37 protein-coding genes and 1 pseudogene (1 of these 38 running past the window's edge) are annotated in these 57,671 nt (G+C 30.7%); 31 read left to right on the top strand and 7 right to left on the bottom strand.

Going from position 1 to position 57,671, the window contains the following annotated elements; genetic code table 11:
* On the bottom strand, positions 1 to 1,108 hold the 5' portion of the coding sequence (locus tag Q0075_RS08610) for a sodium:solute symporter (RefSeq protein ID WP_297869170.1). 389 nt of this gene lie to the left of the window's left edge; the window shows 1,108 of its 1,497 coding nt (coding positions 1-1,108); its start codon is at positions 1,106 to 1,108; its stop codon lies beyond the left edge, outside the window.
* A 140-nt stretch (positions 1,109 to 1,248) separates the two neighbouring features.
* On the opposite strand from Q0075_RS08610, the gene recR reads away from it, so the two are divergent.
* Positions 1,249 to 1,869: a recombination mediator RecR gene (gene recR / locus Q0075_RS08605; protein WP_297869169.1), complete on the top strand. Its 621-nt coding sequence runs from the start codon at positions 1,249 to 1,251 to the stop codon at positions 1,867 to 1,869.
* A 78-nt stretch (positions 1,870 to 1,947) separates the two neighbouring features.
* Positions 1,948 to 3,333, top strand: a complete 1,386-nt coding sequence (locus Q0075_RS08600) for a UDP-glucose 6-dehydrogenase (RefSeq protein ID WP_297869168.1) — start codon at positions 1,948 to 1,950, stop codon at positions 3,331 to 3,333.
* Between the two features lie 4 nt (positions 3,334 to 3,337).
* Here Q0075_RS08600 and Q0075_RS08595 read toward each other — a convergent pair whose 3' ends face one another.
* The 5 genes and pseudogenes from Q0075_RS08595 to Q0075_RS08575 all read right to left on the bottom strand — a co-directional run bounded on the left by Q0075_RS08595 (position 3,338) and on the right by Q0075_RS08575 (position 15,454).
* Positions 3,338 to 4,333 carry a PorP/SprF family type IX secretion system membrane protein gene (locus Q0075_RS08595; protein ID WP_297869167.1) on the bottom strand — a complete coding sequence of 332 codons (996 nt, stop codon included), beginning with the start codon at positions 4,331 to 4,333 and terminating at the stop codon, positions 3,338 to 3,340.
* Between the two features lie 8 nt (positions 4,334 to 4,341).
* On the bottom strand, positions 4,342 to 11,421 hold the full coding sequence (locus tag Q0075_RS08590) for a PKD domain-containing protein (RefSeq protein ID WP_297869166.1): 7,080 nt from the start codon (positions 11,419 to 11,421) through the stop codon (positions 4,342 to 4,344).
* 136 nt (positions 11,422 to 11,557) lie between these two features.
* Entirely contained in the window at positions 11,558 to 11,776 is a 219-nt protein-coding gene (locus tag Q0075_RS08585; protein WP_297869165.1) for a hypothetical protein, read from the bottom strand.
* A 10-nt stretch (positions 11,777 to 11,786) separates the two neighbouring features.
* Positions 11,787 to 14,549, bottom strand: coding sequence for a T9SS type A sorting domain-containing protein (locus Q0075_RS08580; RefSeq protein WP_297869164.1), 2,763 nt, complete (start codon positions 14,547 to 14,549; stop codon positions 11,787 to 11,789).
* 121 nt (positions 14,550 to 14,670) lie between these two features.
* Positions 14,671 to 15,454: pseudogene (locus Q0075_RS08575) on the bottom strand (IS982 family transposase).
* A 286-nt stretch (positions 15,455 to 15,740) separates the two neighbouring features.
* Between Q0075_RS08575 and Q0075_RS08570 the strand changes: the two are divergent.
* The 6 genes from Q0075_RS08570 to glmS all read left to right on the top strand — a co-directional run bounded on the left by Q0075_RS08570 (position 15,741) and on the right by glmS (position 26,429).
* Positions 15,741 to 16,343 carry a hypothetical protein gene (locus Q0075_RS08570; protein WP_297869163.1) on the top strand — a complete coding sequence of 201 codons (603 nt, stop codon included), beginning with the start codon at positions 15,741 to 15,743 and terminating at the stop codon, positions 16,341 to 16,343.
* A 144-nt stretch (positions 16,344 to 16,487) separates the two neighbouring features.
* The gene (locus Q0075_RS08565) at positions 16,488 to 17,918 is read left to right on the top strand and encodes an OmpA family protein (RefSeq protein WP_297869162.1); all 1,431 of its coding nucleotides are present in this window, start codon (positions 16,488 to 16,490) and stop codon (positions 17,916 to 17,918) included.
* Between the two features lie 193 nt (positions 17,919 to 18,111).
* A complete protein-coding gene (locus tag Q0075_RS08560) occupies positions 18,112 to 19,290 on the top strand; it encodes a tetratricopeptide repeat protein (RefSeq protein ID WP_297869161.1) in 1,179 nt (392 codons plus the stop codon).
* Positions 19,291 to 19,355: 65 nt separating this feature from the next.
* Positions 19,356 to 19,943 carry a helix-turn-helix transcriptional regulator gene (locus Q0075_RS08555; RefSeq protein ID WP_297869160.1) on the top strand — a complete coding sequence of 196 codons (588 nt, stop codon included), beginning with the start codon at positions 19,356 to 19,358 and terminating at the stop codon, positions 19,941 to 19,943.
* Between the two features lie 67 nt (positions 19,944 to 20,010).
* Entirely contained in the window at positions 20,011 to 24,435 is a 4,425-nt protein-coding gene (locus tag Q0075_RS08550) for a T9SS type A sorting domain-containing protein (RefSeq protein WP_297869159.1), read from the top strand.
* Between the two features lie 146 nt (positions 24,436 to 24,581).
* Positions 24,582 to 26,429 carry a glutamine--fructose-6-phosphate transaminase (isomerizing) gene (gene glmS, locus Q0075_RS08545; RefSeq protein WP_297869158.1) on the top strand — a complete coding sequence of 616 codons (1,848 nt, stop codon included), beginning with the start codon at positions 24,582 to 24,584 and terminating at the stop codon, positions 26,427 to 26,429.
* 230 nt (positions 26,430 to 26,659) lie between these two features.
* Here glmS and Q0075_RS08540 read toward each other — a convergent pair whose 3' ends face one another.
* Positions 26,660 to 28,549, bottom strand: coding sequence for a nucleoside-diphosphate sugar epimerase/dehydratase (locus Q0075_RS08540; RefSeq protein ID WP_297869157.1), 1,890 nt, complete (start codon positions 28,547 to 28,549; stop codon positions 26,660 to 26,662).
* Between the two features lie 494 nt (positions 28,550 to 29,043).
* Here Q0075_RS08540 and Q0075_RS08535 point away from each other — a divergent pair, with 494 nt between their 5' ends.
* The 23 genes from Q0075_RS08535 to Q0075_RS08425 form a co-directional block, all read left to right on the top strand.
* Positions 29,044 to 30,012, top strand: coding sequence for an SDR family oxidoreductase (locus tag Q0075_RS08535; protein WP_297869156.1), 969 nt, complete (start codon positions 29,044 to 29,046; stop codon positions 30,010 to 30,012).
* A 149-nt stretch (positions 30,013 to 30,161) separates the two neighbouring features.
* Positions 30,162 to 30,668 carry an ArsR family transcriptional regulator gene (locus Q0075_RS08530; RefSeq protein ID WP_297869155.1) on the top strand — a complete coding sequence of 169 codons (507 nt, stop codon included), beginning with the start codon at positions 30,162 to 30,164 and terminating at the stop codon, positions 30,666 to 30,668.
* 227 nt (positions 30,669 to 30,895) lie between these two features.
* Positions 30,896 to 32,170 carry a nucleotide sugar dehydrogenase gene (locus Q0075_RS08525; RefSeq protein WP_297869154.1) on the top strand — a complete coding sequence of 425 codons (1,275 nt, stop codon included), beginning with the start codon at positions 30,896 to 30,898 and terminating at the stop codon, positions 32,168 to 32,170.
* 30 nt (positions 32,171 to 32,200) lie between these two features.
* The gene (locus tag Q0075_RS08520) at positions 32,201 to 33,469 is read left to right on the top strand and encodes an oligosaccharide flippase family protein (protein WP_297869153.1); all 1,269 of its coding nucleotides are present in this window, start codon (positions 32,201 to 32,203) and stop codon (positions 33,467 to 33,469) included.
* A gap of 2 nt (positions 33,470 to 33,471) precedes the next feature.
* Positions 33,472 to 34,017 carry an acyltransferase gene (locus tag Q0075_RS08515; RefSeq protein ID WP_297869152.1) on the top strand — a complete coding sequence of 182 codons (546 nt, stop codon included), beginning with the start codon at positions 33,472 to 33,474 and terminating at the stop codon, positions 34,015 to 34,017.
* On the top strand, positions 34,014 to 34,706 hold the full coding sequence (locus tag Q0075_RS08510; protein WP_297869151.1) for a hypothetical protein: 693 nt from the start codon (positions 34,014 to 34,016) through the stop codon (positions 34,704 to 34,706). Before Q0075_RS08515 ends, Q0075_RS08510 begins: the two co-directional genes overlap by 4 nt.
* On the top strand, positions 34,685 to 35,719 hold the full coding sequence (locus Q0075_RS08505) for an N-acetylneuraminate synthase family protein (protein WP_297869150.1): 1,035 nt from the start codon (positions 34,685 to 34,687) through the stop codon (positions 35,717 to 35,719). The genes Q0075_RS08510 and Q0075_RS08505 overlap by 22 nt, the downstream gene beginning before the upstream one ends.
* A gap of 7 nt (positions 35,720 to 35,726) precedes the next feature.
* The gene (locus tag Q0075_RS08500) at positions 35,727 to 37,112 is read left to right on the top strand and encodes a glycosyltransferase (protein WP_297869149.1); all 1,386 of its coding nucleotides are present in this window, start codon (positions 35,727 to 35,729) and stop codon (positions 37,110 to 37,112) included.
* Positions 37,113 to 37,123: 11 nt separating this feature from the next.
* Positions 37,124 to 38,131, top strand: coding sequence for a hypothetical protein (locus Q0075_RS08495; RefSeq protein ID WP_297869148.1), 1,008 nt, complete (start codon positions 37,124 to 37,126; stop codon positions 38,129 to 38,131).
* Positions 38,132 to 38,135: 4 nt separating this feature from the next.
* Entirely contained in the window at positions 38,136 to 39,314 is a 1,179-nt protein-coding gene (locus Q0075_RS08490) for an O-antigen ligase family protein (RefSeq protein ID WP_297869147.1), read from the top strand.
* Between the two features lie 3 nt (positions 39,315 to 39,317).
* Positions 39,318 to 40,445 (top strand): glycosyltransferase family 4 protein, encoded by a 1,128-nt coding sequence (locus Q0075_RS08485; protein WP_297869146.1) that lies wholly within the window; start codon positions 39,318 to 39,320, stop codon positions 40,443 to 40,445.
* 56 nt (positions 40,446 to 40,501) lie between these two features.
* Entirely contained in the window at positions 40,502 to 41,944 is a 1,443-nt protein-coding gene (locus tag Q0075_RS08480) for an MBOAT family O-acyltransferase (protein ID WP_297869145.1), read from the top strand.
* 3 nt (positions 41,945 to 41,947) lie between these two features.
* Positions 41,948 to 42,862 (top strand): hypothetical protein, encoded by a 915-nt coding sequence (locus Q0075_RS08475; protein WP_297869144.1) that lies wholly within the window; start codon positions 41,948 to 41,950, stop codon positions 42,860 to 42,862.
* A gap of 35 nt (positions 42,863 to 42,897) precedes the next feature.
* The gene (locus Q0075_RS08470; protein WP_297869143.1) at positions 42,898 to 43,752 is read left to right on the top strand and encodes a ChbG/HpnK family deacetylase; all 855 of its coding nucleotides are present in this window, start codon (positions 42,898 to 42,900) and stop codon (positions 43,750 to 43,752) included.
* Entirely contained in the window at positions 43,749 to 44,609 is an 861-nt protein-coding gene (locus Q0075_RS08465) for a ChbG/HpnK family deacetylase (protein ID WP_297869142.1), read from the top strand. Before Q0075_RS08470 ends, Q0075_RS08465 begins: the two co-directional genes overlap by 4 nt.
* Positions 44,609 to 45,742, top strand: a complete 1,134-nt coding sequence (locus Q0075_RS08460) for a glycosyltransferase family 4 protein (protein ID WP_297869141.1) — start codon at positions 44,609 to 44,611, stop codon at positions 45,740 to 45,742. Before Q0075_RS08465 ends, Q0075_RS08460 begins: the two co-directional genes overlap by 1 nt.
* A complete protein-coding gene (locus Q0075_RS08455; protein WP_297869140.1) occupies positions 45,743 to 46,945 on the top strand; it encodes a glycosyltransferase family 4 protein in 1,203 nt (400 codons plus the stop codon).
* A gap of 6 nt (positions 46,946 to 46,951) precedes the next feature.
* A complete protein-coding gene (locus Q0075_RS08450; RefSeq protein ID WP_297869139.1) occupies positions 46,952 to 47,977 on the top strand; it encodes a sugar-transfer associated ATP-grasp domain-containing protein in 1,026 nt (341 codons plus the stop codon).
* Between the two features lie 16 nt (positions 47,978 to 47,993).
* Positions 47,994 to 48,599, top strand: a complete 606-nt coding sequence (locus tag Q0075_RS08445) for a sugar transferase (protein ID WP_297869138.1) — start codon at positions 47,994 to 47,996, stop codon at positions 48,597 to 48,599.
* A gap of 4 nt (positions 48,600 to 48,603) precedes the next feature.
* Entirely contained in the window at positions 48,604 to 49,245 is a 642-nt protein-coding gene (locus tag Q0075_RS08440; protein WP_297869137.1) for an acetyltransferase, read from the top strand.
* Between the two features lie 17 nt (positions 49,246 to 49,262).
* The gene (locus tag Q0075_RS08435; RefSeq protein WP_297869136.1) at positions 49,263 to 49,952 is read left to right on the top strand and encodes a copper homeostasis protein CutC; all 690 of its coding nucleotides are present in this window, start codon (positions 49,263 to 49,265) and stop codon (positions 49,950 to 49,952) included.
* Between the two features lie 250 nt (positions 49,953 to 50,202).
* A complete protein-coding gene (locus tag Q0075_RS08430; RefSeq protein WP_297869135.1) occupies positions 50,203 to 50,736 on the top strand; it encodes a YdcF family protein in 534 nt (177 codons plus the stop codon).
* A 321-nt stretch (positions 50,737 to 51,057) separates the two neighbouring features.
* A partial coding sequence (locus tag Q0075_RS08425) for a YDG domain-containing protein (RefSeq protein ID WP_297869134.1) occupies positions 51,058 to 57,671 on the top strand: 6,614 nt, incomplete at its 3' end.

Raw genomic sequence — 57,671 nt, 5'->3', positions numbered from 1 at the left:
CTGCTTTATCCATTCCTAAAAAATCTACACAAAAAGAAGTGGTTAAAGCAGTCAAAGCAGAATCCGTTGTAGCAAAAGTTGCGGCTGTTAATCCTAGTAAGAAAACAACTGCCGGAATAATATTCAAATGATTAAAAGCAATTTCTGGGAACAATAAATCGGTTCGTTTTACACCATCAACCATAGGAACTGAAATGCCATTTTTCTCTGCATATAAATAAAGTAAAGCGCCAACGCTCAAGAAGAAAATATTGATAATTACAAAAATTCCAGTGAAAGTGAACATGTTTTTTTGGGCTTCACCAATGTTAGCACAACTTAAGTTCTTTTGCATCAAATCTTGGTCTAATCCAACCATAGCGATGGTTACGAAGATACCGCCTAAAATTTGTTTCCAAACATAATTACCCTTTAAATAATCTTCATAGAAAAAGACTTTAGAATAATTACTGTTTTTAACGGTTTCAAAAGCATCAACAAATCCTAAATCTAAACTATTACAAATAAAAATAATCGTCAAAAATACGGATGAAACTAAGAAAAACGTTTGTAAAGTATCGGTAATAATGATGGTTTTCAAGCCGCCACGATAGGTGTAGGCAAAAATCAACGCTAATGAAATTAAAACCGTAACCGCAAACGGAACTCCAAAATCATCAAAAACAAAACGTTGTAAAACAATCACCACTAAATACAAGCGAAATGCCGAACCAATAGTTCTACTAATCAAGAAAATAGTCGCGGCAGTTTTGTAACTTACTACACCTAATCGCTGTTCGATATAACTATAAATCGAAGTCAAGTTCATTCGATAATAAAGTGGAAGTAAAACGGTGGCAATGATGAGAAAACCTATAGCATTTCCTAATACAAACTGAAAATATTTAAATTGCAAATCAGGATTCCCAACTTCACCAGGAACAGAAATAAAAGTCACGCCAGAAAGCGCAGTGCCAATCATCCCGAAAGCAACCAAATACCATTTTGCATTTTTATTCGCCTTAAAAAAAGCATCGTTACTACTATCTTTTTTACTAACAAAATTTGAAATTAAAATCAGAATTCCGAAGTAGATAATGATAATGGTTAAAATAGTTCCTGAAGTCATATATTGGTTTTTGAATGTGCTAAAATAGCAAAAAGATAGAAGTTTGTTGAAATAAGCTTAAAGAAAATTCATTTGTAATTATTTTCGGAAAACTCCCAACTTCCAACTTACATCTCCCAACTTTTTTTTACTTTTGCTAAATGGAATTACCATCAAAATTATTGGAAAACGCGGTTAATGAAATGGCTCAATTACCAGGAATTGGTAAAAGAACGGCATTGCGTTTGGTTTTACATTTATTAAAACAACCTTCTGAGCAAACTGAAGTTTTATCTTCAGCTTTAACTGTCATGCGAAATGATATTCAATACTGCAAAGAATGTCATACCATTTCGGATGCTGATATTTGTGGGATTTGCTCTAATCCTTCTCGTGATAAATCGATAATTTGTGTGGTGGAAGATGTTCGAGATGTGATGGCATTGGAAAATACAGGAATGTTTAAAGGAGTTTATCATGTTTTAGGCGGGAAAATTTCTCCAATTGAAGGTGTTGGGCCAAGTCAATTAAAGATTTCTTCGTTAGTTGATAAAGTAAAACAAGGAAATGTTGCTGAAATTATTTTTGCATTAAGTTCAACAATGGAAGGGGATACGACTAATTTTTATATTTACAAACAAATTAAGGATTTGGATATTAAAATTTCAACTATTGCTAGGGGAATTGCTGTGGGAGATGAATTAGAATATGCTGATGAAGTAACACTTGGTAGAAGTTTATTACATAGAATACCTTTTGAAAAAGCTATTAAACAACTTTAAACAAAATTAAAATAAAAAAAGTAGTAATTTTACTTTTGAAAATATAAGCTAATAACATTAAAAAATCAAACTAAAGAGATGGTTAAAAATATTTGTTGTATTGGAGCGGGTTATGTGGGTGGACCTACAATGGCAATAATAGCTCAAAGATGTCCACATATTAAAGTGACAGTTGTGGATTTGAACGAAAAAAGAATTGCGGCTTGGAATGATCCAGATGTAAACAAAATACCCATTTATGAGCCTGGACTTAGTGATGTTGTAGCAGAGGCGAGAGGAAGAAACTTATTTTTTTCTACCGATGTTGATGCTGCAATTGATGCTGCTGATATGATATTTATATCTGTTAATACGCCTACAAAAACATATGGAGTAGGAAAGGGTATGGCAGCCGATTTAAAATATATTGAATTATGTGCTCGTCAAATTGCTCGTGTAGCTAAAAATGATAAAATTGTGGTAGAAAAATCTACCTTGCCAGTTCGTACAGCTAGTGCCATAAAAAACATATTAGATCATACGGGTAACGGAGTTAATTTCCAAATTTTGTCAAATCCAGAGTTTTTGGCAGAGGGAACAGCTGTAGAAGATTTATTAGCTCCTGATCGCGTTTTAATTGGTGGAGACACTACTCCTGAAGGACAAAAAGCTATAGATCTTTTGGTAGAAGTTTATGCAAATTGGGTTCCAAAAGAGAATATATTAACTACAAATGTTTGGTCTTCTGAATTGTCAAAATTAACGGCTAATGCTTTTTTAGCGCAACGTGTTTCTTCTATAAATGCATTAAGTGAATTATGTGAAAAAACGGGTGCTGATGTAAATGAAGTGGCAAGAGCTATCGGTATGGATAGTAGAATTGGGCCTAAATTTCTAAAATCATCAGTAGGTTTTGGAGGGTCTTGTTTTCAAAAAGATATTTTAAATTTAGTTTATATTGCTAAGTCTTATGGATTAAATGAAGTAGCGGATTATTGGGAACAGGTCATTATTATGAATGATCATCAAAAAAGACGTTTTGCTAAAAATATCGTTAAAACGTTGTATAACACTGTTTCAGGGAAAAAGATAGCGTTTTTAGGATGGGCTTTTAAGAAAGATACAAACGATACCCGTGAATCTGCAGCAATCTATGTTGCTGATGATTTGTTAAATGAGCAAGCCTCTATTCATGTTTATGATCCAAAAGTAGATGCAGTTCAAATTCAATCTGATTTGAATTATTTGGAGACTCGTTCTGAAGCTGCCAATTTACAGGGTGTTCATGTGTATGATAATCCTTATGATGCTTGTAAAGATGCTCACGCAATTGCTGTGTTAACAGAATGGGATGAGTTTAAAGAATATGATTGGCAAAAAATTTATGATGCCATGTTAAAACCTGCCTTTGTTTTTGATGGAAGAAACATCTTAGATGCAAAAAAAATGAATGCAATAGGTTTTCATTATAATAAAATTGGTTAATACTTTAGTATCCAGGACAGCCAAAACAATTTCTAGCATCAACATCAAATTGATATACTAATCCTAGTTCGAAAACACCTCCAGTATTACCTATCTTGGAGGTGTTTGCGTCATAGGAAAATCCGAATTTAAAATTCTCATATTTTAATCCACTAAACAAGTTTACCGAAGTTAAGGTGTGACTATTGTCTGCTTTTTTCATTGGATTTAATGCCGTTGTAACTCCTATGGTAAAATGATTAAAGATGAAGGAGCCTCCTACATCTAATCGATTGTATTGTCCTTGTTTCATGAAGTTGGCGGTAACCATCATTCTAGTTTCTAATGGTAAAAAAGTAGTTATTACTTGGCCAAAATCAAATTCATATCCACCCGAAATATTGTAAAACATTTCTAAAGGAATATTTCCCTCTTCTGCCATAGCAATATTAGGTTTGTTGAGGTGTTTTACAGCTGTCCCAATCCACATATTGTCTTTATAGAATAATAAACCTGTTGAAATATCAATAAAATGAATTCTATTGTTTAGTTGTAATGGATCAATACTTATTGGATTTATGGTTTCTGAACTGATGTTAATTTGGTCTCTTAATAATAAATTTTGAAAGCCAAAGCTTTTGCTTCCATAGCCAACTTCAATTCCGGGTCTAAAATACCATTCGTAATTTAAATCTATTCGATAAGCATAATTAATATTTGCTTGTAAAAAATTATACCCTGTGAAGTTTTCACGGTGATTAAGAAAAGTTACACCAATGCCACTATTGCTGTTTTCTAACCATGTGCTTGCATAAGCGTAGTTAGTATCCATTTTATATTGTAAGCTGGTCCATTGTGTGCGGTGCATAACACCAGCACTCGTTGTTTCTAAAAATCCTGTAAAACCGGGATTGATAGATTCTGGTACTAAAAAATATTGGGTGAAAATAGGATCTTGAGCTTTTATAGATGTACTTAATAATCCTATGAATATACTGTATATTACTGCTTTTAATTTCATAGTTTTGATTATTTAAGTAAGACAAAAGCTCCATTTTGTTCGATTTTTTTACCAAAAAACGTACTTGCGCTTAATTTGTAATAATAATTTCCGTTTTCTGCAGGGATATTGTTTATGGTTCCGTTCCATCCCGCTAAATTGTCACCTTCTTCAAAGAAAATCAAATTTCCCCAACTGTCATAAATACTTAATTGTAACGATTTCAAACCTTCGAATGCTGGTGCAAAATTATCATTAATAGTGTCGTTGTTAGCTGTAAATCCATTGGGTACAATCAATTTATATCCTTTTGTTATGTTTAAATTTAATGTAAACGTACTAACGCAACCCAATTCGTAGGTTACTGTAAGAGTTACATCATAATTTCCCTCTGTCATATAAATATGTGTTGGGTTTTCTTCATTTGAAAAAGTACCATCACCAAAATTCCAAATGTAACTTATAGGAGTTCCAGTGGATAAATTTGTAAATTGTATAGGGTCTTCGATAGCATAATAACCTAGAGCTGTATATCCAAAAGCATTTTGTGTGAATAATGAAGTTCCTATTTCAGGATTTGAAATGGTATAGCTTGCCGAGTTTGAACACGAATATCCATCAATCACAGTTACCGAAATTAATCCATTCTGAGTTGTTGTCATGAATTGGTTAAACTGTCCAGATGGAGTTCCGTTGCTCCAATTTATTTGATATGGAGGTACACCTCCACTTACAATTGCTTCAAAATCATTGTAGACTTCTCCATTATCACAATTTACTCTTTGTACTCGTGTTAAATTTACTAAAAGTGGTTGCGGTCTAAATACATTGTATTGTCCTACAACACTACAGCCTCGTGAGTCTGTTACTATGACAGAATAATTTCCACTAGTTATGTTAATAAGATCTTCTGTTGTTGCTCCGTTAGACCAATTAAAGCGATAAGGAGGTGTTCCACCTGAAGGTATTAAATTAATACTTCCGGAGTTGCTTGATGAGCAATTTAAATCATTTTGAACTATGCCATCTATTATTAGGATTTGTGGTGCGGTAATTGCAAATGTTCTTTGTATTGTACATCCCATTCCATCTGTTATAATAGCGGTATAAATACCTTCAGATAAATTATTTCTAACTAATCCTGCGGTGCTTCCATCATTCCAAGTTACTGTAATAGGTGCTTGACCCCCAATTAATCCTAAATCTATACTTCCATTGGTTTGTCCAAAACAACTAATTTGATTCACAACAGGTTGTAACATAAACACAGGGAGGTCGTTGATAATTGTTTGTACAATTTTAACACACCCTTTAGCATCTGTAACTATTGCTGTATAAGTTCCTGCTCCTAAGTTATTTAATTGAGTACCTGTTGCAAAGTTACTCCAATTGATATTATAAGGAGGTGTTCCCCCGATAATTGATAGTGTTATACTGGCATCATTTGAACCAAAACAACTTATCTGAGTAGCAGTTGTAGTTGCTATTAATTCAGTAGGTTCAGAAATGACTAAATTAGAAATGGTTTTAGTATTTCCATTAGCATCAATGATTTGAATATCATAAATTCCTGCACTTAACCCATTAAAAGTAGGAGTTGAACTGTACGAATTTGTAATGGTTTGAATTACGTTTCCATTGTTATTGACTATAAATGTATAAGGAGGTACAGATTCTTGTGTAATTGAAATTCCTAAAGTGCCTGTTGCAGTTCCAAAGCAATCTACATTTGTTAGTGCACTATTGTTATTAATTGCCAGTAATTCATCTGGTTGGTTTAAACTAAAGTTTAAAATTATGGGTGGACATATGCCATCATTAATTGTAACCATATAGTCTCCTGCAATTAAATTATATGCATCTTCAGTAACAGCTACATAGCCATTAGGTCCCGTCCAATTGTAATTATAACTACCGGAACCTCCAAATATCTCTAATTCAATAAATCCATTGTTGCCACCAAATCCACTAATATTATATCCATTATAATTTGAAATAGTACTAGAAGCCGAGAACGATGGATTTACTGTTATCTCATAAGTACTTATAGGACCTGTACAAGAAGATCCTAAATTATCAAATATAGCATATGATTCATACGTTATGGTTAATGGTAAATTTGTATTATTTTGTAAAGTTTGACTTGGGATATTTCCAGTACCATTACTTATTGCCCCTGAAATGCCAGCTGGAATTGTTGTATTCCAAATATAAGTATAATTACCTGGAATTGTTGAATACAATTCTATAGGCGATGAAGTACTGCCATTACATAACGTTTGATTAGGGATGTTAAATAATACATCTGGTTTTGGTAATACCAAGAAATTAAGTGTGAAATCATTTCCTATACAGCCATTAGTCTCTGGTGTTACTATATACGTTATGGTTTGAGGTGTTGCTGTTGTGTTTGTCAATGTTTGATTTATTTCACTACCCGAACCATTACTTGCGCCTAAAATATTTGAATTTGGTGTAATTATCCAGTTATAATTTGTATTGGATGGTACAATAATAGTAGCATTAGGAACACCATTAGTGGGTGAAAAAATATATGTTTGTTCACTACATAGTAAAATATCTTCGTTGATTAAATTTGGTTTTGGATTAACTGTTACAGAGTAGAAATAAGCTAATCCTTGACACGCATTTAAATCATTAGTGCTTGCATAAGCTTCATAAGTAACAGTAATAGGAACGTTTGTTAAATTTATTAAATTCTGTATTGGGATACTATCTGTACCTGATGTTATTACCCCTTCAATACCTGCAGGTTGTGTTGTAGTCCAAGAAAAATTTATATTTGCTGCAGAGCTTGATAAAATTACTTCAGCTGTGTTTTCTTGTGAGCAAATGGTTTGATTAGGTAGGGAAAATAAGATTTCAGGACTTGGGTTAACAGTAATAGTAAATTGAATGTTGTTTCCTATGCAACTTATGCCGTTATAAGTGAAAGTTGGTGTGACTGTTATTGTTGCTGTAATTGGGTTTTGAGTTGGATTTAAGGCTGTAAAAGCATTTATATCTCCAGTTCCACTTGTAGCTAGGCCAATAGATGGTGTATTGTTTGTCCATTCATATGTAGTAATTCCTTGTGTAATTAATGTTGAAAAAATAATGGCATTGGTGTTGGTACCATTGCACACTACTTGGTCTATTGGTTGATTTACTTGTGCTAATGGATTAACAGTAATAGTAAAAGTTTCACTATTTCCACTGCAAGTGATACCGTTATTAGTGAAATATGGAGTTACAGTAATTGTTGCTGTAATAGGCGCTGTTGTGGTATTAATGGCTATAAAACTTGGTATGTTACCATTTCCACTTGATGGTAAACCAATATTTGAATTGTTATTTGTCCATTGATAAGTTGTAATCCCCATCAAATTATTTGTTGTAAATTGAATTGGAGTAGTTGACGAATTTTGGCAAACTATATTATTTGTAATTGGGTTTACTTGAGCAGTAGGATTTATTGTGATTCTAATTTCTTCAGTGATTCCATTACAATTTATTCCGTTATAGGTAAAGGTTGGTGTTACGCTAATAGTTGCAGTTATGGGACTATTCGTGTTATTAATTGCGACAAAACTATCAATATTTCCAATTCCATTCGCACTTAAACCAATGTTTGGATTGTCATTTGTCCAGTTAAATATTGTATTTCCAATACTTGTATTTGTTGAAAATTGAATTGTACTTGTATTATCACCATTACAAAGTGTTTGATCGCTAATAGGATTAATTTGAATGGTTGGGTTAACTGTAATCGTAAATGTTTCACTACTGCCATTACATGAAATTCCATTGTTTGTAAATATTGGCGTAACAGTAATATTCGCTATAAGTGGGCCAATTGTATTGTTTGAAGTAGTAAAATTGATGTCTCCAGTTCCAGATGTGGCAAGTCCTATAGTTGGGTTATCATTTGTCCATTCATAACTATTTGTTCCACCTATATTAGATGAAGCAAATGTGATCGTATTAATTACTTCGTTATTACAGTAGGTTTTATTTTGTGTTGGATTTACTTGTGCCGTTGGGTTTACAGTAATTGTGAATTCCATTGTATTCCCTCTACAACTTATGCCGTTATTTGTGTAAGTTGGTGTTACACTAATTATGCTAACTATTGGACTGTTTGATGTATTAGTTGCATTAAATGAAGTAATATTACCTGTTCCATTTGAAGGTAACCCTATAGCTGTATTATCATTTGTCCACTCATAAGTTGTGTTGCCATCTAAATTAGATGTTGTAAATTCAATGAGTGTAGTGATGTCTCCATTGCAATACGTTTTATTGCTTACTAAGTTTACTTGTGGTCTTGGATTTACTGAAATGCTAAATGTTATTGGGTTTCCATTACAAAAAGAAGTTCTAACATTGTTAAAGGGAGTAACTGTAATGGTGCTTGAAATAGTACTATTTGTTGTATTTGAAGCTACAAAGCTAATATCTCCAGTTCCATTAGTAGGTAAGCCAATATTAGTATTAGAGTTTGTCCATGTGAAAACATTGGCATTATTTCCTGTAAAGTTAATAGGCATTATTGCAGTGTTGTCACAACTAAAAATATCCGCTACATTATTAACAGATGGTATTGGAATAACTTCGATAGTTGTGCTCTCAGATACAGCATCACAAGGGCCTAGTGGGTCATTAGTCGTTAGTGTTAATACTATGTTTCCTAAGTATCCTGGCGGTGGTGTGTATGTGCTATTGATACTATTACTGTTAGAAAAAACTCCTCCAACCGAATCATTCCATGTTATTGAAGTTGCAGCTCCTCCAAAATTTCCGTTTAGTTGGATGCTGGAGTTTTCACATATCGGATCGTAATTTCCAGTGTTAACTGTTGCGTCAGAATTGAATGTAGTACTAAATGTTTCTGAAACTATTGTACATGGTGCTGTTGGAGCATCTGATGTAAGGGTAAATGTAATGGTTCCGATAAAGTCTAAAGGTGGTACATAAGTTGGATTTAATTCATTTGCATTTGGTACAAATGTACCCCCCATTATAGAAGATGTCCATGTACCTGTTGTGCTTCCACCCGATATAGTTCCGTTCAATTGAATACTTGTATTTACACAAGTTGCAGATACACCATTTGCTACAACTGTTACTTTTGGAACCACTGTAATACTACTATTATAACTATTGCTGCCACACTCATTTGATATGGTTAAAGTATAATTGTATACTCCAGGAGTGTTAAAAGTCATTACAGGTGCAGCAGCGTTATTACTTGAAATTGTAGTTGGTGTGTTTAACCCAAAGTCCCATGTATAACTTACAGGATTTGTTGCATAACAATTAAATACTGTTGGATTTAATGTGATAGTTTCACCCTGACATATTGTTTCAGGCGTAAGAGATGTTATTGGTTTGCCAGCTATTGTAATTATTTCGGTTTTTGTATTTTGGGCACACAATGCTCCAGCCGTTGGAATGGCTAAAGAAGATGTTAAAGCTATTTCATAAATTCCGGGTGTATTTATCATTATTTCAGGTGTGGCTGATGTAGCATTTCCGCTTGTAAATGACCAGCCACTTGCATTATAATTTGGGCAATTATCTGGATTGCTTGGTGTGATAGTCCAATTATAATTAATTGAGTTACCACATCCTGGTGTACTTGAAGTATTTATCGCCGTTAGGGTTGCAGGAGCGCAATTTACGTTGTTAGAAAAGCTAAAATCTGAAATAACTCTTGGTGTAACACATATGGTTTGTGTTGTTGTGCTAATTCCACAAGAATTTGAACCTGTATAAAAATTAATAGTGTAATTGCCTGGTAATAAAAATGTTACGTTTAATACATTAGAGGCTGTTGGTAACCAAGCACCAGGATTATTGGGTTGGTTGTTGTTATAACCAAAATTATTCGAACAACTAATATAGGGATTTGCAATTAAAATCCCTCCGGTACTCGTAGCGATTATTCCTGCTGGACCTGAAATTGTCCAATATTTCCTATAGGTTTGTGTACATGTATATGTTGGAGGACCTCCAATATTGTATCCTCCTTCTGTTGTATCACGTATTGCTACCGTTGTTCCTTCACAAACAATGTTTTCACTTGGAGTTCTTGTAAAATTTGCTACTGGTGCTGATTGGATGTTTATTGGACCTACAGCATTAGTACTATTACCACATGGATTGTTTACTGTTATAGAAGCTTGGTAGGAATTTGGGTACACTGTACTATTGATGTTTGAAGTAGTTCCGCATGAACTATCTAAAAATTGATGTGTAATTGTTGCTGGTGGTGGGTGATTAAAAATTACAGGTGGTGTTCCGTCATTTACTTGAAATGTATAAGTAGTACCGGGAGTATTTTGTGCTCCAATTAACAGGTCATAGGTAACACTTCCGGGGTTGCATAGCGTTGGAATTCCCACAGCACTTATGGTTGCGGTTGGTATAGCGCCAATATATAAATTATAAATTCGTGTACTACTACAAGCATTTGATAGTACAACGGTATACGTTAATGTATAGTAACCTGCTGACGCGTAAAAATGAAACGTTTCCCCAAGATTTGTTCCTGTGTAAGTATCTGTGGTTCCATCTCCCCAGTCAAAAATATGTTGAGTACTGGAATTGGTTTGTGTCGATTGGCTGGTAAATGAAAACAAACCACCTGCAATGGTAGCATCATTGCTGCAATAGGTAAAATAATTTTGACTATTATATACGGCTGCCGCCCAAAAATTTCCATCTACTAAGGCAATGGAGGGAGCACTGGGTTGGTTATTAGTAACTACTACCGTAATACTGTAGCTATATGTATTATCTAGCGTTAAAGAGGCGGTGTAGGTTCCAGGTGTGTTGTAGGTTACCGCATGAGGACCTGCTGTGGTTGCTATGGTTGTTGAACCTCCGGTAAACTGCCAGTTATAGCTTGTGCTGGATAGTGTTCCTATTGAGCTATCTGTAAATACTACTGCTTGAGTTTTACATATAGTTACGGTACCACTTACAGTTGCAGGATTGGTGGTAAACTGTGCGTTTAAGATATTTCCGAAAGTTACTTCGGAATAGAATACAATGAAAAGAAAAATAATCAATGTACTTTGAAGTGTTTTAGTAGCTTTTATCATAGCAGTTTGTTTTAAGTAAACATTTGGGGTGTTTGCAAGGCATACCTATAAAATTAGGCACAACAATAAATTGCTCTATAAAAATAAAAAAAAAAAACGCTGTAATGCAAATTACAGCGTTTTTTTTAAGTTGAATTTAATTTTGTTTTAGTTGTCTTTCTTTTTTATTAACAAAATAAATTGTTGTCAATATTCCAGTAAATAACAAAGGAATAATCAAATCATCAATAGGCGCACCAGGTGCATCTGCTGCATCACCACCACCTTCATCACCAAAACCAGGATCAAATTCATCTTGTGCAAAAGACGATACAGAAAATAAAAATAATATCGTAAAAAAAATATTCTTCAGCATATATGTTTAATTAGTTTATTAATATTGATTTTGAAAATTTTAAATTTTGGTTAACATCATATATGTTAATGTAGTAAACTCCTTGATTTAATTTGTTTTCGAATTTAATTTTACCAGTATTATCGTTCATAATTAATGAATTATTTTGGATTAATTGCCCTAAGCAATTAAATATTTTGTATTCAAATTGCTCATTATTATCATTTTGAAAAGATACAAAAATACCATTTTCTGAAGTTGTAGGATTTGGATACATTTTAACTCCTGATACATTAAAATCTTCGTTACTTAGAGCAGATGCTTGAAAAACAATTTTAAAACGATTACCTGTACTTAGAGCTTCACTTGTAACCTGAAAAGGATATTCATAGATAGTACCATCTAAATTAATTTCTGATAAGGTTCCTAAATATAGGTCTTGTAAAAAAGCTTGTCCAGAAAATGTAAAATTTTCAGTATAAAGTTTTAATTTATAATTTGAATTAACGGTTGTATTTGTTATTCTAATAGTTAAAAAGTCATTATTTTGAATAGGAGCCCTATGTTCTGATGATAATGATTTTAAATCCGTGTAAAATGCAATAGTCTCTGATGGATTAGATAATTTTGTTACATCATCAATGTCGTATATATTATTGCCACCTTGATAAAAACCAGCGACAACAGCATCTTTTTTATTCCAAATATTATCTTCTTCTTTGTGAAGCGAAATTCTTATACGTTCCGATGAAATTGTAGAAGCTACTCTATTGATAACATTGTTTGTATTAATAGTAGTTTTATGAGTTTCTTTTATTGTCAAAGTTGAAGTTGAAGTATCTGCTTTTATAAAAAAAGCTTCACCTGATTGTAAGATAGTTGAAGGATAACGTGTAGAGCCTGTATCACTATATCCATTTACACTATCCCAAGTAACATAAGCTCCATATGAACCTAAAGTAGGATCTATATACCATATTTTTTTACCAATACCACTATTTGAAGCATCGTTTAATATTGATGCAAAATCTATCGGGCTTGCATACGGGTTTCCAACTAAATAATAGGTATTAGGTGATACATTCGAATACACAACATTCCCTGTAATTAGAGCGCCAGATGCTTTTAAGGTTGTTGTAATTTGTGGATTAATTGGGTTTACATTTCCATTGCCATCAGTAGCATTGCCAAATGGATGGGTAGCAAAAATCAGAAATCCATTGTTAATAGAACCACCAAATAAAGGCTCATTAAATGTATTTGTAACGTTTGACCAAGTTCCAGTAGTGTTATTAAATTTTCTTAAACTATGGCTTGAATTATTTATTAATTGCAAGCCATTTGAAGCTAGGTTTCCTGAAGGACCCCAAATGTCAGTTCCATATCCTGTTATTGAAACTCCATTATTTTGCCAATTAAAATAAACTGAATTATTACTACTTCCTTTAACTGGAGCAGTAAGTAATCGCCATTTTCTACCTGCATTTGGTAAATAACGTTCAATATTTACATTGCCAGTTATAGTTGGATTTAGCGTTAATGGAGCAACCCTTGCGGTATTAGCAATACTTGAAACTAATGTAATGATGCCTCCAGTATTGAATGAAACTGCTGCAGTAACATCAAACAATGTTTTAACTCTTACGTCTCCTGTGCCAGTAATTGAACCTGCTGTAGTTACAACTAATTGATTTGGGTAAATTGTTTTGTTTATTTCTACACCATTTGTAGAACTCAACGTTAATTTTTCTAATTTTGAAACATCTTCAATTAATTCTAAACCTGTATTTATTCGAGCAGTATGTTGTGAATAGACTAAATTATATGTTGCTCCGTCAACAATTGATGGCGAACTATTAACTGTTCCACCACTTCTTGTGATTGTAGATCCAGTACTTAACGTGTAATCTCCTAGCAAGTTTCCTTTTATCAAAAATAAATTTCCATTAGTATTAATGTTAAAACCAGAGCTTATAACATCATAGTTTGAATTTATTTTTAAATCTCTATAGGTTGTATTGTAAATTTCTAATCCATTTCCATTTGGACTATATTCAACGGTACATCCTGTAAAAACTGGTACAAGTTGTGTTAATTGAGTTCCGCCAAGCATATTAAAAATGAATGGATTTGAATTGGTAAGTTTTAGAGTGCCTGTTCTTGTAGCAATGTTACTAGTATATTGCGTGCTGGTTCCATTACTTTCTTGGGTCATAATTAGTTGACCATTAATTGTTATTGTTCCTGAGTCATGCCTTAAAGTGGCTCTATTATTTAGACCTCCTTGGATATTTGAATATAAATTAACATCTCCATTTACTTCTAGAATTAAATTTGTTCTGCAAGCTAAAGTTGTTGTTCTACTTACACCAACAGGTGTCATATCATTTCCTACATTAATGGATCCAACTTGAATAGAACCAGGGCCATTCAAAACAGATGTATGACTATTAGAAGAATTCGGTTCTACAGTAAAATCGTTTGTAATGGTTAAAATTCTACCACTATTAATTGTCAATACAGCTGAATTAGTATTTAAAGAAGATGTATTGGAAGTTAATCCAACTGTGTTATTAGCTAAGGGTTCGGATTTTAATGAATTACAAAATGAATTTACAGAAACAGTAATTGAGTGTGCTCTTATTATCACATCATCATCTGCATCTGGAATACCATCCGCATCTGTCCCTGTATATGTCCATGTGCTCGCTGTATTCCATTGACCAGTGGCTTGACTCGTAAACACAGCTTGTGAAAATAATGAATAGCTATTAAGCAGTATTACTGCTGTCATAATTTTGTAAAATAACTTCATAAAGTTTTTTATTATTAAATATCTTTGCAAAGTTAAAAAAAAAAAATTTATTTTAAAAAATATTGTTGAATAAGATTTAATATTAACCCGTTGGGTGAAATTAAATTAATTGATTTTTTATTTTGTTTATTGGTCTATTAAAAATAAATTTATTGATATATTGAATTAGAGTTAATGCTGTTTTTTGGCTAGAATTCGAGTTTTAAAACCTTCAAAAGTTTTAGCATAATTTCTTCTAATTAAAATTGGTCACATAATTGAGAGAACAATGTCTCTATTCTTTTTCTGGATTTTCTGAAAACATACGGTTGTGGTTTATAATTCACCTTATTCATTCTTTTTGGTGTTTCCAATTTAATATTTACAGATTGAAATAAATCTAGCTGAATACTTTCAGATAAATAACCTCTGTCTCCAAGCTGCACACAATCAGATATTTGTTGCTTTATGTTTTTCAAGAAATGAACATCATGAACTTCTGCTTTTGTAATGTCTAACGAATGAAAAACACCAGAAACATAACAAACACCATGAAGTTTATATCCGAAGAACCAATTGTTTTGAGAAGTACAAAAACCTTTGGAAGGTGCTGTTTCAAAATCGTCTTTACAGATTTTTATCCTGTTATGTCTTGAAAATTTACAAATCTCTAAAGGCATGCTGTCCACAACAAAATAGTCTTCAAATTCCAAAAATTTACATGCTAGTTTAGTTCGAACTTCTTCAGAAAACAAAAACATCTTTTTACGTCTTTTGTTAAATTGACTACGCTCAATTAAATTAGGAATTTCACCTGGAAGTAGCTGTTTGAAAAGTGAATTTTCACTATCAATTGGCATAAATTCTGCTGTTAAACTCAAGGCAACTACTTCTAAATCAGACATTTTTTACTTTCTGCCAATTCCTGATTTAAAATCTAACTCAAAATTCAAAGAACTTATAACTTCTAAAACTCTTAAATAATTTTAACTATATTTGTCATAAATGTTGGTTATTTTTTGACTTCAAGATACTGAAAATCAGTATATTGAAAAAAAATTTATCCAATTTATTTCACTTCAAATAATTACACCCAACGGGTTATACATATTTTTCTTGTAAATTTTTGTGTTTAATGTAATTGGTAATTAAAATTAGTTTAACTTTGTTGTAATAACACATTAATTAAATATGAATTTTACTAAATTTACACTTGTAATTTTTATTTTATGTGTCAATGTAGTTAAATCGCAAGATTTTGTTGCTGACACTACTGCATTGCCTTTTTTACAAAAAGCCGAGTTTTCTGTATTAGGGTTGGGGGCTAATTATGAAATTCCTGTTTCTAACGTATTGTCTTTGGATTCGGGGCTCGGCTTTTCTTCTGGTGGGCAAGTAATCAATAATACAATGAAGTTTAAAAAAAGTTTTCTGAATCCGGCTTTTTATTTTAAAACGGAGTTGAAATATTATTACAATCGCTATGTTCGAGCGGCAAAAAAATTACCCACACGTAATGGAGAGGGTAGTTATTTTGCACTTCAAAATAAATTTCTCACACAACGTTTGTTTGACCATAAAACTCCTCTAAGTAATATGATGTTATATGAAGTGCATTGGGGGATCCAACGTAATTTATACCCCAACTTTTTATTTAATGCTCATGTAGGATTAGGGCATGCATCTGATTTTACAACGAAAGGTGCTTCTTTTTATTCAGCTATTGGTCTTAAAGTATCCTATGTTTTTTCAACTAAGAAAATTACGAGAGATTCTTTTGAGAGGTTTTGGTGATGGGTGATGGGTGATGGGTGATAGGTGATGGGTGATGGGTGATGGGTTAAGAAAAAGTTCTTTTTTGTTTAATTTTATATAAGTTGTTAACTATATAAAAAAAAATATTAATTTTGCTAACTATAAAAAAATAATATCATTCTTATGAATTTATTAAAAAAGTATTTTGTTTTTTCATCTCTTCTTGTATTTTCGCTTGGTATAGCACAGGAACAAAAAGATTCAGAAACTAGACCTGAAAAAAAAGAAGCTGTTGAAACAACTGATTCTGAAAAAAGAGATTCTGTTTACATTCCAAATAAGGTAATTAACAAGACAGTTTCTGATACGGTGCATCCTAAAGATCGTGAAAAAAACTACAATCGTTGGTCAGTCAACTTGAATGTGGGTACTAATATAGGTATTCGTCCTTTTACGGATGGCTATTACGCTACTACTCCTAATTATTTTACCAAACCGGAGTTCAATCATTTTGATTTGAATGTTCGTAGAATGTTCAATACCAAGTTTGGGGTAATGTGGGATTTTGGTTATGATAATTTTACTGCTGATTCGGGTAGTCCTGATTTTAGTAACAATATGTATCGTACCAGTTTTCAAGGGGTGATGAATATTCATCGTGCCTTTAATTGGGAAGAATTTACGGAAACTTTTGGTTTGCAAATACATTTAGGTCCCGGTTTTTCGTTTTTAGAAGGTCCAGGTACTTCTACTTTTAACAATTATGATAATATATTCAGTTTTTTGGCGGGAGCTACAGCACTGATTAAAGTTTCCGATCGTTTAGCTTTTAATTTAGATTATACGATGACAACTAATTATACGCATCATTTGGCTTTAGATGGTATGTCGCAAGTAGATCCAAGTTTAAGTAGAACCGGTTTGGTACATTCAACAACTTTAGGGTTGACTTTGTATTTAGGGAAAAAAGAACGTCATGCAGACTGGTATTGGGAAAATTTAAATGTGAAAGACGAATATAAAGATTTATTGGCTCGTGTTGAAGAATTAGAAATTATGATGAACGATACGGATAAAGATGGAGTTCCTGATTATTTAGACGTTGAAAATAATACTATTGGTGGTGTGGCTGTAGATACTAAAGGTAGAGCTGTAGATATCAATAATAATGGTGTTCCAGATGAACTTGAGACTTATATCAATAATAAATATGGTGATTTACAAACTACTATTAATAACTTAGCAACTGGAGAGTATTCTAGTGCTCAAATGAAACAAATGATTAATGGTCAGTATGTAAATGTGTTCTTTGATTTTGATGATACTACCATTACTACAGGAACTATATCTGCTATTAATTTTTTAATTAAATATTTGAATGCTAATCCTGATGCTAAAGCTGAAGTTATTGGATATGCAGATGAAATGGGGGATGCAAATTATAATTTAGCTCTTTCAAGAAAAAGAGCACAGCGTGTTATGGAGATGTTGGTTCGTTCTGGAATTGATCCTAATCGTTTGAAATTAGTGGTTAAAGGCGAAGATAATTCAGTGCCTAAGAACTCTAAGTTAGCGAGACAGCTTGTTAGAAGAGTTGCCTTTAAAGTAGATTAATCTTTTTAGATTTATATTAAAATAACTTTTAATTATCAAACACCTGCAAAATGTTTTGCGGGTGTTTTTTTGTTTATGTTAGTCAACTCTAATTGTCTTTTATTCATTAATTAATTTAATTGGATATTTATGGGTAATTTAAAAAAAGAGGTCATTTTTTAATATCTTTGATTTTAAATCAAAAGTTATTGCTATGTATAATAAGTGGTTAAGTATTTGTGTATCTTTCTTTTTTGTTTCAATTTCTTTGGCACAAAGTAATTCGAGATATAAGAAACTTTATGATGAGTTTGTAAAAGTCCAATTTTCTCAGCCTGAATTGTCTAGGCAATATTTGGATTCAATTTTAGTATTATCTAAAATGCCTGATAGTCTAGTTTCAAAGGCTTATAATAATTATGGTATTTATTATGCAGTTACTGGTAATTATAGAAAGGCTATTTGGTATTTTAATAAATCTTATACATTCGATAAAAAAATTTCAAAGAGAACTAGAGCTAATATTTTAAGTAATATAGCGAATACTCAAAAAATGGCTGGAGATTTCAATTATGCTATAACCAATTATACAAAGGCAAAAAAAATCTATGAGTCAATGGAGGATAAAAAAAACATTTTTAAAGTAGAAAGTGAAATCAGCTCTGTTTATTATAGTATGTCAGATTATAGTATGGCATTGGATATTTCTTCTGATTTGATTCAAAAATTAGAGAAATTTAAAGATGAAAAATTGATTAGTATTCAGAAGCTTAGACATGCAAATATATTATTCAATATAGCTGATTTTGATGATGCTATTAAGTATTATAAGATGACTTTGCCTTATTTTAGTAAGGATATTGAAAATAACATTCAAAACAAGTATGTTGCTTTGATGAATATCGGAGAATGTTATAGTGAGTTAAATAATAGTAATGCATTAAGATATTTTAATGAAGCCCTTTCTGGTTTTAAAAAAGTTTCAGATAAGAGAAACGAAAATTTATGTTTGAGTAGAATAGGTAAATTTTACTACAAAAGAAATGAATTAAACAAATCCTTACCTTTTTTAAAGCAATCTTTTGAATTTATGTATGATAAAATGCCTTATTTATCAACAGAAATTTTTGTTTTTTATTTGAAAAATTTGATTGATTTAAATATGTATAATGAGATTGATAAAATTTTAGAATTAGATCAAGAAAGGATAATAGAGGGAGCAAATTTACAAGAAAAAATATTTTATTATAAAACGTTAGCAATTGTCAAAAATAAACAAGGAAATAGTGCTGAGGAATATAAAATTTTAAAAAAATTAGAGGAATTATATGATGAAAGAGAAGACAAAACACTTTTGAAAAACTACAAAAAAAGCTTAATCAATATAATATAAAAAATGAGATTCAAAAAAATAAAAATTTAGAACTGAAATTGACCAATGCTAATCTTCAAAAATGGATGACTGTTTTAATCATTATTTTTTTAATTGTCGTGTCGTATTACATTGTTGATAAATATAAAAAGAAGAGTAAAATTCAACAGCTTAAATTAATTCAACTGGAGCAGGAGAAAGAATGGCATCAAAATACAAAGAAGCTTCTTGAAGAAAAATTGAAAATAGAATCAGAATTAGTTGAAATGAAAGAGCGAGAGTTGACAGCGCTACAGCTTAAAAAATTTCAAATTAAATCACGATTAGTCGATTTTTTTAAATCAAATCAATTAATTCAAGATAATAAACTAATAGACAAAATCATAAAAAATGTTGACAGCTATTTTGATAATGAAGATTATTGGAATGAATTCCAGATTAAGTTTACTAATATGCATCCTAATTTTATAAAAGTTGTTAAACAAGATTATCCTAATTTGACCAAGAAAGATATCGATTTTTTAATTTTAATTAAGCTTAATCTAAGTAATAAAGAAATAGCAAGTCTTATTAGTATATCCTATGAGAGTGTATTGAGTAAAAAATATTTATTGAGAAAGAAAATGAACATGTGTACTGATAATGAGTTAGTTGTGTATTTAGAGGGGATTTAAAATCTATATTTTTTCTATATGCTTATGTGTTTTTTTAATTCTAAATTTGTGCAAAAACATATCTTTTATGAAAAAATATTTTTACTTATCAATCATGTTATTGTTTGCACTTGTAACACAATCTCAAACATCTACATTTTACAACTTTAACACGGCTGGAGATTTATCCAATTATTTTACTAGAGGAAATACGGGAAATACACAAGTCAGCCAGTCAACAAATACAGGTATTTCAGGTTCTGGCGCTGTATTTATAGGGAATGCTTCAGCAAATGAAGTTTACACAACAAAACAAGGGTATTCCAATGGTGGAGTAGGTTCTGTATATGAATTTAGTAGTTTTGTAAAGAGTGAGTTTAATTCTGGTTATAGTGCCATTGGTTTTACTTCTGTGCCAAATCAGGTTCATAGTAATAGTGGTAATCCTGCTATTTGTCTTGGTGTTTCAGTTCACGGAGGAGGTTTTATCTTTTACAATAATTCCTCTCAGAATTTTGGAAGTTGGCAATCAGGTGGAGTTGTCAATACTTCGATATCTGATTTATTAAATAATGGTTCCCCTGATAAGTGGTATAAAATTGTACTTAAGATTACTGCTCAAGCTAATAATAATTATCATTTAAGACTTGAAGTTTGGCCCTCAAGTTCAAACGGTACTTTATTGTATTCTTCACCATCTGCCGTTCAAGAAAGAGTTTATCAGAATAATAATATTGGTAATTCAACAGTTCTTTACTCATATTTCGGTTTTGGAGGATATAGGGTATCAAATTTTGATAATTATGCTATGAATTTACAGGGTTCAACAGTAATTAATCAAGGAGCCCCTGTCGTAGTTAATGGTACTGCTGTTTTAAGTCCGATTTTAAATAATTCAATTGATATTCAAGGTAATGTTACTGATGATAGAGATTTTTCTGTTTCTGAAAAAGGATTTGTTTGGAATACTTCAGGAACGCCTACAATAGATGATAATAAGAAGTCTTATGGAAGTGGAGAAGGTTCATTTAATGGAACTATAAATAATTTATCTCCTGGCACCTATTATTTGAGAGCATATGCCATAAACTCAAATGGTGTTAGTTATGGTACTGTGCGTACCGTTGTGGTACCTGTTCAAGCAGGTCAAATCACTACAAATATTTCAAATTTGCAGTTTGATTTGTGTCCAACGGGAGCATTCTTGATAAAACCGTTTACCGTTTCTGCGTCAAATGTTGGTTCTAACATTACTTTAGGCTCAGTAACTGGCTTTTCTTATTCGCAAGATAATGTAAATTTTTATTCTACATTAACTATTAATACCATATCAGGTCAATTAAATACCACTACTATATATGTTAAATTTACCAACAACGCAAATTCTTCTAGTAGCGGTATTTTGACGGTGAGTGCTACAAACGCTCTTGGACGATCTATTTCACTTTCTGGAAATATTTTATCCAATAGTATCATTACTCAACCAAATAATATCAACTGGTCTGTGTGCAAGGGTAGTGCTCCAGAAACAATTTCTGTAGTTGCATCTGGTACAGGTTTAACATATCAATGGTACAAAATTGATAGTAGTGCGGGTACGGGTTGGGAACTTTCAAATGCAGGAGCAGTACCTATTTCAGGTGCCATCAGTAGTTCTTATGAAGTTCCAACAAATAGTATAGGTTACAGAGAATTTTTTGTAAGAATTACTAATAGTGCAGGTTGTTCACTTGATAGTCAGAGAACATCTTCGCAAGTTATTGCGCCATTATCAGACACTGTTGGAGCTATTTCTGGATCATCATCTTTGTCTTCCTCTGCTACAACAGCTACTTATACTATTCCAGCGGTGAGTGGTGCTACGAGTTATGTTTGGAATTTACCTTCAGGTATGACAATTACTGCAACGACAGGTAATACGGTTCAGGTGAGTATTAGTTCAACGTTTTCTAGGGGTAATATCACGGTTAAAGCGATTAATTCATGTTCAGAGTCAAGTGTAAGAAGTTTGTCAGTAACAAGGCAAACTAGTCCATTAAGTATAACTGGAGCATCTACTATTTGTATAGCTAATGGTTCTGTAACAGGATTGTATAGTGTTCCTTCAGTTGAAGGAGCTACTTCCTATGTTTGGACTGTTCCAAGTGGTTCAACGATTTCATCTGGTATCAACACTAACACTATATCTGTTACTTATAATTCATCATTTACTCGTGGTACTATTCGTGTATCTGCTACAGGAGCTAATGGTGTTATATCATCAGGTAGTTTGACAGTTAGCGGTATCGCTATGCCTGGTGCAATTGTTGGAACAACACAAATTTGCTCTGGAGGAACTTTTGATTATAGTATTACAGCTGTTGATGGTGCTACAAGTTATGAATGGATTTTACCATCAGGTATGACCATACAAGGTGCTGCTACAGGAACCAGTATTACCGTATCCGCTTCAAGCAGCGTAAGTGGTACACTATCGGTTCGTGCTCTTTCACCATGTGGATCGAGTCAACCAAGAACATTATCTATATCAGGAGTTCCTACCCCTGGATATATTTATGGAGAGCGTATTATTTGTGGTGCTACATCAAATTCAGTTGATGTAAATGGTAATGTAACAACAACGCCACAGAATGGTATTTATACTTATAATATTTTACCTGTAACAGGAGCAGACAGTTATACTTGGTCGCTTCCAACAGGAGTAACCTTAGTATCAGGACAAGGCACTCGAAGTATTCAAGTATCTTTTGCTTCAGGTTTTGTATCAGGTAGTATTACAGTAGTTGCTAATTCCGCAAGTTGTGGTACTAGTCCTTCAAGAGCGGTAGCTGTTTCTTCGGCAATTGCATCTATAGGAGGTCCAACAAATATTTGTGGTTTAACAACAGCAACTTATAGTGTATCGGCAGGAGTTGGAAGTAATTATGTTTGGACATTACCTGAGGGTATGAGCATATCGAGTGGAGCAGGAACAAATAGTATTACTGTTTCTATAAATCATCCGATTAATTTTTCAAATAATAACAATACGGTATCTTTATCTTTTACAACGCCATGTGGTGGTTCAAAAGAAGTTAGCTTAACGGTGGATTGTCCAGATTATTCTAATTTGACGAATTGTGGAAGTACAGTAGCGTTTAATGAGCGTGTTTATACCCGTTCAGTGTCAGGCGCAACCATGTATGCATTTGATATTTACGATAGTACCGGTAGTACTTTATTAACTACTTATGAGACACGAGGAAACTTTTTCCAATTTGTTCAAGCATTGCCATCTTTTGAATTTGGAGTTACTTATAATGTGAAAGTTAGAATAAAGAAAAATGGAGTTTATGGTATTGCAGGTTCAGCGTGTTCGATAACATTGACTACTCCAGTTACAGCTATCCAAACTTCACAATGTAATCAAACGGTTACAACAGAAGATCGTGTTTTTGCAACTTCTGTATGGAATGGTGTAACGTATGCATTTGACATTTACGATAGTGAGGGTAACCTTATAACGACATTAGAGAAGACTTCAAACTTCTTTAGAATGCGAGAGTTTGCATCAGTTTATGGCATGACGTATCAAGTAGGAGTACGAGTAAAACGCGGTAATGGTTCTTATGGAGAGCAAGGTTCGAGATGTAATGTAACTATTGCAATTCCAACGACTTCATTGGTGGCAACGCAGTGTGGAGTAACAATTAACATTGCGGATCGTATTTATGCGAGATCTGTTGCTAATGCAACGATGTATGCATTTAGAATTTATGATGCAAATGGTGCTTTTATTACCGAGTTAGAGCGTCCGTTTAGTTTCTTTAGAATAACGGATATTGCTTATACAATAGGCACTAGTTATAAAGTAGGTGTTAAGGTGAAACAAGGAGAAGGTTCTTATGGATTAGAAGGTGCTTTGTGTATCATTACATTAAGTGGTCCACCAACAACAGCAATCGAAAGCACACAATGTGGAACTAGTATTTTATATACTGATGCTATATATGCTACTGCAGTAACGAATGCTACGGGTTATAAATTTAATGTATACGATGTAACAGGAACAACGTTAGTTGCTTCAATTGAGAGTGCTACGAATTCGTTTAGTTTTTCACAATTGACGGGATATATATATGATACAACTCATCAAGTTAGAGTACAAGTGATAAGAGGAACTGAATATGGAGCAGAAGGAGCACCATGTACAATAACGTTAATCAAAGAAAAGCCAACACAGCCAACACGAGTTGTATCAAATAATGGAGTGACAAAAACAAGTATTATATCGGAATTCAAGGCGTATCCAAATCCATTTACTACCACATTTAGTATTACACCAATAGAAGGAGAAACGGCAACGTTATTCTATCAAGTGTATGATGTAACCGGAAAAATGATTGAAAGTAGCGCAATAGCAGCAAATGAAATCGCCCAACACACGATAGGAGATAACTATTCAGTGGGTATGTATTTGGTAATTGTTCGTCAAGGGGCTAACACACAGACGTTTAAAATGATTAAACAATAGCATAGTAGATTAAAGTTTATAGTTGATTAAGGAAAAACCGTTTCAAAGCAATTTGAGGCGGTTTTTTTGTTAATTTTATTATAAAAGTTGTAAGTTTGTTTTATTATAGGTAGTTAAAAAAATAAATAAAATTATATTATTAATTTATGTGTGGAATTGTAGGATATATAGGCAAAAGAGATGCTTATTCTGTAATTATTAAAGGATTACACCGTTTAGAGTATAGAGGTTATGATAGTGCAGGTATCGTCTTATATGATGGTAACGAATTAAAATTATCTAAAACTAAAGGTAAGGTATCTGATTTAGAAGCAAAAGCGCAAGAAGAAAATACAACAATTGGTAAAATAGGTATGGGGCATACGCGTTGGGCTACTCATGGTGTGCCTAATGATGTTAATTCGCATCCTCATTTTTCAAACTCTGGAAAATTAGTAATTATTCATAATGGAATTATTGAAAATTATGAACCTTTAAAACAAGAATTAATCAAAAGAGGCTATACTTTTAAATCGGATACAGATACAGAAGTATTGGTTAATTTGATTGAGGAAGTTAAGAAGAATGAAAATTGTAAGTTAGGTCATGCGGTTCAAATTGCATTAAACCAAGTTATTGGAGCTTATGCAATTGCAGTAATCGACGTTGAAAAACCAGATGAAATAATTGTGGCTCGTTTGGGAAGTCCATTAGCAATTGGAATTGGCGAAGATGAATTTTTCATTGCTTCTGATGCAACACCTTTTATCGAGTATACGTCAAATGCTATTTATTTAGAAGACGAAGAAATGGCAATTGTGCGTTTACACAAACCATTAAAAGTTAGAAAAATTAAAGACGATTCTTTGGTTGACCCTTATATTCAAGAGCTCCAATTAAATTTAGAGCAAATTGAAAAAGGAGGTTACGATCATTTTATGATGAAGGAAATCTATGAACAACCAAGTGTAATTAAAGATACTTATAGAGGAAGACTTTTGGCTAATAAAGGTATTGTACAAATGTCGGGTGTAGAAGATAATTTGGAAAAATTCTTAAGTGCAAAACGAATTCTAATAGTAGCTTGTGGAACTTCATGGCATGCAGGTTTAGTTGCCGAATATATTATAGAAGAATTTTCAAGAATTCCTGTTGAGGTGGAATATGCATCTGAATTCCGTTACAGAAATCCTATTATTAATAAAGATGATGTGGTAATTGCAATTTCTCAATCTGGTGAAACTGCTGATACTCTTGCCGCTATTAAGTTGGCTAAAGAAAATGGAGCATTTGTGTTTGGAGTTTGTAATGTAGTAGGTTCATCGATTTCTCGTGAAACGCATGCGGGTGCTTATACACACGCGGGTCCAGAAATTGGAGTGGCATCAACAAAAGCATTTACTACGCAAATTACAATTCTTACTTTGTTAGCACTTCGTTTGGCTAAAGCTAAAGGTACTTTAAGTAATTCTGATTACCAACGTTATTTGCTTGAATTAGAGTTGATACCTGAAAAAGTTGAAGAAGCATTATTAACAAATGATATTGCTAAAAAAATTGCCGAAATTTATAAAGACGCATCGAATTGCTTATATTTAGGTAGAGGATATAATTTCCCAGTAGCTTTAGAAGGAGCTTTGAAATTAAAAGAGATTTCTTATATTCACGCAGAAGGTTATCCAGCGGCAGAAATGAAGCACGGGCCTATTGCTTTGATTGATGAGCACATGCCGGTTATTGTTATTGCACCAAATAAAGGTCATTATGATAAAGTGGTAAGTAACATTCAAGAAATTAAATCAAGAAGTGGAAAAATTATTGCAGTGGTAACTAAAGGAGATACACAAGTTAAGGCTTTAGCAGATCATGTTATTGAAATTCCAGAAACTAACGAACCATTTACACCATTATTAACTACAATTCCGTTACAATTATTATCGTATCATATTGCAGTTTTAAGAGGTTGTAATGTAGATCAGCCTAGGAATTTAGCAAAATCTGTAACCGTAGAGTAATTTTCAATAATTAGTCAAAAAAATCTAAAAAATAAAAAAGATTTAGTTTTATAATAAATAAAGTAAATTAATTACTAGTTTAGTATTCAACGAATTATAGTAAGATTTAATGAATCATTCAAAATAGATATTTATAAATTAAAATAAATTATACTATAGTAATAATGTAACTAAAAATTGCATCTTATTTTTTATAGGTTGAAAAGTTAATTTAAATTAAAACATTTTTTCTATTCAATCGAATGTTCAGGTTGGTATTCAGGGACAAGATTTTTAATAATAGTAATGGTTTCTTTTCTTGTTATTTTTTGAAAATCTTCAAGAGCATTTATAATGTCATCATTTGAAAACTTTCTCTCTTCTGTTTCTTTTGCAATTACGATTTTAGGATGATATGTTGGAAGAGTTTCCGAACATTCTGTAAGAACTTCTTCATATAATTTTTCACCTGGACGTAAACCTGTAAATTTTATTTCAATGTCTTTTCCAGGAATTTTTCCTGCAAGTCGTATCATTTTTTCTGCTAAATCAACAATTTTAATGGATTTTCCCATGTCAAACACATAGATGTTTCCACCACTACCCATAGCTCCTGCTTCAATCACTAATTTACATGCTTCGGGAATTGTCATAAAAAATCGATTTACTTCAGGATGGGTAACTGTAATTGGGCCACCTTTTGCAATTTGTTCTTTGAACAGATGTACCACAGACCCATTTGAACCTAAAACATTTCCAAAACGTGTAATCATTATTTCCATCTTTTTTTCATTTTGAGTAAGAAATAAATTTTGAGCCAACATTTCTGCAATACGTTTACTTGAACCCATAATATTAGTTGGATTTACTGCTTTATCAGTCGAAACGAAAATAAATTTTTTTGCACCATGAGTTAGGGCTAATTCTAAGCAGTTTAGGGTTCCATATACGTTAACTTTGATGGCTTGTTTGTAGTTTTTTTCAAGAACAGGCACGTGTTTGTATGCGGCAGCATGGAAAACAATATCAGGTTTGTAAGTTTCAAATACATGTCCGATTTCCTTCTTATTGGTCACATCTACCAATTCAAAGCAAGAATTACAATTGGATAGATGTTTGTCAAAATGTAATTGTATATCGTGTAGCGGTGTTTCTCCTTGGTCTAAAATTATTATTTTTTTGGGTTGAAATGCGGCTAATTGTTTAGCCAGTTCAGATCCAATTGAACCCGCTCCACCAGTTACCAAAATCGTTTTATTTTGGAATTGTTCAATTACTTTTGGATTGTCAATATCTATTTTTTTTCTGAATAACAATTCCTCCAAGTTGTATTCTTTGAGATTTGTTTTTTGTGAGGCATTGGTTTTTTGTAATAACTCAGGTTTGTATACTTTAATATTGTTTTGAATGCAATCTTCTAGTAGTTTTTTTTCATCATTTTCCTCTAGGTACTCTTTTGGTAATATAAGGTTTTTAATTTTTTTGTACCTCAAAAGCGTTACAATATTAGGTGATATTGCTTGTACGGGTATTCCCGAAACTTTTTTACCTTGTAAAGAGTTGTTTTGATCAAAAAAACAAATCAAATTGTATTTACTCGAAATGGAATTTAATGGTTCGATTAAAGCGATGTTTTGACTGTTCACCCCAACAATTGCAATGTTTTCTTTTTCAGATTCAGGGAACTCGTCTTTGTGAATGTAATAAAAAAACGTTTTCACAATAAGTCTGAAACCGATTAATGCAAAAAAACCAAAAAAAGTTGCATTTATTAAAATGGAATAAATAAAAATATTTTTCTCATAAAAATTTCTGCTAATTTCATTTATAGTAACCAAAATTAAAGTTGATAAAAATACAGCTTTAAATATCTTAATAATATCTCTTAAAGAAGAGTATCTCAAAATTCCTTTGTACGTTTTAAAAATAATAAAAGAAAGAAGATAAACAGCTAGTAAAATAGTATACCTTTCAAATGGAGGTATATCTGTTTGCAAGTTAACACCTAAATTTTTGTAAACGATATAACTTAAAGTTGCTATGATACTAATGATAATGAAGTCAAAAAGTAAAATTAACCATGCTGGTAAAATATTGATAGACTTAAAAAAATGTAAAGAGAATAGTATTTTTTTCTTCATCGATTATTTATAATTTGGTATTTACAAATATAATTAGATAGTTGTTAAAATCAAATGGAATAATTGTAATATTTTTATTGTATAAAAATTTATTTTTTAAATCATACCTAAAAAATATATGTATTTTAATGAATTGATTTTTTTAAATAGCTTAATTTTTTTAATACAATTTGTAAATATACATTAATTTCTTATTATATTGCGACAACTTAATACTAAAATTTAACTTAAAAAAAAATTGGATTAAAATAAAATTTCCTTGAAATTAAATATTGATGAAAATATGACAAAAGTTTCAGTTTTTTTTAATCGCACAATAAAAAGAAAATTTCATAAATATCTATATTTGATATATTTTTTTCTAAAAAAAATACTGACTTTGGATTTATATAAATATACCAATGGCATAAATTATATTTTTTTTGTAAATTTTCATATGGATATTAGAGTTAAGTGTTTACTAGTTATTAATCTAAAGTATATATATAAACAAAATGAGTAAAATATTAATTACAGGTGGAGCAGGTTTTATTGGTTCCAATTTATGTGAGTATTTTTTAAAGAAAGAACATCAAGTACTATGTTTGGATAATTTTGCGACTGGACATAGACATAACATAGCCCCTTTTTTAGACCATCCCGATTTTCAATTGATTGAAGGAGACATAAGAGATTTAGAGGTTTGTCAGAAAGCAGTAGAGGGAGTTGATTATGTTTTGCATCAAGCAGCCTTAGGTTCTGTACCCCGTTCCATTAAAGACCCAATAACGTCTAATGAGGTTAATGTTTCTGGTTTTTTAAATATGCTAGTAGCATCAAGAGATGCAGGGGTTAAACGATTTATTTACGCTGCAAGTTCTTCTACTTATGGCGATTCTGAAAGTTTACCTAAAGTTGAAGACAAAATTGGTAAGCCACTTTCTCCATATGCAATAACTAAATATGTAAATGAACTTTATGCGGAAATTTTTAGTAAAACTTATGGGTTGGAAACTATAGGACTAAGGTATTTTAATGTATTTGGAAGAAGACAAGACCCTAATGGAGCATACGCGGCAGTTATACCTTTATTTGTGAAGCAATTGATGAAAAAAGAGTCTCCCGTTATAAATGGTACGGGTGATTATTCAAGAGATTTTACTTATGTTGACAATGTGGTTCAAATGAATGAAAGAGCTATGTTGACCGCAAATCCAGCAGCTATTAATACTGTTTACAATACCGCTGTTGGAGATCGAACTACTTTAAATGATTTAGTTAAGTATTTAAAAGAGTATTTAAGTGCATACGATGCCGAGATTGCAGGAGTTGAAGTGGTTCATGGACCTAATCGTTTAGGGGATATCCCACACTCTTTGGCATCAGTAGAAAAAGCTAAAGCGTTATTGGGTTATAAGCCTACACATACTATAGATCAAGGGTTGAAAGAGGCTGTGGCTTGGTATTGGGAAAACCTGAAATAAAAGAATGGTAAATGATTTTACTAAAAAAGGAGAACGGTAACATGTTGTTTGTCAGTCTCCTTTTTTGGTTGAAGTAAACGATGTAAAAAGAAGCGTAAAAATTTGCTCATTAAAAACAAATGAGTACTTTTGTTGTTCATTAAATAAATATGTTGGATAGTATTATTACATCAAAAACGCGTTTACGGTTGTTAGTTAAGTTTTTTATAAACGCTGCTAATACAGGTTATTTGAGAGGTTTGGCGCAAGAAATGAATGAAAATACCAATGCCATTCGTAAAGAACTAAATAATTTAAGTGAGGCAGGTTATATTTTGAGAGAAGAGACAGATAATAAAGTAATGTACTATGCTAACACTGCTCATCCATTATTTGCTACTTTACAACAATTAATTCAAAAATATATTGGTATTGATTATATAACAACACAAATACTAGAAAGAATGGGAGAGATTTCAAGAATCTTTCTTGTTGGTGATTATGCAAAAGGAATAGATTCTGGTATTATTGAGGTTGTGATTGAAGGAGAGGTGGTTAATCAAGATTATATTGATCGATTAGTTCCTAAAATTAAAAAGGAAATAAAAAAAGAAGTTATTGTTCAAAGTACAATAGATTTTAAAGGTGAAGGTCTTTTGATTTTTGAAAATAAGTAAAAGTAATATATTTTTTGTGTTTTAATACAAAGATAAAATCCACTAACTAATTATTAATTTTTTGTTAATATGAGTTAATTAAAGCAATAACATTGAATAGCATAAAAGTCTACCTTTATTTTAAAGTATTGAGGTAGCAAATTATTTAATATATTCTAGCATATCTTTGATACTTAGGAATATAGTAATCAATTAAAAGTGTAATTATTTAAAGATATAAAATAAAAATGAACAAAATTGCCATTATAGGATTGGGCTACGTTGGTCTTCCGTTAGCTAGATTATTTGCAACTAAATATCCAGTAGTTGGATTTGATATTAATTCCAGTCGAATTGAAGAATTAAATAACGGGAATGATTCCACTTTAGAGGTATCAGAAGAATTGCTAAAATCGGTGTTAAAAAAACAAAATAATGAACACATAGGATTGTTTAATTCAAGAGATATACTTGATATTCAAGATGCAAATTATTTTATAATTACAGTTCCTACACCTGTTGATAAAAATAATCGTCCCGATTTAACTCCTCTTTACAGAGCTAGTGAAACAGTGGGTAAAGTGTTAAAAAAAGGAGATATTGTAATTTATGAATCTACAGTTTACCCAGGAGTAACTGAAGAAGAATGCGTTCCTGTTTTAGAAAAAGTCTCTGGATTAAAATTTAATGTTGATTTTTTTGCGGGTTATTCGCCCGAAAGAATAAATCCAGGTGATAAAGAGCATACCGTGGAAAAGATATTAAAAGTAACAGCTGGTTCAACCCCAGAAATTGGTCAAAAAGTAAACGAATTATATAAGTCTGTAATTACAGCAGGAACACATCTTGCTCCAACTATTAAGGTTGCTGAAGCAGCTAAAGTAATAGAGAATTCTCAAAGAGATATCAACATTGCCTTTGTTAATGAATTGGCAAAAATTTTTAATTTATTAAACATTGATACCCATGCAGTATTAGAGGCGGCAGGAACCAAATGGAACTTTTTACCATTCAAGCCAGGATTAGTTGGTGGACATTGTATAGGTGTAGATCCTTATTATTTGGCACAGAGAGCACAGGAAGTAGGGTATCATCCGGAGATTATATTAGCAGGAAGAAGGCTAAATGATAGTATGGGGGAATATGTTGCTTCTCAAGTTGTAAAGTTGATGATTAAGAAAGGAATAACTGTTAATGGGGCTCAACTTTTGATGTTAGGAATTACATTTAAGGAAAATTGTCCAGATGTTCGTAATACAAAAATTGTTGATGTTATTCGTGCATTAGAGGAATATGGCATAATTGTTTCGATCTATGATCCATGGGCAAATCCTGAAGAAGTAAAACATGAATATGGTTTAAACATGGATAAAGAATTGACAAGTGAAAAATATGAAGCAATAGTTTTAGGAGTGGCTCATAATGAATTTTTAAAAATGAATTTTGAAAATTTGAAAAAAGATAATGCTATAATTTATGATGTCAAAGGAATTTTAAATAATTGCTCAGATGGCAGATTATAATAGGTGTTAATCTCATTAGATAAAAAAATTTTGAAAAAATACTTAAATAAAATATCCAAAAGCGCTGGAGTTTTGTACGTGTCTTCAGGATTGTTTAAAACATTTTCAGTAACTATTTCTGGAATAATTATTTTACGATGGTTGGATCCCATTGATTTAGGTCAATGGCAATCTTTTTTGGTTTTTGTTGGCTATTTACAAATTTTCACCTTAGGGACTACTAGTGGTTTAAATCGTGAAATTGCCTTTTTGATAGGTCAAGATAAGAGAGAGGAGGCTCTTAAAAAATTAAAAACAGTCGGATATTATACAACTGCTCTTAGTTTGGGTTTAATGGTTTTAATTTTATTAATGGGTATTTTTTTTGCTTTTTTTGAAGTTTTTACTTTTGAGTATGCTTTAATGTTTGTGTTAGCATTTTCAACTAGTTCTTTAGGGATTCAAACTTCTTTTTTGGGGGCAACATATAGATCTTCTAGTGCATTTGTTTATTTAGGTAAGGTTCAATTTTTCACAAGTTTTTTATATTTTCTATTATTACCTTTGGTTTATTATTATGATTTGTGGGGTTATATAATTTATCAAGTAGTTGTTGCATTAATGTTATATATAGGTTATTATGTTTTTAGGCCCTATAAAGTTAAATATGAATTTAAATTAGTAGATTTTAAAGAAATGGTTGGTATTGGTATGCCTATGTATATTTGGAATTATCTGGCATCTGTGAGTAGAAGTATTCCTAGATTAATTTTGGTTGCCTTTAGTGGGCCATTAATGGTTGGGCTTTATTCTCCTGCTGGAAGTATTAATAATGCTTTTTTGGCGCTTCCACTTTATATAAATCGGTATCTATTTCCTCAAATGTCACACATTTATGGTAAAACTGGCGATAAATCAAAAGTTTATGATTTTACAATGTCAGCTATTTGGAAATTATTTATATTGATGTCAATAATGGCTACTCTAATTGCACTAACAATTCCATATATTGTTGAACAATATTTTGAAAAGTATACAATGGGAATAATAGCAGTACAAATAACTGTTTTTTCAGGTGTTTTCTTCTGTTTAAACACCATGATGCATAGTGCTTTAAATAGCTTAAAAAGTTTTAAAGTATTTCGAGTTATAATTACTATGAGGTTCATATTTATTCTTGCTTTTTCTGGAATTGGTTATTTGTTATTTAATTCTTGGTTAAATGCAGTATCGTTTGGGGCATTAATGTCTGAGATGTTTAATTTTTTCAATTATTGGAGATTTTTGTATACTACATCAAAAAAAATAAAAGATATCTAAATATGAAATCACAATTACGCAAACACCTCCATTTTAGTATTTTTAATTATTTTAGAATGATTAAAAATAGATTTTTTTTAGGGAAATTGGGTAAAATGGTTTTTATTGATAAACATGTAGAGTTTATGAGATTCCCTAAGAACATTTACATTGATGATGAAGTAATTATAAAAGAAGGAGCTCGAATTTGTTCATGCAATGCGGAAGCTACTGTTGTTGTGGGAAAAAGAACAACTATAGGTTATCATACTTTTATTTTTGCTTCCAAAAAAATTGAGATTGGTGATGATTGTCTTATTGCCCCTTTTGTTTATATTGTTGATAGCAATCATCAAATTAAAAAAGGTATCAATATCAATACTCAAACAAATATTACAGATGAAATTAAAATTGGTAATGATGTTTGGATAGCCAGTAATGTTACAATTTTAAAAGGGGTTACAATCTCTAATGGTGCTGTAATTGCGGCTAATTCTGTAGTTAATTGTAATGTTCCAGAAAATGAAATTTGGGGAGGTTCTCCAGCAAAAAAAATTGGTGAAAGATGAAGATTGGTGTTGTAGTTTTGTCTAGATTTTCATCTAATCGTTTACCAGGTAAAGCCTTGATGGTGATAAGTGGAAAACCAATACTTCAATATATTATTGAAAGAATTTCTCAAGTTGTTGATATAGAAAAAATAGTTATAGCAACTTCTTTAGAAAATAGTGATGATAAAATCGAGCAATTTGCTCAAAACATAGGAATAGATTGTTTTCGGGGATCTTTAGATAATGTCGCAGAGCGTTTTTTTCAAGCAGGAAAGAATAAAAATTGGGATTACATTGTTAGAATTAATGGTGACAATATCTTTTTAGACATAAATATATTAAAGGATATGATAACAATAGCCAAAACTGGAAAATATGATTTTATTACTAATGTAAAAGATAGGACTTTTCCTAAAGGTATGAGTATTGAAATTCTTAAACTATCCTACTTTGAATCTTTATTACAACAAATAAATAAGGAAGATAAATATAGAGAACATGTAACTTTATATGCCTATGATTATCCATCAGAAAATAATTTCTACTATTCAAATTCATTACTACCTGAAGCGTCAGGTATACAGATGGCTTTAGATACTGCAGAAGATTTTGAAAGAACAGAAAAAATAATACAACATTTTAATGGAGACCATTTTAATTATAATTTATATGAGATATACAATATATGGAAAGAGATACAAAAATAAATAGTCCCTTTCATGGGAAATTTGGCCCACTTTTAATTGCAGAAATTGGTGGTAATCATGAAGGTGATTTTGAATATGCTAAGAAACTTTCTCAACTTGCTATTGATACTAACGTTGATTATGTTAAGTTTCAAATATACACTGGAGATACACTAGTATCTCAATTGGAAAGTCCAGATAGGAATAAGCATTTTAAAAAATTCGAGCTTACGAAGGATAATCATATATATTTAGCCGAAATGGTTAAAGAAGCTGGTATATTATACACTTCTTCGGTTTGGGATATTGATGCAATGACTTGGCTAGATAAATATATTAGTTTGTATAAAATTGGCAGTGGAGATTTAACGGCTTATTCTTTATTAAAAAAAACTGCCGAGAAAGGAAAACCTATTATAGTTTCAACAGGTCTTTCTTCAGAAGATGAAGTTTTAAAAACAATAGAATATATTCAATCAATAAATTCAGATTATAAGTCATCAGAAATGTTGGCAGTTTTGCAATGTACTAGTATGTATCCAATACCAAGCGCAGATGCAAATTTAAATGTAATGAAAAGGTTAAAAGAATTAACTAATCTAACAATTGGTTATTCTGATCATACAGAAGGAAGTAAAGCGTTAAATTATGCAGTTGCTATTGGGGCAGAAATTCTTGAATTTCATTTCACAGATTCTAGAGAAGGAAAGCAATTTAGAGATCATAAAGTTTCATTAACCCCTAGTGAAATAACTGAATTAATTCAAGAAATTCAACTTATTAACGAACTAAAAGGAAATAGTGTTAAGAAACCTGTAACAATAGAAATAGAAAATGGTCATGTTGAATCATTTAGAAGAGCAGTTTATCCTTCAAAAGACATTAAAGCAGGAGAAGTCTTGACAGAAAATAATCTAACAGTTTTGCGCCCAAATCATGGAATTGACGCAAGAGATTTTGATAAATTGATAGGAAAAATAATAAAAAAAGATGTCATTAAACATCAAAAATTAGATTGGAATTTAATAGAATAATTTGCAAATGAATCGTAATCCTTTATTAACCGTTTATATTACAAACTATAATTATGGGAAGTATATAAAACAATCTATAGAAAGTGTTTTGGTGCAAACATTTCAAGACTTTGAACTTTTTATAATCGATGATGGCTCAGTAGATGATAGTAAAGAAATTATTGAACAATATAGGGATAATCCTAAGATAAATATAATTTATCAACAAAACAAAGGATTAAACGTGACCAATAATATTGCGATGAGGGCTTCTGTTGCTAAATATATTATGCGATTAGATGCAGATGATTTTTTAACACCAGATGCATTAGAGATTATGGTTTCTACATTGGAAAATGATACAGATTTAGGATTAGTTTTTCCTGACTATTACTACACCAATGATGATGGTATTATCACAGGAGAAGAGATAAGACATGATTTTGATAAGGATGTTTCTCTTTTTGATCAACCTGCTCACGGAGCATGTACAATGATACGTCTAGAAAATTTGAGAATGTTAGGAGGTTATAATGAGAGCTTTACTTGTCAAGATGGATATGATTTATGGATCAAATTTATTATGCATTACAAAGTCACTAATATTAATAAACCTCTTTTTTATTATAGAAGACACGGAAATAATCTTACAGGTAATGAAGAAAGAATTTTATCCACAAGAAAAAAAATTAAAGAGACTTATGTTGAATCTTTTAAGTTAATCACTCCTAAAACAGTGGCAATAATTCCAGTGAGAAATACATTTATTAATAAGATTAATTGGCCATTGTACAAAAATTCTAACCATAATACTATTTTGGAATTGGCTTTAGAAAAATTAGAAAATTCGAAAAAAATCGATTGGATTGTTGTTACATCTTCTGATAAAGAAATATTAGATTTTATTGAAAGTAAGAAAACAAATTTTTCAAAATTGCTAATAATTAAAAGACCTTTTCAGTTATCAAAATCAGGTGAAACTTTAAATAGCACTTTTAATTTTATTTTAGATACTCTTTTTCAAAAACAAATTTATCCAGAAGCTATACTATCTTTTTCTTTAGATTATCCATTTGTTACAACAGATATAGTTGATGATGCTATTAACACGTTAGCCATTTTTAAGGCAGATTCTTTAATTAGTGTTAGATTAGATAATAAAATGTATTTTCAGCATACAGGTCATGGTTTAATACCTATTTTAGAGCAAGACAAATTTACAAGGCTTGAAAGAGAAGCTATATATAAGGGTCAAGGAGGAATTATGTTGTCAAAAGTCGATAATTTCAAAAATAGCGGTAAAATGCTATCGGGAAAAGTAGGTCATATTGTCGTTGATGAAAAAGTTTCTTTTGGTGTTTTTTCAACATGGGATTTTTCTGTTTTTGAAATTATATCTAATAATTTTAATTAATAATAATTTTAATGAGTAAAAGGAATAAAAATTATTTTTTTGTTGTAACGGGATTACAAGTTATTAATTGTGTAGAGTATATTAAGAATTATCAATTAGATAAAGGTTATAATGTATTGTTTGTATGTAACAAAAAAATAAATTCAAGATTAGAAGTATTGTCTTTGATTAAAAACCATTACTTTGATGAAGTTATATTTATGCCTCCAACTTTTTTATTAAATAAAAAAATTGCAAGATATAATTTTGTATTAATAAATCTTATCAGTTTTTTCAAGATATTTTTGTTTAAATTTAATGAAGGGCATTTGGTTGGAAATGATTTAAATGCATTTTACAGATATGCTTGCAAAAAATCTAAAAATGTTACAATTTCATTTATTGATGACGGTTCAGGATCGGTAAATTATAAAGCAGAAAATCCTTTTAAATATTTTAAGAATTATAAAAACAAATTATTATACAAATTTTTAAGAATTAATAATTATGATATATTATTTGATCAGTATTTCACTTCTTATGGTTCTTTTTTTTTACAGAAATTTAAATATAAAATAGTTAATAATAATTTTAATTACCTAAAAAACATATCGTTTTCAAATATAAACGATTACATTATATTTATAGGAGATCCACATGTTGAAAGAGGGTATATATCTGAGGATAATTATTTAGATATCTTAGTTAAAATTAGAGATATGTTTCAAAAAGAAATTATTTATGTACCTAGAATTTTTGAATCAACAAAAAAACTAAAAAAAATAGAGCAAATTATGAGCGTGCAACGAAATGATTTTCCAATAGAAATATATTTATCTTCATTGGAAAAGTTGCCAAATCGAATAATTACTTTCCATTCTTCTGCCTTATTTAATGTTAGAAACTTATTTGGCGAAAATATTGACTATCATTATATAAAACTTCCAAATTATACCAATGAAGTCCATATGAAAAATTTGCAAAAAATATGGAATGATTTATCAAGTTTTTCTAAGGAAATAGTATTATGTCAAAAATAAAAATATGATTTTTTTAAAAAAAATAAATGATTTCTGTTTGTACTTATTAGTACTTTCTGTTGTTTTTGAATTTTGGAATCCTTTTGATTTAAAAGGAGTACTTTCTATAACAATGGTTGTTTTTTTTATTTATATAATTTCCACTTTACCATTTCTTAATAAACGTTTATCTTTTTTTTACCTGGGGCCTTATATTAAACCTATTTTATTATTTCTACTGATAGAAGCAATATCATCATTTTTAAATATTACCTATATAGAAGAATTAAATGATCTTTTTACTACAAGAATTTTAAAATTTTTATTTTTATTGTTAATTTTAGGAAATCACTTGATATCAAACCCAACAATTCTATTGTATGTTTTAAAAATATATACGTTTGGTATTTTTTTATTAAGTGTTTTATTTCTGTTTGGAATAGGTGTAGATATTGATTTTACAGAAGGTGAGAGTAGGCTTATAATTTTTGGTGAAAATCCAAATAATATAGGTATTAAGGCTGTTATAGGAGCTTTAATTTTGCTTTCATTTATTTTGGAACAAAAATTTAATATAATTTATAAAATTTTTATGGGACTCATGTTAGTTCCTATATTTCCTTTAATTTCAGCAACTGCTTCAAGAGGTGCAGTTTTTACATTTTTCATTGGAGCAGCAGTTATGATTTTGCTTTTAAAGAAAAATTTTAAAGTTAAATTTTTAATAATAATTTTAGCTTCTATTGTAGGAGTATTATTATTTAATTATTTTTTAAGTAATGAGATTTTTTATACTAGATTTATGCAATTTGTAGATGAAGGGAAAACAGGAAGAAATGATATATGGGAAATTGCATTTGGTTTTTTTGTTGATAATCCATTTTTAGGAGTAGGGAGGTCTGGTTTTAAACCTATGATGAAAGAAACTTTTGGTGGGGCAATGGGAGCTCATAATGCTTTTCTTGAAATATTAGCTACAACGGGCTTAATTGGTTTTATCGTATTTATGATTTTTTATTTTAGACTTTTAATCCTTGCACATAATAATTTCAAAAGGACAAAAACAGTGTTAATTTTTTTGCTTTTTTCTGCAATAACGCTCCATATATTTAAAGCGGGGGGAGCTATTTCTAGTTTGTTTGTTTGGTTTGTTTTTGCAATTTTAATAGGTTCAACAAGAATGAATAATCATGTAATAAATTAAGTTATGAAAATATTAATAATATCAGATAATTACCCATCGGAACAACATCCTACTAATGGAGTTTTTGTATACAATTTAGTGCAACAATTTGCAAAACTAGGGCATGAAGTAATTGTTATTGCGCCTTTTCAATTAGTGCCAAGAAAAATAAAATTTAAAAAAGTAGTATATGGTAATGAATTAGCAAAGGTTTACCGTCCATTATTTACTTCTTTATCCACTAAACAAATAGGAAGTTTTAATACCTATACAATTGCTCGTAAAATACAAGTAAATGCAATACAACGTATTATAAAGAAAAATAAAATTGAGTTTGATGTAGTGTATTGTCATTTTATAAAAAATGCATTATTAGGTGTAGAAGCATTAGAAAAATATAATAAGCCATTTATTGCAGCTGTAGGTGAAAATAGAAATATCCAATTAGTACAAAAATGGTATAATAAGAATACATATACGAAATTTTTCAATAAAATAGATGGTTTTATAGCTGTTTCTGAATTGATAAAAGAGAAATTGATAGATATGAAAGTTTCTCAAGATAAAATTATTGTAGAGCCTAATGGGGTGGATTTTGAAGTGTATTATAAAAGGGAAAATATAAATGAGCTTAGAGAAAAATATAATTTACCTCAAAATAAAACATTAGTTATGTTTTTAGGACATTTTATAGAAAACAAAGGGCCTCTAAGATTGGTTAAAGCAGCTGAAGGAATTGAGAACATAGGTCTAGTTATGGTAGGGGAAGGAAAACAAAATCCAGAAAGCACAGATATTGTTTTCAAACAGAAAGTACCTAGAAGTTGTGTCCCTGAACTTTTATCAGCTTCGGATATCTTTGTTTTACCAACGCAGCACGAAGGCTCTAGTAACGCTATAATTGAAGCAATGGCTTGTGGATTACCTATAATTTCATCTGATATTCCTGAAATAAGAGTGCAATGTACTTCAGATTTTTCAATTTTAGTTGATCCAAATGATATTTCTCAAATTAGAACAGCACTAGAAAAACTATTAGTAAATGAACAATTAAGAGATAAAATGTCATTACATGCTATTGAACATGCACAAAAATTTAGTATAGAAAGAAGAACTGAAAGAATTATTAAATTTATAAAGTCGTTTTTATAAATTTATATAAATTAATTTTTTTTTCAAACTTTTAATAAATCTTAAAATAATAAAATATGTTATTCAATTCTTATGGTTTTGCTGTTTTTTTGCCTATTGTTTTTCTTTTATATTGGTTTATAGCTAAAAAAAGTATAGTAAAACAAAATTTTTTATTAATTATAGCTAGTTATTTTTTTTATGCTTGTTGGGATTATAGATTTTTATTTTTATTGATTTTTTCAACTATTTTGGATTATTTTACTGCTATTAAAATGTCGCAATCAAGTTCTAAAGTAAATAAAAAATTATGGTTTTGGATAAGTATAATTATTAATTTAGGATTTTTAGGAGTTTTTAAATACTACAATTTTTTTGCTGAATCTTTTATAAATTTTATTAGTTTTTTTGGTTTTGAGGCTAGTTACTTTACTTTAAATATCATTTTACCGGTTGGAATATCATTCTATACATTTCACGGTTTATCGTATGTAATTGATATTTATTACAATAGGATAAAACCAGAAAGAAATTTTGTGGATTATTCTCTTTTTGTATGTTATTTTCCTCTATTAGTTGCAGGACCTATTGAACGTGCAACTCATTTGTTACCGCAAATAAAAAGAAAGAGGAATTTTGATTACTATAAAGCAGTTGATGGTCTTAAGCAAATACTATGGGGGCTATTCAAAAAAATGGTAATTGCAGATAACTGTGCTGAATTTGCAAATTTATATTTCAATAATTATAATGATTATTCTGGAAGTTCTTTAATTCTTGGAGCAATATTTTTCACTTTTCAAATTTATTGTGATTTTTCTGGTTATTCGGATATTGCTTTAGGAACTTCGAGATTATTTGGCATTGAATTGTTAAGGAATTTTTCTTTTCCATATTTTTCTAGGGATATAGCGGAATTTTGGAGAAGATGGCATATTTCACTTTCTTCTTGGTTTAGAGATTATTTATATATTCCATTAGGAGGTAGTAAAGGAGGTATGTGGATGAAAGTTAGAAATACTTTTATTATATTTATTGTAAGTGGCTTTTGGCATGGGGCAAATTGGACTTTTATTGTATGGGGTTTCTTGAACGCATTGTATTTTATGCCATTATTATTGACAAATAATAATAGAAATAATTTTGAAATAGTTGCTAAAGGAAGGTTTTTTCCATCTTTTAGAGATGCTTTAAATATGTTTTTAACATTCACTTTAACTGTATTTGCTTGGATATTTTTTAGAGCAGATAATTTAGAGCATGCTTTTAGCTATATTAAGAAAATTTTTGAATCCCCATTTCTTAACCTTTCGGATATACCAATTTTATCATACGTTGTAATAGTATTAATTATTTTCTTTATTCTCATAGAATGGATAGGCCGAACAGGTGAATATGCACTTCAAAATTTAAAATATAATAATTACCGCTTTTTAGAATGGTGTTTTTATTTTATAATTATTATTTCTATTTTTCTGTTTGCAGGTAAAGAGCAAGATTTTATTTATTTTCAATTCTAAATTATGAAAAAATTTTTTAAAAAGATTGTCTATTTTTCTATTCCATTATTATTTATTATTGGAATATATGTTTATTCATTTAGTTTTGGGAGTTTTGATTTTTATTATGGAAGGGTATCTTCACCAAAACAAAACTCATTAATTATTGGTAACTCAAGAGCAGCGCAAGGATTGGTTCCATCGGTTTTTAATGATGAGTTGATTAATAAAAAGAATAAAATGTATAATTTTTCTTTTGCAGCAAATTATTCACCTTATGGCCCAGCCTATTACAAGAGTATTAAGAATAAAGTAGATGAAACTGTAAAGGATGGTGTTTTTATTATATCTGTTGATCCAGGTTCTATATCTTCTAATACAGATAATCCAAATGATGAAAGTCTTTTTATAGAGAATAGCTCTTTTTTGGCTAATATTGAATGTGTTTCTTGTAATCCAAATTTTGAATATATACTTCATAGACAAGAAACTTTTTACAAGAAACTTTTTTTGAACAAAATTCGAGGTGAAGGATTTTTACATGACGATGGTTGGCTAGAAGTTAATTTAGAAATGGATACTTCTTCAATTAATAAAAGACTAAAACTAAAATTGCAGGAAGAAGGATATTCGGCTAAATATCATTTTTCAAAAAAAAGATATGAGTATTTAGAAAAAACTATAACTTTTTTAAAAAGCCATGGTAAAGTTTATATTGTAAGACTACCTGTTCATAATTCTATTTTAGAGAGACAATTTAAGGCATTTCCAGATTTTGATAAAAAAATATCTTTTTTGGCAAAAAAAAATGGTGTTAAATTTAAGGTGTTTAATAATAATCAGGGAAAATATATATTTACAGACGGTAGTCATTTATATAAAGAATCTTCATTATTAATTAGTAAAGAAATTGCACAATGGATTAATCTTGATCAGTAATTATTATTTATTTAATGAACATAATTTTATAAAAAATGAAAATAATTATCAATGCTGATGATTTTGGTTTTACAAAGTCGGTAAATGAAGCAGTATTCACATTAGCTAAAAAGGGAACATTAACCTCTACAACCGTTATGGTTAATATGCCTTATTGGGAAGAGGTAGATAAATTATTAGAATATCCTAATTTTGGCATTGGTCTGCATTTTAATATAACTCAAGGAAAGCCTATTTTAAATGCGTCAGAAATTTCAACAATTGTTAATAGTGAAACGGGAGAGTTTTATGAATTTAAAGAATTAAGAAAAAGGAGTAAACAAGGAAAAATAAATGTTAATGACGTTTATAAAGAATTAAAGGCTCAAATTTTATTATTAAAACAGCGTGTAGGAGATCGTTTAACTCATATGGATTCGCATCAAGGTGTACATAAATATAAGCCCATTTCAAATGCTTTTTTATCTTTAGGGAAAGAAAACATAGTATTAGGTTTACGTTCACCTCATCATTTGTTTATTACTGATGCTATAGTTCCTGAGGTTGTTGGAATTAAAAATATTTTTAAGTTTGGAATAAAAAGATATATAACAGAAATGTATTATAGAAAATATAATGTTGCTTTTCGCAAATATTATGTAATGCCTGAAGGGGAACTTTTAAATATAAATTTAAAAAAAGTAGATACTTTTGAAGCTTTGGAAAAATTAATTGCTTTAGAAAAGTTATATATTGAAATTCCTTGCCATCCAGCTACATCAATTACAGATTTACCAAAAACAAAATTAACTGATAAAAGAATACAAGAGTTCGAAATATTGAAGTCTGAAAGTTTTAAAAATAGCCTCAATAAGTTTCAATTAATTAGCTTTAAAGATTTAAAAAAATGAAAATAATCATCAACGCAGACGATTTTGGAATGACAAAGTCAATAAATAATGCAATAACAGAATTAATGCATTTAGGAACTATTACTTCTACAACAGTAATGGTAAACATGCCTTATGCAAATGAGGCAATAGAGTTACTTAAAATCCCAAATATTAGTATTGGACTTCATTTTAATTTAACGGAAGGAAAACCAACGTCTTCTATTGATGAAGTATCTTCTTTAGTTGATAAAAAGGGTAATTTTCATTCTAAAAAAGAATTAGAGAGTAGAGCAAAGAAAAATTTAATTAAAAAAGAAGAAGTATTATTAGAGTTGAAAAACCAATATGCAAAACTTTATGATATTTTAGGAGACAATATAACACACTTTGATTCACACCAAGGACTTAATAGAATTCCAGTAGTTTTTAAAGCATTATTGGATTTTGGAAAAGAAACTCAAAAGCCAAAAGGAATTCGTTTTTATGTTAAGCACTATATACAAAATTCAGGAAAAGTAATTGTTCCTAGTTTATTTGATATCCAAAAATTTGGAATTAAACGTTTGCTAGTGGAGCAATACCTTAAAAATAATAAAAATCAAATTAATAAATATTTTAAGAGCCCTGAAGGGATGTTGGTTACAAGTTCTCATAATGCTATTGATGTTTTTAAAGCTTTGGTAAAAAATCCTTTGGCAAAATTTGAGAATGCAATTTTAGAGATACCTTGTCATCCATCTATTGATATAACTGAATTAGAAAACACAAAGTTAACAGATGAAAGAGTTATAGAATACCAATTTTTGAAATCAACAGCATTTCTTGAAGCAAAGAAAAGTTTAGATTTAGTAAGTTTCAATTCTGTAGTAGCATAATGGGAAATAAGATAAATTTAGTACATATTAATTCCTATTTTCTTACTAATAAGTTACATGAAGAGTTAGTTATGTCCTTAAGGGATATGAATGCTTCAATTCATCAAACTGTATATATTCCAATAAACAAAAAGGATAAAATAAATAGCGATTATTGTGAATCTAAAAATATTTTATATACAATTTCCAAAGCTTTTTCAAATCTTGAAAGATATTTCTGGCCATTAAAAATGTTATCCATTTATAAGGATTTTAATAAAAAAGTAAAAAATGATAAAATTACAATTACCCATGCACATTCGTTAATATCTAACGGCATTATTTCCTTTTTATTATTTAAAAAGAAAGCTATTCCTTATGTTGTTACAGTTAGAAATACAGATATAAATATATTCATGAAAAAATCTATTTTTTTTAGAAAAATAGGTTTCACAATATTAAATAGTGCTGAATCAATAATGGTTTTATCACCAGCTTATAAGAACATACAATTAAGAGAATGCTTAACAACATTTCAATTTGAGCAACTGAAAGATAAGATTAAAGTTATTCCTAACGGAGTGAATGATTTTTGGATTAAAAATAGATATTTGGATGCGACAAAGAATAGTGATTGTTTAGAAATTCTTTTCGTTGGTAAGCTTCGAGAAAATAAAAATTGTAGTGCTTTAATTAAAGCTTGTAAAATAGTAAAAGAAAAAGGTATTGACTTCCAACTTACAATTGTAGGTGAAGGTTATCTTAAAGATAAATTGCAAGATGAAGCAAAAGGTTTAAAAGTTAGATTTTTAGGTTATATTTCAGATAAGGAACAATTGTTAAAAATATATAGGAATTCGAATCTTTTAGTAGTGCCTTCATTTAAAGAATCTTTTGGATTAGTATATGTAGAAGCAATGACTCAAGGATTACCAGTAGTTTATACAAAAGGCCAAGGATTTGATGGGAATTATGAAGAAGGAGTAGTTGGTTTTTCAGTAATGCCTAAAGAACATGAGAAAATTGCAGAAGCTATTCAAAAAATAAAAGAAAATTATAATGAAATCTCGAAAAACGCTTATAATCATGCTTTAGATTTTTCGTGGACATACAATTCTAAAATGCTTAATGATATTTATACTAAAATAGAATAAATGAAAATTCTTTATATACACCAATACTTTAAAACTCCGAGAGAACCCGGAGCTACTCGTATTTATTTTATTGTTCAGCAACTTTTAAAGGAGGGGCATGAAGTTACAGTTATTACTCAAAATAAAAAAATAACAGCATCCGATAGAGAAGAAGTCTATATAGATGGTATTAATATAGTTTATTTGAAAAATGCTTATTCAAATGAAATGAGTATTCCTATGCGGATTAAATCTTTTTTTAATTTTATGTACAAATCTTCTTTTGAAGTTTTTAAACATAAAAATATTGATTTAGTTATTGCTACATCTACACCCTTATCAGTTGGACTTCCCGCCCTATTATTAAAAAAAATCAAAGATATTCCTTTTGTTTTTGAAGTTAGAGATTTGTGGCCAGAAGTGCCTATACAAATGGGGGGGCTTAAAAATCCTTTAGTAAAAAAAATAGCTATTTGGTTTGAAAAAACAATCTATAAAAATGCAAGCCATATAGTTGCTTTATCTCCAGGTATGTATGAGGGTGTTATTAAATATGTTTCATCTGATAAAGTATCAATGATTCCCAATATGGCTAAGAAAGAACATTTTTGGCCAAGAGAAAAAAGCAAAGATTGTATTAAAAAGTTGCAACTTAGAGAAAGTTCTTTTAAAGTAATTCATTTTGGTACAATGGGTATTGCAAATGGCCTTCAATATTTTATTGAAGCTGCAAAAATTGCTCATGATAAAGGAATAATGGATGTTGATTTTATTCTTTTAGGAGAAGGAAAAGCAGAAAAAACTTTAAAATTATTCGCTGAAAGTAATAAATTAACAAATGTGTTTTTTTACGAAAGATTAGCAATGAAAGAAACAAGTGAAGTAGTAAATGTTTGTGATATTTCGGTTGTCCCATTTCTAAATATTCCAATTTTAAGTACTAATTCACCAAATAAATTATTTGATTCTTTAGCTGCTGGTAAACCAATAATAGTAAATTCAAATGGTTGGACAAAAAAAATGGTAGAAGAAAATAGTTGTGGTGCTTTTGTAGACCCAGAAAATCCAAATGAATTATTTGAACTTATCATGGAATGGAAAAATCAACCTAATTTACTAAAGATTATGGGTGATAATAGTAGAAAATTAGCTGAAACTACTTATGATGAATCCATATTAACCAAAAGGTTTGCAAGTATTATAAATACTTTTAATAACAAGTAACAAGCAATGAAAAATATTCTATATTTAGGTTTTTTTATTTTGAAGACAGATTATAAAGATTTAATAAAATCAATCAATTGTACTTCAAAAAAAGGGTATAACAAACTATTTTTGTGTATAGGAATGGTAATAAACTCATTATGGTATGGTTCTTCATTTGTAGACTATTATAATTTCCAATTCTACAGAAAAAATAAAGAGCAGAAGAAAGAATATGCAACAATGGGTATTATGTATAAGTTTCACAATAAAATGAATCATAAAGATTTTATTGATGAGGTTGATAATAAAAAGACATTTTTCAAAACGTTTAATAAATTCTGTAATCCAGCTTTTTTATATACCCAAAAAGATATGGATATCATCACAACCGTTATTTTGGAACGAATTAATCAAAAAATTGTGATTAAAAATCCAGAAAGTTCGGGAGGAAAGGGTGTGCGAATTTTCCAAGTTCAAAAAAAAGAAAATAGTATAATGATTGGAGATGAAGAACTAATTACTTTTTTAAAAAACCATTTTGAGGAAAATGAATACTTTTATTTTGAAGATTTTATAGTACAGCATGAAAGTATCGCAAATATTTCTCCATCGGCGGTTAATACAATAAGAATGATAACCTTACTTAATGATGAAAATAGAGTAGATATTATTGGTTCGGTATTTCGTATTAGTGTAGATTGTCCTATAGATAATTATTCAGCAGGTAATTTAGCAGCAGAGATTGATAGTGAAACAGGAGTTGTAATTTCAGGAGGTATAAGAAAAAGATCTTCTTGTGATAGTTATCATGAAATACATCCTTCAACAAAACAACAAATTTTAGGTTTAAAAGTTCCATTTTGGAATGAAATAAAGCAATTGGTTACAGAAGCTGCACATATTGTGCCTCAAGTTAGAACAGTGGGATGGGATATTGCAATTACGCCTAGTGGTCCTATAATCATTGAAGGAAATAGTAAGTGGAATAAAGATACATGGCAAATTCCAGCTGGAAAAGGAAAACTTCATGTGATTAAAAAATATTTATAAAGAAGTAATTAAAAAAATGTATAAAAATATTTTTAAAAGAGTAATTGAATTTATATTAGCTTTGTTAGGGATAATAGTATTATCTCCAATATTAATAATTGCTTTTACAGCACTTTATTTTTCCAATAATGGTAAGCCTTTTTTTTACCAAGAACGCCCTGGAAGATTTGGTACTATTTTTAAAATAATTAAATTTAAAACTATGACAGATCAAACCGATAGTAATGGGAATCTACTTCCAGATAATCTAAGATTAACTAGAATTGGAAGATTGATACGAAAAACTTCAATTGATGAAATACCCCAATTGTTAAATGTTTTAAGAGGAGATATGTCCTTAGTAGGGCCTCGCCCCTTACGAGTGCATTATTTGCCTCTTTATTCTTATGAACAGAATAGAAGACATGAAGTAAGACCTGGCATTACAGGTTGGGCTCAAGTAAATGGGAGAAATACGTTAAGTTGGACTGAAAAATTTAAGCTTGATGTTTGGTATGTTGACAATATTAGTTTTTTATTAGATGTTAAGATTATAATTAATACTGTATTTAAAATTTTTAAAACAAATGAAGTAAATGCAACAGAGGACATTACTATGATTCCATTTGATGGTAAAAATTAATAATATGAAGAAAAGAGCGGTTATTTTTGGTGCGGGTACCTATGGTCAAGTATATTCAAAATACTTAGAAGAATATTACGAAATTCTCGGTTTTATTGATGATAATGATTTGTTGAAAGGGACTGATATTGGAGGATATTCTGTTCTAGGTAATATTAATTATTTATTTAATGCATTAACTAAAGATATAGCTGTTTTTGTTCCAATTGGTAATAACTCAGTTCGAGTTAATTTGCTTTCAAAGATAGAGTCAGAAGGATTTGAGATCCCATCTTTTATTCATGAATCCGTATTGCTGGATGCAACAGTTGAGTTAGGAAAAGCAATATATATATTACCTAGTTCTAATGTGATGCCATTTACAAAAATACAAGATTATTCAATGATAAGTATGGGTGTTAATATTGCTCATCATGTTACCATTGAAAAGGGATGTTTTTTTTCACAAGGAGTAAATATAGGTGCGTCAATTTACATAAAAGAATTTGCTTATTTTGGAATAGGTTCTACAGTGATGACAGGTGTTTCTTATATTGGTAAAAATACATTAATCGGAGCAGGAACTTTAATTATTAAAAATGTTCCAGATGAAGTAGTAATGATAGGAAATCCTGGAAAAATTTTAAGAACTAATATAAATCATTAAAATAACTTTTAAATAGTATGAATTTTGAAGTAGTTCTAGAATCTATTGAAGAATTAAATGAGGTTAATTTACCAACAATTAAAAGTGTTGAACTATGTGCAGGGCTTCAATTAGGTGGAATAACACCAAGTTATGCTACAACAGCCTATTTTTGTGAACATGCTGTTCCTGAAGTTCACGTTATGATAAGACCTAGAGCTGGGGGATTTAATTATAATGAATATGAACTTAAATTAATGGTAGAAGATATAAAATTTTTTGCTAAGCTTGGAGTTACAGGTGTGGTATTTGGACTATTAGATGAAAATTTTAAAATTGAAAAGGAGCATACAAAACGTCTTTATTTTGCTGCAAAAGAATTAGGTTTACAAACCACTTTTCATAGGGCGTTTGATTTCTCTACTGATCACGAATCTGATCTACATTTTTTAATCGAAGTAGGATTTGATCGTCTTTTGACTGCAGGAAGTCAAAAAGGAGTTGATTTTGGATTGGAGAAATTAAAAAGATGGAAACATTTGTATGGTGATGAAATTCAAATCATAGCAGGTGGTGGTGTTACTTATGATAATGCAATACAATTAAAAAAAAATGGATTAGAATTCATACATTTTAATATCAAAGATCCAATTTTGTTGTCTGATTCTGTTATGGGTTATGAATATAAGTTAAATTTAGAGAAGTTGCATAATTTAATTAGTATCTAGTATGAAATTTAATATTTTTAGTGAAATTTAATATCATAAAATGAATTTTTTACAAAATAATATAACATTGTACAATTTCTTTACATTTTCAATATTGCTATTGTTGCTATTAAAATTCAAATTTAATACAATAAAATTACATTGGATTTTGATTGTTTTTTTTTCTTTTTTTTTAGTATGTGCTACTTCCTATTTCCCTAAATATCTTATAAAAAAGTATGAAAACAAATATGCTATAACTGATGTTAGTTTGCTAGATAAAAACAAAACTTATTATTTACATGTTTTAGGTGCAGGTTATAGTCTTGATACAAGATTATCAGCAACAAAGCAATTATCTGATGTTACACTATCTCGATTAATTGAGGCAATTCGAATATCAAAGTTGTTACCAAATTATATAATTGTTAGTTCAGGATATTCTAGCTTAGGATTAGAGTCTCAAGCATCAGTTGTAAAAAGGGCTGCTGTTGAGTTAGGCATACCTAAACAAAATATCGAAATGTTAACCACTCCATCTAACACTTCAGAAGAAGTTTCTGCTTTTGTAAAACGATTTGGAACTAATAAAAATGTGATTGTAGTCTCCGATGCATTACACTTGTCTAGAGCTATAATGTTATATAAAAAAAATGGAATTGTTGCAATTTCAGCACCTACAAATTTTAAGGTCAAACAAGGAATTAATGATTATAATGGTGTAACATTGCCATCTATATCTTCAATAGATTTAATGAACGAATACCTAAGAGAACAACTCAAATATTGGAAAGATAGTTGGTAATATTAGGGAATTTGATTTTCGATTATGTAAATCTATATTTGTTTATTGTTTTTTGTTAAAATAGAATGCCAAATTTTCATGTTTTACGATTGGATTATATTAATTTTATTTACATTTTTTGTTTTAAATCTATTTAGTAAACTATTTAATTCAATTTCTATCTCCTTAAAAATTAGTTATTAAGACAATTATTGGTTTTCATTTAAATGTTATTTTTTTAAAGTTGTCTTTCTAAAATATTTATTAACAGTAAGTTAATATCTTTGTGTAAGTAGAAAAAATATTTTTTAGTAGTTTTGTCAAAAATATTGATAATCATACATGAAAACAAAACTTTACACAAAAGATTGGAACGCGCCAATTCAACCGGCAAGAACTAATAGTTTTTTCTCTTCAAGTTTTACATTGGAGATGGGGTTATGGAATGATTACTTAAATTTTAAAGGCATATTGTCAATTTTGATGGTTGCTTTTTTGTTTTTAAGTAGTCAGTTAACTTTTGGACAAACAACAATTTATTCAAGTAATTGTTCGAGTGCTTCAGCAAATTGGACGTATACAAATGGAACTACAACCAATTCTGTACAACAGTCAGGCTATTGGCTAATTGAAGCAGATGATGTTATCATTTCTGAGGCATTTAATGTGAGTAGTTTTAATCAGAATATTACATTAAGCTTTAAGGTTGCTACTTATGGTTCTGGGACAAACAATCCATGTAAGGTTGATTATTCAGAAGATAATGGAGTGACTTGGTCTAGTACTAGTTACTTGTCAGCAACACCAACTTCATCATCATATATAGCTTCTGGTAATATTAATTTTCCAATTTCAAATTCTAGTCAATTTAAAATTAGATTCAGAAACAATGGGACTGGAAAAGGTGTAAGAGTTGATGATATTTTATTTACAGGACAAGGTGTGGCTTCAACTCCTGAAATAAATAGTGTTCTTGTGGCAAATGCATACTACAATACAGCATTTAATTACACAATTACAGCAAGTCAGAATCCAACAAGCTATAATGCCACAGGATTACCAATAGGATTGTCAATAAACACCACAACAGGTGTTATTTCAGGTAGCCCAACTCAAACGGGTGTTTTTAACGCAACTATTTCTGCTACTAATTCTGCAGGAACAGGTTCATCTACTTTAGTAATTACAGTTAATAAAGGAAACCAAACTATTTCATTTGCTTCAATTCCATCAAAAACGTATGGGGATAGCGAATTTACACTAAACGCAACAGCTTCATCGAGTTTGCCTATCACTTATACAAGTTCAAATCCTAGTGTGGCAACAGTAAGTGGAAATACGGTAACTGTTGTTGGGGTAGGGGCAACAACTGTAGTTGCTACACAAAGTGGAGATGACAATTATAATTCTGCTTCTGCAGTAACTCAAGAGCTTGTTGTAAACAAAGCAAATCAAACAATAACCTTCGGAACATTAACAGATAAATTAGATTCGGATGCCGATTTTCAACTAACTGCAACTTCTTCATCTGGTCTACCAATAACCTATACGAGTTCAAACGAATCTGTAGTTCTTATTTCAGGAAATACAGCTAGTATTGTTGGGCCTGGAACGGTTACGATTACAGCTTCACAGGGCGGTAATGAAAATTATAATGCAGCCATAGCTGTTACTCAAAATCAAGTGATTATAAATACATCACTTGAAAGTCAAGAAATTACTTTCAATGCATTACCAGCAGTTACTTATGGGGATGTCGCATTTGAATTAGAAGCTACGGTGGATTCAGGTTTGTCTATTTCTTACTCTAGTAGTGATGAATCAATTGCTTCAATAAGTGGTAATGTAGTTACAATTCATAAACCAGGAACTGTTACCATAACTGCTTCTCAAGCAGGTGGAAACGGATATAATCCTGCAGCAAGCGTACAACAAGAATTAATAATCAACAAAAAAAGTATAACGGTTTCTAATGTAATTATTGAAGATAAAATATTTAACGGAACAACACCAGCTGTAGTTTTATCTTACACATTAAACGGGATAGTTGGAGATGATGTTGTTGCTTTAAATACCGCAAATGCTGTTTTTGAAAATGCAAATGCAGGGACTAATAAATTAGTCGTTTCAAATTTCATTTTAAATGGAGTAGATGCTGGTAACTATGAATTAGTGCAACCCTCTAATGTAGTAGGTACTATTTTAAAAGCGAGTCAATCGATAATTTTTAATACATTACCAAGTTACACTACAGCAACGCCCTCATTTATTTTAAATGGTACGGCATCGTCTGGATTAACAGTTGCTTTTTCAAGTTCAAATACTGCAGTTGCAACAATAAGTGGAAATACGGTTACTATTACAGGTGCAGGTACAGCTACAATTACTGCAATTCAATCAGGTAATGATAATTACAACCCTGCTTCAGAAGTAACACAATCTTTGGTAGTTACTCGCGCAAATGAACTACTAGTTGCTTGGCAATTTGGTTCACCAGCTGCTGCGGGTACCGAAACCACATACAACGCTACAACGAATGATAATAGATTAACAACAGCTGTACTTTCAAGAGGTAACGGTATTAGTGGTACAGGTTTAGGAAGAGCTTTTGCTGCTACAAATTGGTTAGCAACTGCGGGTTCAAACTCGAAATTAGATGCAATTGCTTCAAATGAATATTTTGAATTTAGTTTTGCTCCCAAAGCAGGTCAAGCTGTTACTTTAAGAACATTGGATGCTACATTAAGAAGATCGGGTGCTACTGCTCCAAATGCTTACATATGGAGATATAGTCTTAATGGTAGTACTTTTAATGATATTGGCACTGATGTCAACTTTTCAAGTACTGCAGATGGTCAAGTTCAAACGCAAATTGATTTAACTTCAATACCTGAATTACAAAATGTACCAGCAAATACAACAATAAAATTTAGAATTTATGCATGGGGAGGTACTTCTTCAACAGCAACTTTTTCTATTGGAAGATACGCATCAGGAGTTACTACAAATAGTTTAGTAGTTTCTGGATACGTAGATCAATTACCGGCTCCAGTTATTACTAGTTCTTTGAACACTTCCGGAACCGTAGGTCAAGCATTTAATTATGCAACAACAGCAACAAATGTGCCTTCAAGTTATAGTGCAGATGGTTTGCCGTCTGGATTATCCATCAATACAACAACAGGTGTTATTACTGGAACTCCTTCATTAGCAGGAACATTCAATGTGAGTTTGTCTGCAACTAATTTAAGTGGTACAGATACCAAAGTGGTTGTAATTTCAATTGCGAAAGCAAATCAAGTAATTACTTTTAATGAACTTTCTGCAAAAACATATGGTGACTTATCATTTAGTTTAAATGGAACTGCTTCTTCTGGTTTAGCTTTAACTTATTCAAGTTCGAATACAGATGTAGCTACGGTTGTGGGGAATACAGTAACCATTGTTGGTGCTGGTAGTACAACAATTACAGCAACTCAATCAGGAAACGATAATTACAATTCAGCTACAGAAATAGCTAGAGAATTAATAATAAATAAAGCGGATCAAACCATTACTTTTGAACCATTAGCTAGCAGATTAGATACGGATGAAAGTTTTACATTAACCGCTACAGCTTCTTCTGGTTTGCCAGTTTCATTTACTAGTGAAAATGAATCTATTATTACAATATCAGGAAATGTAGCAACTATTGTTGGTTCTGGGACTGCAATAATTAATGCTACACAGAGTGGAAATACTAATTATAATCCTGCAACATTAATTTCTAGAGAACAATTAATTATCAATACGCAATTAGCGAATCAAACTATTACGTTTGAACCGTTGACAGAAAGAACTTATGGAGATGAGCCATTTAGTTTAAATGCAATTGCAAGTTCAGGATTACCGATTACTTATACTAGTTCAGATGAAACAATAGCCTCTATTAATGGAAATATTGTAACAATAGTACAGCCAGGTTCTGTAACCATTACGGCTTTACAAGAAGGCAATGCAAGTTATAATCCTGCGCCCGCTTCAATACAGAATTTGGTGATTGGACAAAAACAACTTTCTGTAAGCGAGGTAGTAGTGGCTGAAAAAGCATATGATGGTACTAATAATGCTCAAATTGCTAGTTATCAATTAAACGGAATTGTAGGGGCTGATGAAGTATCACTTACTAATACGGCTATATTTGAACAAGTTGGTGTTGGACAAGATATAGCTGTGACTCCTAATTTTGAATTAACGGGATTACATGCTGCTCGTTATACTTTAGTTCAGCCTTCAGGTGTTTTAGGAAGTATTGTTAAAGCGGACCAAGTTATTAGTTTTGGTGTATTGCCATCTAAAGTATTTGGTGATGCGGTCTTTGCTATTTCAGCAACAGGTGGTGCTTCTGGACAGCCAATTGTATTTACTAGTTCAGATGAATCTATTGCATCTGTTTCCGGAAATCAGGTAACAATTTTAGCTGGAGGTACAGTGCAAATTACAGCAAGTCAATTAGGAAATGAAAATTTTAATGATGCTGTTTCTGTTTCGCAAGATTTAGTTATTGCGCCAAGAGCACAATTTATTAATGGTTTTACTAGTTTAGGAACCAAGTATATTTCAACACCACCTTTTACATTAAATGCTACGGCTTCTTCAGATTTAGAAATTGTTTATACAAGCTCCAACTCGGCTGTTGCTACGGTTGAAGGAAATGTAGTAACTATTGTAGGGATAGGTCAAACAGAAATTACCGCAACTCAGGCTGGTAATGCAAATTATGAACCAATTACGCAAATAAGATCGCTTAAAATAATTCCTGATCCAATTGCTGCATGGAATCTTTATAGTTTAAATCAAACCACAACGGCAACTGCAACATCATTTGCTAATTTAGTAACAAGTAATAATGGAAATTTGTTAACAAGAGGTTCAGGTGCTACAGCAAGTATAGGCGCTAATTCGTTTAGAACAACAGGTTTCAAAAATGATGGAATTAGTGTAAATAATACGGATTATTTTCAATTTAAGTTGCAACCATCTGAAGGTTATCAAATGAGTTTAGCTACAATTGATGCTTCATTTATTGGAACGGCTTCTTTCTATGCAAATCCAGGAGTGACATCTCAGTTTGCATACAGTTTAGATGGAACTACTTTTACTTTAATTGGAACTCCATTTACTAGTTCTGTTTTAACAATGGATACTGTTGATTTGAGTCAAATTGCTGAGTTGCAAAATTTACAAAATGGCACGACAGTTACGTTTAGATATTATGCAAGTGGACAAACTACTACGGGAGGTTGGGGTTTCAGTTCGCCAGCACTTGATGCTGATGCGTTGGCAATAGGAGGTTCATTAGTAGCCCTGCCTGCAACACCGCAGATAACAGCAGTTCAAAATTGTGATGGAACAACAACTTTAACAACAGATGCAACAGGAACAATTTTATGGTCTACTGGTGAAACGTCAAATTCTATTTTGGTAACAACAGCAGGTAGTTATTCGGTAACTCAAACAATTAATAATATTACAAGTAATTCAGGTTTAATTAATGTAACACCTATTTTAATTACTGCACCTATTGTTGAAAATCAATCATTTTGTAGTAGTGTTGCTCCAAAAATATCCGATATTGTAGTGACTGGTCAAAACATTAAAGTATATGGAGATAATGAAAAAAATATACTTTTAACTGGTGATACCCTTTTGGAATCAGCAACCTACTATGTTACTCAAACCATCGGTACTTGCGAAAGTCAAGTTGTTGCGATTCAAATCACAATAAATCAAGCCATCACATATTATGTAGATGCAGATGGAGATGGTTATGGTTCCACTACAACAGCTTTATTGTGTTCATCAACAGCGCCAGCAGGTTATGTATCCAACAATACAGATTGTGATGATTCTAATGCTTCATTATGGCAAATGGGAGATTTCTATGTAGATGCGGATAATGATAGTTATGGAGCAGGAACAATAGTTTCAGTATGTTATGGATCAACTACTCCAACCGGCTATGCATTAACTAGTACAGATTGTGATGACATGAATGCTCAAGTTTGGAGAAGCGCTACATTCTATGTAGATGCAGATGCAGACGGTTATGACAATGGTTCGTCAACAGTTTGTTATGGAGCGACTACACCAGTAGGATATGCAACTACAACAAATGGAACAGATTGTGATGATAACAATGTAAATATTTACACAGCCATCACATATTATGTAGATGCTGACCAAGATGGTTATGGTTCAACTACAACAGCTTCATTATGTTCATCAACAGCACCAGAGGGTTATTCAGTAAACAATACAGATTGTGATGATTCAAACGCTTTAGTATGGCAAAGTGGAGCTTTCTATGTAGATGCAGATGGAGATACATATGGTGTAGGAACAGTGGTTTCAGTTTGTTATGGAGCTACTACACCATCAGGTTATGCATTAAATAATACGGATTGTGATGATACAAATGCTCAAGTATGGAGAAGTGCTACATTCTATGTAGATGCAGATGCAGACGGGTATGACAATGGTTCGTCAACAGTTTGTTATGGAGCGACTACGCCAGTAGGATATGCAACTACAACAAATGGAACAGATTGTGATGATGCTAATGCTTCAGTATGGCGTACAGGAGATTTCTATGTGGATACAGATGGAGATACCTACGGAGCAGGAACAGCGGTTTCAGTTTGTTATGGAGCTAGTACACCATCAGGATATTCAGTAAACAATACAGATTGTAATAACAATAGTTCGTCTGTAAATCCAGGAGCTACAGAGATTTGTGGTAATGGTATTGACGACAACTGTAATGGAAGTATTGATGAGGGATGTGGAACACAAGTTCAATCTTCACAGTGTGGAGTTGCTGTTGCTTCATTCAGTACAAATGTTTTAGCTGATTTAGTTGCTGGTGCTACTCAATATAGATTTGAAGTTAGTAGAGGAGCTACTGTATATGAATA

Origin of the sequence: uncultured Flavobacterium sp. (assembly GCF_937967675.1) — a bacterium.
Classification (GTDB): Bacteria; Bacteroidota; Bacteroidia; order Flavobacteriales; family Flavobacteriaceae; genus Flavobacterium.
This window is presented reverse-complemented; position numbering and strand designations above follow the sequence as displayed.

Coding starts and splice junctions, on each gene's coding strand:
- recR (WP_297869169.1), top strand. CDS start 1,249: ATGGAATTACCATCAAAATTATTGGAAAACGCGGTTAATGAAATGGCT.
- Q0075_RS08600 (WP_297869168.1), top strand. CDS start 1,948: ATGGTTAAAAATATTTGTTGTATTGGAGCGGGTTATGTGGGTGGACCT.
- Q0075_RS08595 (WP_297869167.1), bottom strand. CDS start 4,333: ATGAAATTAAAAGCAGTAATATACAGTATATTCATAGGATTATTAAGT.
- Q0075_RS08590 (WP_297869166.1), bottom strand. CDS start 11,421: ATGATAAAAGCTACTAAAACACTTCAAAGTACATTGATTATTTTTCTT.
- Q0075_RS08585 (WP_297869165.1), bottom strand. CDS start 11,776: ATGCTGAAGAATATTTTTTTTACGATATTATTTTTATTTTCTGTATCG.
- Q0075_RS08580 (WP_297869164.1), bottom strand. CDS start 14,549: ATGACAGCAGTAATACTGCTTAATAGCTATTCATTATTTTCACAAGCT.
- Q0075_RS08570 (WP_297869163.1), top strand. CDS start 15,741: ATGAATTTTACTAAATTTACACTTGTAATTTTTATTTTATGTGTCAAT.
- Q0075_RS08565 (WP_297869162.1), top strand. CDS start 16,488: ATGAATTTATTAAAAAAGTATTTTGTTTTTTCATCTCTTCTTGTATTT.
- Q0075_RS08560 (WP_297869161.1), top strand. CDS start 18,112: ATGTATAATAAGTGGTTAAGTATTTGTGTATCTTTCTTTTTTGTTTCA.
- Q0075_RS08555 (WP_297869160.1), top strand. CDS start 19,356: ATGACTGTTTTAATCATTATTTTTTTAATTGTCGTGTCGTATTACATT.
- Q0075_RS08550 (WP_297869159.1), top strand. CDS start 20,011: ATGAAAAAATATTTTTACTTATCAATCATGTTATTGTTTGCACTTGTA.
- glmS (WP_297869158.1), top strand. CDS start 24,582: ATGTGTGGAATTGTAGGATATATAGGCAAAAGAGATGCTTATTCTGTA.
- Q0075_RS08540 (WP_297869157.1), bottom strand. CDS start 28,549: ATGAAGAAAAAAATACTATTCTCTTTACATTTTTTTAAGTCTATCAAT.
- Q0075_RS08535 (WP_297869156.1), top strand. CDS start 29,044: ATGAGTAAAATATTAATTACAGGTGGAGCAGGTTTTATTGGTTCCAAT.
- Q0075_RS08530 (WP_297869155.1), top strand. CDS start 30,162: ATGTTGGATAGTATTATTACATCAAAAACGCGTTTACGGTTGTTAGTT.
- Q0075_RS08525 (WP_297869154.1), top strand. CDS start 30,896: ATGAACAAAATTGCCATTATAGGATTGGGCTACGTTGGTCTTCCGTTA.
- Q0075_RS08515 (WP_297869152.1), top strand. CDS start 33,472: ATGAAATCACAATTACGCAAACACCTCCATTTTAGTATTTTTAATTAT.
- Q0075_RS08510 (WP_297869151.1), top strand. CDS start 34,014: ATGAAGATTGGTGTTGTAGTTTTGTCTAGATTTTCATCTAATCGTTTA.
- Q0075_RS08505 (WP_297869150.1), top strand. CDS start 34,685: ATGGAAAGAGATACAAAAATAAATAGTCCCTTTCATGGGAAATTTGGC.
- Q0075_RS08500 (WP_297869149.1), top strand. CDS start 35,727: ATGAATCGTAATCCTTTATTAACCGTTTATATTACAAACTATAATTAT.
- Q0075_RS08495 (WP_297869148.1), top strand. CDS start 37,124: ATGAGTAAAAGGAATAAAAATTATTTTTTTGTTGTAACGGGATTACAA.
- Q0075_RS08490 (WP_297869147.1), top strand. CDS start 38,136: ATGATTTTTTTAAAAAAAATAAATGATTTCTGTTTGTACTTATTAGTA.
- Q0075_RS08485 (WP_297869146.1), top strand. CDS start 39,318: ATGAAAATATTAATAATATCAGATAATTACCCATCGGAACAACATCCT.
- Q0075_RS08480 (WP_297869145.1), top strand. CDS start 40,502: ATGTTATTCAATTCTTATGGTTTTGCTGTTTTTTTGCCTATTGTTTTT.
- Q0075_RS08475 (WP_297869144.1), top strand. CDS start 41,948: ATGAAAAAATTTTTTAAAAAGATTGTCTATTTTTCTATTCCATTATTA.
- Q0075_RS08470 (WP_297869143.1), top strand. CDS start 42,898: ATGAAAATAATTATCAATGCTGATGATTTTGGTTTTACAAAGTCGGTA.
- Q0075_RS08465 (WP_297869142.1), top strand. CDS start 43,749: ATGAAAATAATCATCAACGCAGACGATTTTGGAATGACAAAGTCAATA.
- Q0075_RS08460 (WP_297869141.1), top strand. CDS start 44,609: ATGGGAAATAAGATAAATTTAGTACATATTAATTCCTATTTTCTTACT.
- Q0075_RS08455 (WP_297869140.1), top strand. CDS start 45,743: ATGAAAATTCTTTATATACACCAATACTTTAAAACTCCGAGAGAACCC.
- Q0075_RS08450 (WP_297869139.1), top strand. CDS start 46,952: ATGAAAAATATTCTATATTTAGGTTTTTTTATTTTGAAGACAGATTAT.
- Q0075_RS08445 (WP_297869138.1), top strand. CDS start 47,994: ATGTATAAAAATATTTTTAAAAGAGTAATTGAATTTATATTAGCTTTG.
- Q0075_RS08440 (WP_297869137.1), top strand. CDS start 48,604: ATGAAGAAAAGAGCGGTTATTTTTGGTGCGGGTACCTATGGTCAAGTA.
- Q0075_RS08435 (WP_297869136.1), top strand. CDS start 49,263: ATGAATTTTGAAGTAGTTCTAGAATCTATTGAAGAATTAAATGAGGTT.